Raw genomic sequence first — 50991 nt, 5'->3', positions numbered from 1 at the left:
ACCGTCAGAAAAAGTTTTGCCAAGGAACTAAAAAAAATGCCAACAGAGCTTAGACTTTCGATAACTTATGATCAAGGTAAAGAAATGAGTAACCATAAGCTATTTACAAAAGATACTCAAATGAAAGTATATTTTTGTCATCCGGGAAGTCCTTGGGAAAGGGGGACTTGTGAAAATACGAATATGCTAATAAGAGATTTCTTTCCTAAAAAAACTGACTTTAATGATATATCAAGAAAAGAACTGAAAAGAGTCCAAAAGCTTTTAAATGAGCGTCCAAGAAAAACGCTTGGCTGGAAAACTCCCGCGGAAAAAATAAAGGAAGTGTTGCGTTAAACTTTAGAATCTATCCTTCATAAAACTCCATAGAATATCGATTCCTTTCCTGTTTTGTGGGCCCAGAAGGGCTCGAACCTTCGACCCGCAGATTATGAGTCTGCTGCTCTAACCAACTGAGCTATAGGCCCCACTGACTTCCAATCTTTCCAAGAAATAAGTGGAGACAAGCATAAAACTCAAGAGACTACCATTAAAGCGAAAGAAAGCGGTTGGATTCAAAGAATTCGTTGAGGTCTTTACGATCGCTCTTCCATTGGATCCAGATCCATAAAGCGGGTTTGGAATCCAGACAAATCCATACTTGGTTTCGCAGGGCATTTTGGTTTCGGACTTGGTCTGCTTGGAAAACTTGAAAGTTTAGATTTCCTAGTATTTTTGGGAATGTTTTAGGTTCGATTCCCCTTGTAAATACCGAATCCATCCAAAGTGTTTTATCTATCAATGGTTCACTCCAAGGAAGAGTTCGCACGATCATAAAAAATCCATCTCGTTTTGCAGGATACACTGTGAGTTTTTTACTTATTGTGGATTCTTGTTTTACCACTACAGGTTCCGGAAAGACAAAAGAAAATGTTTCCCAAACAAAGTTTTGGTTTGGTTCTACAAGTGTCTGTGAAAGGATCGGAGAGGTAGAGATTCCTAAAAAAAACAGAGTCGATACAAACCCTTTCATACTTATGGAACTATTAGACAAACAAACCATCTGGCAAGTCCGAAATTCTTATTTGGGAGTCTATGTCCACTTTCCCTATTGTTTTAAAAAATGTGACTACTGTGATTTTTATTCCGAAGGAATTGGAGCTGCACCAGCTAACGATGAAAAGTTGCTATTCCAGGCGTATCAAAAAGAAATCTTAGAAAGGAAAATCCATTTTCCCGAAATCAAAAACCGAACCATCGATACTGTTTTTTTTGGTGGCGGCACTCCCTCTAAGGCCTCTTCCAAAAGTTGGAAAGACTTCTTAAATTTTTTACGTTCTGAGTTTTCTTTTGCCGACGATACAGAAATTTCTATCGAAGTGAATCCAGAAGATTTAAGTGCGGAGCTTTTAGAGGAATATGATTCGATAGGAATCAACCGTGTGAATGTGGGAGTCCAAACCTTAGAACCAAAGGGTCTGGAATTTCTTGGTCGCCACTACGATAGCGAGAGGTATGGAGCCCTTGTCGATGTTCTGACTCATTCTCCCATCGAACGCGTGGGAATTGATTTGATGTATGGAATTCCAGGAGTTTCGAAAGAATCTTTTTATAGAGATTTAAATCTGTTTTTAGAGGCCGGTCTACCCCATTTGAGTTTGTATTCTTTAACTTTAGAAAAAGGTACCCAGTATTCTCGGGATGTGACTGATCATAAAAAGAGAGAACCAGAAGAAAACATCCAATCGGAAATTCTTACCAACTTACCTGTGTTATTAAAGGAACATGGTTACCTTTGGTATGAAGTTTCCAATTATGCAAAACCAGGATTTGAATCTCGGCACAACCTGAAGTATTGGACCTATGAACCCTATTTAGGCATTGGACCTGGGGCTCATGGAATGATCGAAGGGCATAGGTATGGCAATCCCAGAAATTCTAGTTTGTACCAGAAAAAACCAAGTAATACAAAGTATGAACCCGCAGATCCATCTACAGAACTAAGCCTAACACTATTCCGATTATTTTCCCCCTTTCGGTATTTGGATTTTATAGATACCTATTTGGATTCAGAATCAAAAATCAAATACTTAAGAACCATTGAAGGTTGGGATAAAAAAGGCCTCTGTTCGATAGAATCGGGAGTGTTCCAATGGAAACCTGCGGCATTACTCTTGTTAGATGATCTAATCTTAGAAATTTCACTCTAAATTTTCCATAATACTTTCTTAAAATAATCGTAAAAAAAGATTGCCCACAGACCCCTGTCGAAAAATACTGTTCGTATCCCGGGCCTGTAGCTCAGTTGGTTAGAGCACTCGCTTGATAAGCGAGGGGTCACAAGTTCAAATCTTGTCAGGCCCATAAAGATACGGGGCGTTAGCTCAGCTGGGAGAGCATCTGATTTGCATTCAGAAGGTCATCGGTTCGATCCCGATACGCTCCAAAAACCCGTGTCTTTCCTCACATTCCTCCTAAAAATTTCTTGCTATCTCTCTAAATTCCTATAAACCGATAGGAATCATGTCCGTAAAAGATATTTTAAAAGACAAAGCGTCCTCTGTTCTTTCCATCGAAGAAGATAAAAATGTTTTGGAAGCCACTCAGATGATGGTTGGTGCCAAAGTAGGATCTCTCATTGTTACCTTCCAAGGCAAACTTGTGGGAATTTTTACGGAAAGAGATTTGATGCGAGTGGTTGCCAAAGACCATGCAAACTTAGACAAAATCAAATTAAAAGATGTGATGACCACACAACTCACTGTGGCCGGTCCTGATGAAGACGTGGATGACATTCTCAACAACATGATCACCAAAAGGTTTCGACACATGCCTGTTCTTGATGGTGATAAAATCATTGGACTTATCTCCATCGGAGATGCAGTGAAAACAAAACTCACAAGAACCCAAGCAGAGATGAGTATACTCAGAGAGTATATGTACGGACCACACTAAAACAAACGATTTTCTGTTAGCCTATGAATCGTTTTTTCTAAAACGATTTCTAAATTTTTCGTATCTTCCCTGTTATAAGCAATCAGTTTATCCAACGCCTCCATATTGTTGGTCCTTTGGTATTCAAACCAAAGGAGTGGAGCTTGTCTTCCATCCATTCCTACAATCTCATCCGGACGAACAAGCCCCAGTTGCACTTCTGATTTTTTGAGGCCCCCTTTGATTCCTATCGAATGTAAAAGATTCATCAAATCCAGTTGTGGGTTTTTCACTCGGTAACGAAATTCCCTTTCTAAAAAAGGAACATCGAATCGTTTCCCGTTGTAAGTGACAAGGATATCATCACTCGCAATCGAATCAAAAAGAAACTCGAGGTCTTTTCCTCTTTCAAAAGTTAACATCCTATGATTTTGGTAAATACTCACCACTGTGGTCACAGAAGATTCAGAAATTCCAGTCGTTTCAATATCCAGAAAACAAAATCGTTCGGGGAAGTTTTGCCATAACCTCCAATACTCAAGACTTGGAAGTTCCGTCGTAAAAAAACTAAAATTGGCTTCGGAGAGTTGGCCTTCCAATTCTTCAAGTCGTTCTAATAAAATAGAAACAGAAGGAAGGAGAGGATCGTTTTTTTGTTTTTGGTATTGGATGAGAGATTCCCAACTATACACTCCAACACCAAACAATTGTTTCTCCTTCCGTTCCCCAATGCCCGGAAAAAGTTGGAGGCTTGCTTTTAAATGAGATCCGTACATGCTCTCCACCTTAACAGGCCTTCTTTTATCCGATCCTCTCTCTCTCCAAAACCGATCCGCAGGTAACCTTCTTCTTCAAAATTAATCCCTGGCAAAACAAAAACACCTGTTTTTTCGAACAGTTTGTCCGCATACACCTCCGAGGAAATTCCACTCTCAAGCTCTAACCAACCCACAAGTCCCCCTTCAGGTGGCGTAAAGGATTTGGTATGAGGTAACTCTTTCCAAACAGAATCGAACATTCTAATATTCTCTCGCACTCTGGTTTGGATTTTCGGAAGGAAACTCTCTTTGGATTTTAAAAGTCCGAGTGCCATCCGTTCGGAGATGGGGGAAACTGTATGAGTTAAATAGTCTTTAAAAGAACGAGCCCGTTTGAGAAAGGATTCCTCTGCCACAAGCCAACCTACCCTAAGCCCTGTGACTCCAAAACATTTCGTAAAAGAACCCGTTCCATACAAGGAATGTATTGGATCCACACCCGTTCGTCCGAGACTTCCCGCACCGGGTAAAAACCGGTAGTGTTCGTCAAAGAGAACTTTTTTCTTTTCTTCTTTAAAGTGGGTCAGAAGAGAGTTCCATTCGGATTCGGAAAAGGTTTTCCCTGTTGGATTGTGCGGTTGGTTTATGATGTATAAATCGGCTTGGATTTCCTTCCAAGTGGAAGCAAGGAAAGCCCTTTCATGCGGCACTTGGATGATCTCTGCCCCAAGCATTTTTGGAATTTCGTAGAGGGCTTGGAAGGCAGGCCAAATCAGGGCTACTTTTGCTTTTGGTGGCAAGGCGACATGGAAAGCTAAGTACAAGGCCTCACCAGTTCCCGTTGTGATTAGTACCTGTTCGGGCCTCACTCCTGGATACAGTGCGGCGACGGCTTCTCGCAAGGCAAGGGAACCTTGGTTTGGTGAATCGTTCATCGGAATTTTGGCAAGATCTTTCCAAGAAATTTGCGCCATATCCATCACCTCTTCCAAAAGGAAATGGGCAAGCCCACTTTCTCCTAAATTGCAAAATGCATTCAGGCGGAATCGTTCCAACCTGTCTTCTATGAAAAATTCTCTAGGTTCCAAAATTGATTTCCAGACTGCTTAGCTTCAAAAGATTAGTATGTAAGCTATGTTGAAACCAGAAGACAATATCCTATCTTGGACGAAATCACCTTTTTCATCGGAAATCCAGAATGAAGCCAAAAAGGCTTACGAAGATTGGCAGGCTGGTATCAGTTCCGAACTAGTCGATGCCTTTGCCGTCCCACTCACTTTCGGGACTGGGGGAATTCGGGGAAAGATTGGAAATGGAATTGGCAAAATGAACCTCTATACAGTGGGTCGTGCCGCACTCGGTTTTATTAGCTACTTAAGAGACACAAAAAAAGATGCCTCCATCGTCATTGCTTACGATTCGAGAAGGTTTTCCAAAGAATTTGCAGAACTTTCTGCAGGCATTGCCGCCAAACTTGGAGTTAAAGTTTACATTTTTCCCAAGGTTACTCCGACTCCACTTCTCTCTTATGCCATTCGTTATTACAAAGCAAGTGGTGGGATTGTGATCACAGCTTCCCACAACCCGCCAGAATACAATGGATTCAAGGCCTATCTTGCCGATGGAGGACAACTTGTTCCCCCTGATGATTCCCTCATCATCGGAAGAATTAGTAATATCCATGATTGGACTTCGATCCCACTCGTAAAAAAGACAGACAAAGAGTATAAAAAATTTGTAAAACCGGTGGGACCGATTGTTTTTAAAACCTATTTAAAGGAATTAAAACAAGCAGGGATTCTATCTGCAGTAAAACCAAAAATAAGAAACAATTTAGGAATCGTATATTCACCGTTACATGGAACTGGTGGAGACTATATGAAAGAAATGTTAAATTTCTTTGGATACAAATCTGTATTCCTTGTGCCTGAACAAAAAAAACCAGATGGGGAATTTCCGACAGTTAAGTATCCAAACCCAGAAGAAAAAGAAGCCCTCGCCTTATGTGAGTTTTACGCCAAAAAGAAAAAAGCCGCTACTTTCATTGCAACGGATCCCGATGCGGACAGACTTGGTGTAGGAGTTCGTCGTTTTGATGGTGAATACGAATACCTAAATGGAAACCAAATTGGATCCATAATGGCGGCCTACCTTTCTGAAAGAAAAAAATCGAAAACCAAAACTTATCATTTGGTAAAAACAATTGTGACAACGGACCTACAAGAAGCGATTGCCAAAAAAAATGGAATCAAAATCAAAAACGTGCTCACCGGATTCAAATACATCGCAGAAGAGATGAAACAAATTGAATCAAAAAAGAATAATATATTCTTGTTTGGTGGTGAAGAATCTTACGGATACTTACCCGTTCCTTTTGTGCGGGACAAAGACTCGTTATCGAGTGCCTTACTTTTTGTGGAGATACTTGCGGAAAAAGGAGATTTACTTTCTTATTTAGAATCCATCTATTTAAAATACGGATTGTATCGTGAAAGTTTGTATTCCCTAACTCTAGAAGGAAGTTCGGGACAAGACAAAATCAAAAAGGCCATCGAAACTCTGCGTACGGAAAACCTGATTGGAAAAACCATTGGCGGGCGTAAGGTTGTAGGAGTGCTTGATTACGAAATCCAAAAAGCACAAGGGAAATCCAAAGTATCCGTTTTCAAAGGAATGCCCAAATCCAATGTCATCCAAGTGGAGTTGGAAGGAAATGCTAAACTCACCATTCGTCCTTCGGGAACAGAACCTAAGGTAAAGGTGTATTCGAGCTTTGCCTCTCTTAAAAAACTAAAAAAAACATCCGAGATCCCTGATCTTTGGGAATCACTTGGGAAAGAAATTTCCCTGGCAGAAACAGAATTTTTACAACTGGCAGGACTAAAATGAGTAACGAAACCAAAACCAAATTTGAAGAAATCAAAAAACTTTCTGATAAATTCTTATTAAATACTTACAACAGATACCCCATCGCTTTTACGTATGGTGTAGGTGAGATGATTTTCGATCAAGATAACAAAGGTTATATCGATTTCCTTGCAGGAATCGCCGTATCCAATTTGGGTCATGGAGAAGCGGATTTAATTGAAGCAATGCGTAACCAAATGGATAAAATCCTTCATTCGTCTAACCTCTATTACTCAGAAGAACAAGCAAAACTTGCCGAAGTCATTATCGAAAATAGTATTCCTGGAAAAGTTTTTTTATGTAATTCGGGAACGGAAGCCAACGAAGCTGCCTTCAAACTCATGCGTCGCCATGGAGTGAAAAAAAATATCGAAAAACCAGTGATCCTTGCCCTCCACTCCAGCTTTCATGGCAGAACTCTTTCTGCGATGACGATGACGGGGAATGAATCGGTTCGGAATGGATTTGGGGAACTTGCATCCGATGTCTACTTTGTAGAAGCCAATAATGAAGATTCCCTTATGCAAGCCTTCGAACAATACGGTGACTCCGTTGCCGGAATCATTATGGAACTCATCATTGGAGAAGGTGGAGTCATTCCTCTTAGCCAATCTTTTGTGAACTTAGCACGTAAACTCACAGAAGAAACAGACTCACTCCTAGTTTTCGATGAAATCCAAACGGGCATGGGACGAACAGGAAAGATGTTTTGTTTTGAACATTACGGAATGTATCCCGATGCCTTCACTCTCGCAAAAGCACTCGGTTCAGGATTTCCGATCGGGGCTCTCGTTGTTGCCAAAGAATTCGAAACTGTTCTCGAACGAGGAATGCATGGGTCTACATTTGGTGGAAACCATTTGGCTTGTGTGGCAGCTTACGAAACATTCAAAATCATTTTGTCTCGGAATCTACTGGATCATGTCTCCACAATTTCTGAACAAATGTTTGCCCGATTGAAAACCATGATGGAATCCACTGGCAAAATCAAACAAGTGAGAGGACGTGGGTTACACATTGGAGTGGAATTGTATTCCGAATCAAGACCCGTTGTCGAAGAATGTTTAAAACGCGGCCTTGTTGTGAATAGCACAGCAGGAAATGTAATTAGAATTATACCTCCACTCATCTTAAGCATAGAAAAAGCATCAGAAGGATTGGATATTTTAGAATCAGTATTAAAGGATATGAAATGAAAAAAGTAGCAGTACTTGCCGGAGACGGGATAGGACCCGAAGTAATGGATGTGGCCTTGAATGTGGTCAAAAAAGCATTAGGGAATCAATCATCCGAATTTACATTTGAACATGCGTTAGTTGGTGGAGCTGCCATTGATGCCACAGGATTTCCCCTTCCCGAAGAAACTTTGAAACTTTGTGAATCCTCTAGTGCCATATTTTTCGGATCCGTTGGTGGACCTAAATGGGAAACACTCCCACCTGAGAGACAACCAGAACGCGGTGCCCTTCTCCCACTCCGTAAACATTTTGATTTATTTGCAAACCTAAGGCCTGCGATCATTTATCCAGAACTAAAAAAAGCAAGTCCCATCCGAGGGGACATCATCGGTGATGGCCTAGATATTCTAATCCTAAGAGAACTCACTTCTGGAATCTATTTTGGAAAACCAAAAGGGAGAGAAGGAAGTGGGCCAGAAGAATTTGCATATGACACCATGAGATACTCTCGTCGAGAGATCGAACGAATCGCACGCACGGCTTTTGATGCCGCTAGAAAACGAAATAAAAAAGTCACAAGTATTGATAAAGCAAACGTTCTTACCACTTCTGTGTTATGGCGAGAAGTGGTTGTAGCCCTTCATAAAGCAGAATACTCGGATTGTATTTTGGAACACCTCTACGTAGACAATGCAGCGATGCAACTTATCGTAAAACCTAAACAATTTGATGTCATGCTCTGCGAAAATATGTTCGGAGATATCCTATCTGACGAAGCATCCATCATCACAGGATCCATTGGAATGTTACCATCCGCTTCGCTCTCCGAATCTGGATTTGGTCTCTATGAACCATCTGGTGGATCCGCTCCTGACATCGCAGGTAAAGGAATCGCAAACCCCATTGCACAAATCTTGTCGGGAGCCCTTATGCTCCGATACTCTTTTGGATTGGAAACAGAGGCCGTGGCCATTGAAAATGCCATTCGAACGGTTCTAAAGAAGGGGTTCCGAACGAGAGATATTGCCGAAGAAGGCACATCCGTCCTCGGTACAAAAGAAATTGGTGTTGAAATCGAAAAGGCACTTGGATAAACTACGGAGATCATCATGCAAGCAGGCATCGGACCGACAGGCAGACCTTATCAAATTCTCATAGCAGAGAATTCCAAATTCCAATCCAAACAACTCCAACAGATTTTGGAATCAGAAGGTTTCAAAATCATCGGAGTCGCCGAAACAGGAAAAGAACTTTTACAAATGTATAAAGACAATCGCCAACAGATTGATCTTGTTACTATTGAAATTTTTCTTCCTGAGGTCGATGGGTATGCTGCATTCTGGGATATGAAAGAAATGGGTGTTCTTCCAAGAATCCTTTTCATCTCTGAAGAAAATACTCCTTCGGTGATCAAAGCCCTTCTCGAAAATGGAGCAATGGACTATATCGTAAAGCCCATCAAACGAGAAAAAATCCTAGAAAAGATCAAAGAAACTCTTCTTAAGATTCCCAGAGTATAAAGTTTAAATTGCGGCCCTCTTCTTTTGCCCTATGGCTAAAGTAAAGAGGGCTTTGAAATACATTGATATGGGAATTTTTGATTTCGCTTAAATTTCTAAATCGTTCGCGCACTCTCACTTCAATTGCAAGTCCCACATCCAATAAAAACTTTCCATTTCCTTTTGGAAAACAGACAGTTTCCCCTAAAGAAAGAAAATGGGCAGCTACATCTTCCCCCACCTCATAATCACCACCTTGAATATAAGGTCCAATTTCCATTTGGAGTTCGGCTAAATCATAACCATTACTTACTACTTCATCCAACAATCGCTCTGCAATTCCTAAACTCGTTCCTTTCCAACCAGAATGGACAACCGCTACAAATGGTCGTTTGTTGGAATAGAGAAACACTGGAACACAATCAGCCGTGCGAACGACAAGTAAGGTATTTGGTGATTCCGTATACAATCCATCTCCTGCAAACAGTGGAAGGGAATCCTTAGTCTCTAAATCAGAAGGAATCGAATGGATGGTATCTCCATGAACTTGATTGAGTGTCACGATTTGATGTGAAGGATCATTCCATTCCCCTTTTGCCCAGTCTTTTGTATACCCTATCCACCCTTCTGGAGTTTTGGGATAAACTGGATAAATTTCTTTCAAATCATCTAAACTTGGTTTGCCGGCAGTTCCGTAGGTGACTTTACCAAAGGTGGTGGAAATGACTTGAGAAAATTCCATTAGTTCTGCTCAAAAGATTTTGATTTGTTGGGATCCCAATGGTTTGCCTGGAAGGTCGCAAACAAATCATCACAATTCCAATCACCTCGAATACAGAGACGTTTGAATTTAATAGGATCATAATTCCAAACATAAAAGCGAATGGGAACCCCTCTCCAAGTGTATTGGATATGCGGCAAAATAACTCCGTGAAGGCGATTGTCGAGAAGGATATCTATCTTACGTTCGCTTAAATCTTCTTTGGTAAGCTTTCCTTCATGGCCGATCCTTCCACGTGTTTCGACTTTTTTCTTTGCAAATTCCCGATCAGTAAGACCCGATTCGGCCTCAAAGGCAAAAGTTGGTCTTAAATAATAAATAAAATGTGCTTGAGCACCAAAGAAAACTACGCGGAAATCCGCAAGTCCACCCACATCATAACCATCAGATCGAATTAGATGGTTTTCATAAAACATCCGTTCTTCGACAATTCCATGCCAGTCGGGAATCCGAGTCCCCTTTATTTTTAACGGATCCGTATATACGGCCGTCGATAGAATAAAGAAAAATGAAACAAGAAGCCGATTTTTTGTATAAAGCGAAGTAAATAATGTTGTTTGATGAGACTCAATTTGTGAATGTAAATCCCATTCGTTGATTTGTACAAAGGCCAAATAAGACAGATATGGTAAAATGGGAATCCAAAACCGATTCCCCATAAAATCTCCGCCAACATAAAAAACATAAAGAATGTATAATAGAACTGAGGAAAATAAAAACCGAAATTCCTTCTTGTATTGAAAGGACTTATAAATTTGTATTCCAGCAATCAAAAGAATCAAAAGGTATAAAGGGTAGGACTGAATGAAATAAAGTAAATAATAGATCCCCTGTAAAAAGTAAGCCCCTTTATTTCCTTTGGCATAAAAGGTATTGGGAAGTATGTCTTGGTAATAGAAATAACGAAAGCTGAGAAAACATAAAAACAAAAATCCAAATACAAAGGGTTTCCAATCTCGTTTTCGAAAAATCAAATCCAATGAAGCCACGAACAAAAAGAGAGCTCCCTCGGGTCGAACCAAGGCCGAAAGGAAAAATACGGGAAAAAGAAAGTCACTTTCCTTTTCCCATAACAGCAATCCGAAACAAATGAAAAAAGTAAAAACAGAAGTTTCTAAACCGGAAGTGGCAAAGATATAAAGATGATAGAACAGTGCCAAATGAACAATCAGAAGAGGGTAAACTTTCCCGAGTGAAACTCGGTTCTCTTCTTTAAAAAAAACAAACAATGTAGACAAATAAAAGAAAATCCCAACACCTATCGAGAGGGTTTGTGGTTTGATTCCAATCGCAAATCCAGAAGATAGAAGAAGTGTCCAAAGAAAATTTGTATATCCTTCCACTCTTTCGCCGGAATTAAATACAAGACCCGAACCTTCATAAAAATTTCTGGCATAGACAAAACTTATATAAGCATCATCGCAAATCCACTTCCACTTGTAGGCTTGGTAAAAACCAAATACAAAAAAAACTAATGTAAGAATGTAAAAGGAGAGGAGATTTCGTTTAAAAAACAGCATAACTTCAGTCCAATTCAAAGGATTTAATAAATTCTTCAATGATGAGTATATGATCCATCTCTGGTGTAGGATTCTCTTCCGAAGGTTCGTACAAGTAGTCGTCAAAAACGTGGAAGTCAAAAATTTTTAATTCAAAATCGGGTAAAGTGATGATGATATTTTCTGCATGAATATCAAAGATCAGTTTTTCTTCTTCTGCTAAAAATTTGGTAACTTCGATCACTCGATTGAAATCAACAGCAATTTTTTTAAGTTTGGATTTTGAGATCACACCAAACCTGTGAGAATCGAAATTCAATTTCCATTTGGGAAATAGTTTATTTAAAATAGGATTTTGTTCTAATTTTTCGTTACGTATTGTAAATTCTTTTAGATGTTTGCCGGCAAGTAGAGTTTGCTGATCACAAGGTGTGAGAGTGACATTGGGAATTCCAAAAGGATTGTTTCGAACTCTCAGACCCATAAAAAATCGAGTCGGAACCACCAAATCTGGAATGAGAGATTTTAACTTCCAGTAGTGTAATCTCTCCAAACCCAAACGTTTGAATTTAAAATCAATTTCATCTTTTTTAGAATCACGGAAAGTTTGTTTTTTTAAAAAATCTCTTAATTCAATTTCCTCTGGTTTTAAAAACCGAGTGATGTCACGCCCGACTTCTTTGTAAAGAGATCCAAAGATTACATCCGAAGGTAACTTAGACTTTCCAATTTTAACAACTTGGTTCCAAGGAAGTTTGTAAACAAATTTGTAGGAACCACGACCAATATACCCGTCCCGAGAGAGTGGCATAAAGTTATCCAAAAACTCCCTATCATAACGATAGGTAATTCGAAATACATGAGATACGGGAAACAATTTTTCATACAAGTTACGAAAGAAACCAGACTTCCGTAAAACTTCATCGACAGGAAGATCCTCAATAGGAATGGGAATTTCCTTTTTATCCGGATCGACAAACAGCTCTTTGTCGAGGCCTTTTTCCAATAACTCCAAAAACTGAGGAATTTTTCCCCAGTTTGGATATTGACTCCAGAGTTCGGTGAGCTTGTCTCTGATCCCCTTAATTGGACCTTTTTTCTCTTGCACTACTTAATTTCTACTTCCAACGAACCACAGCTTCGTAATCGGTAAATTTTTCTTTTTTGGCCAAAGCCTCGGATAAATTTTTATCTTTTTCTTCATCGTACCACCAGTAGTCAGAAGAAAAACTTTCATCCCCATACTTTCCGAGAGGAAGACTAGGCACTCCATATTTTTGCCAATACAGAAGTCTTGTGCTTGGTAAATGCCATAACAAAACATAAGGATATTCTTTATAAACAATCCGATCGATTTGTTTTAAGATTTCATTTCTTTTGGCGACAGAAAATTCTGTTTTTTGTTTTTCGATGAGTTTGTCCACTTCCGCCATTTTAAGACCAGGTAAGTTTGGTTGTCCGGCTTCGTCTGCATATTTGGATAACCATTGCGATTCTGGATCTTTAAAAATTCCCGATCCCCAAGCGGCCCATGTCATATCAAAATCATACTTATCAACTCTTTCACTCCAAGCAGCCAAATCTAAAGTATCAATTGATGCACGAATTCCCACTTCTTTTGCTTTCTCAAGAAATACAGTGAAATACTTTTCCGTTTTTTTATCACGATCTAAAATAGAAAATTGGAATGGTTTTCCATCCTTCTCCAAAATTCCTTCGGCGTTTGGTTTCCAACCCGCTTCTGCAAGTAGTTTCCTTGCTTTTTCAATATTAAACTCAGTAGGTTGGTTTGGATTTTTTTCTCCACCTAAATAAAAATCTGGATAATAACTATTTGTGGGATCATACTCACCATACGCTAGTTTGTCGATCATGAGTTTCCGATCCACAAGTAAGTTCATTGCTTCTCTCACACGTTTGTCAGAGAAAATAGAACGTCTTGAATTCATGGCCCAACCTTGAAATCCAATGGGTTTTAAATTAAATATCCTTTGTTTGGCGATCCAATTTTTATCAAATGGTTCACCTTTCGCTTCTTCTACCCAAACAAAAGCGGAATAAACAGGATAGATATCAATGTCTCCTTTTTTAAATGCTTGGAGTGCTACTGCTTCTTCGTTATATACTTTGTAGACGATTTGATCGAAGTTATTACGACCTTCATTGAAAGGATAGGCTCTTTGCCACCAGTCCCCTCTTCTTTCGAGTTTGATATAACGATTCTTTTTTACTTCGGTAATTTTGTAGGGGCCAGAGACTACAGGAAATTCCATATTTTCTTTGTTAAAATCTTTCCCCTCAAAATGGTGTTTCGGAAGGATAAAAATGGAAGAAGCTACATCATTGAAGTTATTCCAATGCACTTCCTTCGCCTCGAATACAACTGTTAGGTCATCCAATTTCACTGGTTTTAAGAATCTTGATAAAGAGACACGAAAAACGGCGGTTCCATTTTTGGGATTCATGATGGTGTCATAAGTAAAGATAACATCATCTGCCGTTACAGATTTTCCGTCAGACCAACGAGCGTTCGGATCTAGATAAAATGTAAATTTCTTTTTGTCAGGTGAGATTTTCCATTCCCTTGCTAAATGGGGAATGGTTTCTAAGGTGAGGGGATGATAACCAGTGAGAGGTTCATATAAACTGGTAAAGATACGTGCCGTTGTGGTAAACTGATCTAAATAATAATTTAAAGATTTAGGGAACTGATGAGAATAAACTCGGATCTTTCCTCCTTTCTTTGCTTTTGGATCTGCGACAGGATTTTTCACACGCAGAGCATTTGGAATGGAAGCCAAATCTCCCTGCCAAGGAATGTCATTGACCTTAGATAATGGTTCTTTTGTATCTTCTTCAGAACAATTTAAGGTAAGGAGCATTGACAAAAGTCCTGTCAAACCAACCAAAAGGAACTTGCGCAAGGAGGAACTATACTTGAGTAATTGAACTTTGTTATGAAACATCCCTTCCATCAAATCCATTTGTACGAGATAGGCTCAAGGCTTTTTTGTGCAAAAATGAAGGAACCACTCGAATCTCTGATCCTTGACCTAAAAAAATCCCCATCCTTTCTTTGGGCCGATGAAATTTGGTTCATGGGAGTCTGGAAAAATAGCCCCAAATCTAGGTTCATCGCACAAACCATGCCGGAACTCCAATCCAACTACCATTCCGTAAAACAAAACCTCGAGTTAGAAGATATTTACGGATCGCCCTATGCTATTTTCGAATATTTACCTGACGCCCTTGTTTCAAAAGAGAAGGACTTAACAGACCTTCATACAAACCTAAAACGATTGGGAAAAAAACTTATCCTAGACTTTGTGCCAAACCATATAGCCATTGATTCCCCTCTTGTTGATTCCAATCCTGATCTTTTTTTAATCGCAAGTGAATCGGTTTCCCTTAAAAATTCTTTTTTACATCAAAACGGAAACGTATACGTACATGGAAGAGATCCTTACTTTGATGGTTGGACCGATACCATCCAATGGGATTTTTCAAACCCGAATGTAGAGAAAAAACACATAGAGATACTAAAAAGTATCGCCAAACAGAGTGATGGTGTTCGCTGTGATATGGCGATGTTACTTCTTCCAGATGTTTTTGAAAAAACCCATGGAAAAAAATCTTTTTATGATTGGAGTCGTGTGATTCAATCCGTTCGAGAAGAGTATCCCGATTTTAAATTCTACGCGGAAGCCTATTGGGAAATGGAGGATAGACTCCTCAATTTAGGATTTGATGCTAGTTACGATAAGTCTATGTATGATGCCTTCAAAAATCAAAACTTCAACTTCATTTCCCAAAACTTACGACAAAATTCTGGACTAAAAAAAATTCGATTTTTAGAAAACCATGACGAAGAAAGAGCCAAACATCAATTTGGTGACAACTCCCACGCTTATTTTAGCCTTCTTTGTGCTACCGAATGTATTCTATTATTCCATGCCGGACAAGAGGTGGGATCCACCCAAAAAATTCCTGTCCAAATGATCCATACAGACGATGAAGAAACGGATCTCAGTTCTAAAGAGTTTTATGATCGGGCGTTTGTCGTAACCGCCAAAAGACAAGCGAATAGTTTGGTTTTCTGGCCAGATTACAAAGAATACAATGGCCGTTCTGTTTTTGTTAAATCCATCGAAACAGAAAAGGTTACAGAGCTTTTTCTTTGGAATGAACAAACTGCGGAAGTATCAGGTTGGATTTCATTCCAAGAAGGAATCCAATTCAAACCAAGTTTAACAGATATAGTGACAGGGAACACTTATCCGCAAACGAAGTCGGAGAAAGGAATATACTTCAAACTGGCACCAAACCAGGTGCAATGGTTTATTTTTTAACTCGCTCAGCAAAAACAACACCCTGGATCATTCGTAAGTTTTCCAGAATTTCCTTCAACTGGTCTAAATGATCTACTTCTAACATAAATTTGGCGGTCAGAGTTCCATTGGGATGAGAAGATGCCCCTGCTTCCAAAATATTTGTTTCTGTACTAGAAATGGATTCCACCATTGATAAATAGATTCCTTGCACATCTTTGGCTCGCACTTCGATTTGAATCGGGATCGGTTCCCCTGGTCCCTCCCAACGAACAGGAATGGTTTTCATCCACTCGAGTTGTTTGGTTGCGGTCGTACAATCTTTTTTATGAACACTCACTCCCCTTCCTCGGGTAATAAAACCAATAATCTCATCCCCAGGGATGGGCGTACAACAAGAAGCTACTCTAACAGGCACATCATTCCAGCCGGCAACCGAGATACCAAACTCTTTGGACTCTTCTTGGTGTGGGTGCGCCTTGTGAGGTTTTTTGATTTTTACTTTTTTGATTTCTTTAATTGTATTTTCATCTATCGCATGTGTTGATGTTTCCAATACAGAACCAATCGTTTCTCTTTGTGAGTCTTCTTGTAATTTTCTAAAATAAGCACGTAACTTCTGTCTTGCGCCAGATGTTTTGACAATTCGTAACCAAATAGGTGAGGGTTTAGAACTTTTTTCAGTGATGATCTCAACCTGGTCGCCAGACTTCAGTTCCGTACGAAGTGTAACCATTCGTCCATTCACCTTCCCACCTCGAGCATGAAGTCCCACATCAGTATGAATTCGGAAAGCATAATCGAGTACAGTGGCACCTTTTGGCATCTCGATGATCTCACCTTTGGGGGTAAAAACAAAAACCTCATCTTCATGGAGATCATATTGTAGTTCTTCCATAAATTCTTTCGAATCAAGGCTTGGGTCTTGCCAAGATTTTAGAATCTCTAACCATTTCATTCGGAAGGCATTTTCTACACCGTTCTGCAGAATGACTGAAGTTTTCGATAGATTTGTGGATTCCTTATAGGCCCAGTGAGCAGCCACACCATTTTCAGCAATGGCATTCATATCTTTGGTTCGAATTTGTACTTCCATCGGTCGACCATCGGGACCAAAAACAGTTGTATGTAAGGATTGGTATAAATTCGTTTTGGGTGTTGCGATATAATCTTTAAATCTGCCAGGAATCGGTGTCCAAAGTGTATGAACAATCCCAAGAACTCCATAACAATCCTTAATTTCATTTGTGATGATCCGAAGTGCGCGAAGGTCAAAGATCTCTGAAAAAGATTTTTCCTTTGTCACCATCTTTCGATAAATGGAATAAAAATGTTTTGCCCGACCATCAAGACGAGCATCAATACTAATTTCTGCTAACCTTTGTTTAAGGATAATTTTTATTTTTTCAATGTATTCATCACGTTCTGATTTTTTGGCAGAGACACGTTTTTTAATTTCTTGGTATTCTTCAGGGTGTAGAGATTGGAAAGCCAAATCTTCCAACTCAAACTTTACTTTATAAACACCAAGTCTACCCGCAATGGGTGCGTACAACGATAAAACTTCTTTGGCGATTCGTTTTTGTTTTTCTTCCGGTTGGAATTTTAAGGTTCGGACGTTATGTGTTTTATCAGCTAATTTAATTAACATCACCCGCACATCTTTGATTGTTGCCAGTAACATCTTGCGAATATTCTCTGCGGCTTCTGTTTCTTTCGATTGCGATTTGATTTCAGAAATTTTAGTCACACCTTCGACAAGTGCGGCAATATCTTCACCAAACTCACGAGCCATTTCTTCTTTGCTGTAACTAGTATCTTCTACCACATCATGCAAAAGACCGGCAGCAATGGCTCTTTCATCCAAACCCAGTTCATCGAGTACGGAAGCTACATTCATTGGATGGATGATATAAGGCTCTCCCGATAATCTTTTTTGCCCCGTATGCATTTTGTCCGCAACATTGTAAGCTTTTTCTATAAAACTGGCTTTTTCTGGACCCAGTCTTTTATGGACAGCATCGAATAACTCCTGTTTATCTTTAATGTCTTGGTACAATCCCATTATTTGATATCCAAACTTATATCTAAAAACTTTACTGTATGTGTTAAATAACCCATACTCACACCGATATCTTGGAACCTAGAGAGGAATTTTAACTTTTCTGGCGTAATCCCACCCGAACATTCTATACGAATCTGAGGAGAATTTCCTTTGATTCGTTCTATTGCTTTTTCTGTATCAGAATCAGAAAAATTATCTAACAAAATAATATCAGGATTTGAATTCATAGCTTCATCAAGCTGCGATAGACCATCGATTTCTAGTTCTATTTTTTTATCCGGATTAGCATTTCGAACAATTTGCACAGCAGTTTGTATAGATCCTGCTTTTGCTACATGGTTATCTTTAAGCATTGCCATTTCAGACAAATTCAATCGGTGATTAGCCCCTCCACCAGTGTATACTGCATACTTAGCTAGTTTTCTATAACCTGGCAGAGTTTTCCTGGTATCTAAAACCAAAAGATTCGGAAATTCATTTGCCACCTTACTTGCGTTTGTTGCAATACCTGAAAGGTATTGGATAAAATTTAAAAGGATTCGTTCCATTTTTAAAACGGAAACAAGAGAACCCTCTAATTTGCCAATGACTGTGCCCTTGGAAAGTGTGGCACCATCGATAAGGATGGGTTTCCATACCACGTTAGCATTCGTTTTCCGAATGAGGCATGGTAAAACGGCAAGGCCACACAAGATACCATCCTCTTTTGCCAGGAGCTCTGCCTTACAAAATTCATCAGAACGGAAAAGAGAATCAGTTGTGATATCACCCGCAGGTAGGTCTTCTTCTAACGCTAGTGTCACAAGTGCGTCAAAGTCTTTTTCCGAAATTTCCGTAACAGGTGTCGTGTATCCTCTTATCATGTTATCCTATTCTTTAGACAAAAAAAAAGCTGTCGTTACGACAGCTTTTTTTTCAGATCACCTAAACATTGTTTATTGTTTAGGTGCTTTTCCGATTTTCCCAGTTTTCGGAGGGATATTCAATTTTTGTTTTGGATAAATCAAATTTTTGTTACGAATCGATTTACGATTTGCTTCAAAAATCCTTGGCCAAAGTTTTGCGTCGTTATAGATATCTTCTCTATCAGCAATTCTCCAAAGGCAATCTGCAGGGTTTGACTTTTCTACAGTGTATCTTTTCCAACCGCCAGTAAGTTCCTCTATTTGAGAAGAAGATGTTTTATCACCGTCTGTCTCTGTTGTCGTTGTCTTTGTAGTGTTGTCAGCTTGCGTTTCTACAGCTGCGCGGTCTTTTTTCGCAACAGTAGTTTTCCCTTTCAAAGTTTCGACCTGGTCAATAGAGATTTCTGCCAAACGAATGGCTTCTTCCGACTGAGCAATGGAATCATCAAATTTTTCTTGTTCTAAAAGATTACCTGAAGCTTGAAGAGATTCGTTGGAAGCACCAAGGTTTTCTTGAGTACTTGCGTAGGATTCTTTTGCATTAGATTTCAAAAAAGTTTCAGCGTTCAATTCACCAAAACGAGCGTTTGCATCCTCTACAACTTCACGAGCTTGCAAGTTGCGATTTTTTGCATGGTCTTTTACAGAAGCTTGTAACAAAGAAGCTGAAGCCAAACTTGCGGCTTTGATCTTTTCGTCAGCAGTTTTCAAACGACCAGCGGCAATGTCTTCACGTGCAGAAGCTATACGAGCTTTCTCTTCATCAATAGCAGGGTTTCCCCCTTTAGAATAAGTATAGGCTTTTTCTAATACGGCATCCACTTCATCAGCAGATTGGCGAACAAAACCTGAACGGTCCAAAGCAACCTTCTTTGCATCTTGGCTGATTTTAGCCGCTTCTACAAAATTATTGTGTGCATCTTCATATTCTTGTAAGGCAACGGTCCGTTTTAATTCTTTTGCTGTTTCGTCTTTGTCTTCACGTAAATAGGACGCAAGGCTAGCATCCGCTTGTGCTAACTTTGTTTCCCCAGCATCACGAGCCGTAACCGCTTTTTTAAATTCTTCAGGAGTGTATTCAGAAGCGTACGCTTCGTCCGCAGCATCAATGGCCGTTACTGCTTCTTCGCGAGATTTAGCAGCAAGTTTCGGTAGAGTTTTTTCCAAAGCATCATAAGCTTTAGAAATAGCATAGTCCGCACTCTTTTTGGAGTCAGATGCTTTTTCTTCAGAAGCAAATTCATTCGCAGAAATTAAACTTCTTTTTGCTTCGGAAAATTCTTCCGGAGCATATTCTTCTGCAGAAAGTCTTTCTGCTCTTTCTACTTGAGATTTTGCAAGCGCAAGTTCTTTCACTGGAAGTTCTTGTGCACAATTAACAAATCCGATAGAGAACAATACCAATCCAGAGAGAAAGACTGCTGTCTTTTCCTTTCTTAACATAACAAGCTCCTTAATTTTTCTTCGGGGGGTTTGTAAGAGAGAAGCGCAAATACGCTTCCCCTTTTACTTAAAAGCAGTGACGGCTTCGTCTTCGCTGTCAAAAATTTCAAAAAATGAAGTCAACTTTGTGAGTTCAAATACTTTACGAACCGAACCAGCCACGTTGATGATTTTAAGCCCACCTTGGTATTTCTTCAAGTTGGACAAACTTGAAATTAAAGCTCCAATTCCGGAAGAGTCGATGTAGGAAACCTTCTCGAGATTGATGACGATGCAATACTTTTGTTCTTCGATCAATTTGGCGATTACATCCTTGATCTCAGGCGCGTTATAAAGGTCGATTTCCCCGTTAATATCGAGGACTACGATTTTATCTTTTTCCCTTCTGGTGATTTCCATGTGTGTCTAGAGACTCCTCAATGAAGCTACAATCAATGTAGAAATGACGGTACAATTGCATTCAAAAAAAAGAGATACGTCAACCTAATAATTTTAGCTACCAAACAAATTTTTCCAATGGTCATAAAAACCCTTAAAATTGCCTATTTCTATGGCCTTTCGCATCCTTTCCATGAAGCTTTGCATAAAATATAAGTTGTGATACGTTGAGAGTGAGAAAGCAGTCAATTCCTTCACCTTATGTAAGTGGCGAATGTAGCCAAGGCTATATGTTTTACAAACCTTACACCCACATTCGGGGTCAATGGGACCATCTGCCAATCGATGGACTTCATTCCTTAAGTTGAGTTTGCCAAAAGAGGTGAACACTTGGCCATTTCTAGCGTTCCTTGTTGGCAATACACAGTCAAACATGTCGACACCATTCTTTACACCTTCCAGAATGTCCACAACGGTTCCTACACCCATTAGATAACGAGGACGCGCCTGGTCGAAATAAGGTGCCATACATTCTAAAATGCGAATGTATTCTGGCCTCGGCTCCCCTACACTGAGTCCGCCAATGGCAATTCCTGGAAAATTTATATTTTGTAATGTATCTAAACTTCGTTTTCTAAGGGATTCATTGACCCCTCCTTGGACTATGGGAAATACATTTTGGCCATTAGGCCTTTCCATCCAATATTCATAAGATTCTTTGGCCCAGCGGTGTGTTCTGTCCAGCGCGAGTTCTAATCGTTTGAGGTCACTTCCATAAGGCGCACAATCGTCGAGGACCATCATAATATCAGATCCAATCGAACGTTGCATATCAATCACAGAAGCAGGAGTGAATTTATGATGGCTCCCATCAATATGGGACTGAAACCGAACTCCATCCTCTTCGAATTTAAAAAGACTAGCTAGGCTAAAGACCTGAAACCCACCCGAGTCTGTCAGTAAGGCTCGTTTGTAAGACATGAAATTTTTTAGACCATGAAAATGATCTAATACTTCTTTGCCGGGTTTTAGATATAAATGATAAGTATTGGCAAGGATTAAATTATAACCTAATTCATCAATATCCGAGGAAGAGAGAGATTTGATACTCCCTCTTGTTCCCACAGGCATAAAAATAGGAGTCTCAATTTGAACTCCGTTAAGTAAAAGAGTTCCAGTTCTTGCGTAAGATCCAGAGTCTTTCGATCTTTCTTTAAAAATAGAAAACACTATTTTCTGATTTTATGTTCACAATTTGCAAAATTCAGACAATTTCCAAATATATTCAAACTATGACCAGTGATGGTAAATCCATTTTCTGATGCGGCTTTGTTTTGTAACTCTTCAATTCTTGCATCGATAAACTCTACAATTCGGCCACATTGCATACAAATGATATGATCATGGTGTTCATGACCAATGATATGTTCGTAGTATTTGTAATCTTTCCCAAAATCATGTTCCTCAAGGAGCCCCGCCTCCACCATAATCGCGAGGATTCTGTAAATGGTTGCTTTGGAGATACGATCCTTATTGTCCTTTAATTCATCCAAAAGACCTTCAGCAGTAAAATGATTGTGTGAAGAAAAAATCTTTTGAGCAACTAACAAACGTTGGTTGGTAATTTTGAGTCCTTTTTCTTTAAGATACTCTTCGAAGGCGAGCATCTCCTTTTTTGTGTCGTCTGTGGAAATAGGATCGTTTTGCAAGGTTTGTCTCCTAATGATTCAACTTAATTCAAAATTCCAGAAAGAGAATAATACCATGCTCTTTCTGATTCTTCAGCAATTCGAAGTGCCATCACCCGAAGTAGGCGATTCTGAGCTTCCAATTCTGATTCCCGAAATCCAATCTGTGTAGAAAAATGGACCCGTCCAGGAATTTCACTGCGTTCCATAGGGATTTTATTTCCCGTCTCCGCCTCAATGATTTCCACTCGAGTGACTACGAATAGTTCCGAGGTAATTTGTCTGTCCGCAAGATCCATAAGATCTCCGACTTGTTGGTAGTGAACAATCTCCGCATACAACCTGTATTTCGCGAGAGTTTTTTCTCTTGTTGTGATAAACCTTCCGCGTCTGTCAATTTCTTCCATAATCATTTGGGTAAGGCGGGTGTGCATTCCGGGAGAGTAGGTATTGTTTCTAACATTTTGAATGTAGATCAAACGTTTAGAATCGGGGATAGGAACCCCATCAATTTTGGGAGGTCTTCCCGGTTCCTTCGATAAAAAGGCACAACCAGAAATGGCGAGGATTAAAAAGGATACAATGCCTTGTTTCATACAGAAATGTTCCCTGTCATCTTAGGTCCCAAGTCTAGTTTGTCAAGGGAATCGAAACGAAGGGAAATTCTCTAGATTTCAGGAAAGGCATGACAAAGCAAGTGGTAGGATTCTGATTCTCCCATGGAGATATCTCTTCTTCGTACTTTTACAATCCTACTTTGCCTTGGCCCTTTAGCTCTATGGGGACAAACTAAAATTCCAGAAATTCCCCATAGTGAGGTGGGTTTTCCCCTACCCTACTACTCTCCGGTTTCTGGAACCTTTGCTGAAATTCGTAACCATAACTTACATTTGGGATCTGATTTCAAATCTTATGGCCTGAATGGTCACAGCATCTTAGCAACGTTTGATGGTTATATTGAAGAAATCAGTTATTCGAAAACGGGATACGGACTTTCTCTCAATCTTTATAGTCCAAAATACAAATTGAAATCCAAATATGCCCACTTACATTCCTTTGGTGGTAGTTTGTATGATTTAGAACTTTTGAGGCAAGCCATTCTACTAATGGGAGATCCAAACGGTTTTCAACTCAAACTCCCTCCGGGTTTATTTACGGCTAAAAAAGGAATTTCTCTTGGAAAAACAGGAGAATCGGGATCTGGGATATCGCACCTCCATTTAGAATTTCGATCAGAAAAAGGAAATATCAATCCTCTTTACTTTCAAGAAATCCATCAAAAAGATACCACTCCTCCCACTATCCTTTCCATGTATTTGGAAGGCGACAATTTAGAAAAACCCATGCTTCTTTTGGCCAAAGAAAAATCTAAAGGGAAGTATGATTTGTTTACAGACACAGGAGATTTATTTGAATCCATCACTCTTACAGGCAAGGTACGCATTCGTTTGAGTGGTTATGATTTGATTCGTTCCCGAAACAAAAACAACGTGTATGGGATGGACTTGTCTGTGAATGGAAAAACTATTTTTAGTCGTAATTTCGATTTTTTAGCTTATGAAGATGGGTCCAAAAAACACCAGTTCTACGATATCAATAGGTCCTCACTCTCACCACCCGTTTATTTTTATCATATATATGAACGGTCCAAAAATTTCAAAGAAGAAGGTTTTTCTTTGGATTTGGAAAGTTACAAACCAAAAGAAAAATTAGAATTAGTAGTTTCACTTCGGGATGCGACAGGAAACAAATCTTCGGTAGTTTTTACTGTGATCCATGAGAAAAATAATACAGAACCCATTCGGTTTGTTAAAAATCGGAAGAATGGAAACAGTTACAACTCTCCAGAGGGAAAAGTTAGTTTGGATTTGTCTAAAGCAGAAGTTTCAGGAGAAGGAACTTTACTCATCAACGAAATCAGTAAAAAAGAGATTCCTTTTAAAATTCCAGTAGGTCTTCCCCTCAAAGGAAAAATCTACCAAATAGATACAAAAAAAATGAGTTGGAAGGGAGAAGGATTAGGAGAATGGAATATGGGTTATACGCCAACTATAAAAGATTCCCTTTATTTTTATGATTCTTCCATTCAGAAATTTCAATCCATCACCCAAAAAAGAAAACCAAATGGTTTTAGTTTTAAACTTACAAAACTTGGATATCTTATGGTTTTGTCTGATGAAACTCCACCGACAATCTTTCCTATGACCTCCCTTGCCCGCTACATCGAACTTCCAGAAGTGAGGAACCATTGTTTTGAAGAAAGGTTTTATGTCATTGGAGACGTGGGAAGTGGATTTCGAACGAGTGTTGAGCTCATGCTCGACGGACAAACATATCCCTATGAATACGATCCCGACAGGCGTGCCATCCGAGTGATCATTCCGAAAAGCCTACAAAAAGAAAGGCCTTATCTTCTTTTGGAAGCTAAGGCCTTTGATTTCGCCGGAAATGTTTCCGAACCGTTTGTGGATTTAATTTCTACTAGCGGTTGGTCGGAAGAACTTCAGGCCTCTTGTCCTGTCATGGAGTAACGAGCAATATCCAATACTTCGTAAACAGTTTCTGTGGATCCGAAAACAAGTAACGCTTCGTTTCCAGTATGTTTGCCAAGAAGTGATTTTGCGAGTGGTGACTGGTATGAGATGATATTCTTTTCAGTATCCGCATCCCATGCCCCAAGAATCGAATAAGTAACCACTTCGCCACTTTGTTTGTTTTTCAAACGCACTGTGGTTCCGATTCCTACTTTGTCAGATTTTACATCACTTAGGTCGAGAATCCTTGCACTTTTCAGTTCTGCTTCCAATCGTTTGATGGCCGCTTGTAACTGAGATTGTTTTTCCATCGCTGCTTTGTATTCTGCGTTTTCTCGTAAGTCCCCTTTCTCTTGGGCCTCTCCAATATCACGCGAGTTTTCAGCCATCTCTACGTTTACAAGGTGTTCAAACTCTAGTTTTTTCGCATTGAAGGCACGACGAGTCACAAGTACCACATCGTTTGGAAGGTTTGCTAAAGGATCATCATCAGCATCTTCTTCTGAATCGTATTCATCCCAAACAATGTTTGGTTTGAGTTCGTTGATAAGCGCATATAGTTGGTCTTTTTCTAAATCAGTTACATAAGGAACTTCTTTGAAAAGGGCAAAAAGTTTACGAACATACTCATCGTCTGCGTTGGTTAAAATGTCTCGGAGAAGGCTATTATCCTTTCCAAAAAGAATGTCCATCGCTTGGTTTTTGAGTTTCGTTCCTTTGTCTTCAATCTTTGCAAGGGGTTTGAGGATACGGAATACGCGAAGAACTAAATCTTCTTCACTTACCTTCAACCAATCAAACTTCCAAGTATGAGATAGGATCGATTTTGCGACCCAAAGGAAAACCTCAGGGTTTTCTTTCGATTTGTTAGAAACTGTTTCTACAAACAAATTGAGTTCTGCAAATTTTTCATCCGCTACTAAGTTTTGGAAAACAGATCGGTTTACCTTTACTGGGACTTCAAATAAAAGTCCAATGAGAATATTGATCGCCTCTGGATGGTAGGTACGGATGAGATCCTTAAATCCTTTTTTGATATCCGTATTTTCCAATGCTTTGGAGATCTTCAGAGCTTCGTCTTTAGAAAGGGACTGAATGAGCGTTGATAATTCTTGTTCGCGAATTTTATGAGAAAACTCTTCTGTCGGCCAAGCTTTACCTGCTTCTTCCAAATACAAATAAGCAGAGAGTTTACGAATGGAATCTCTTGCTGACTCTTCTTCGCTATAATGAGAGATAAAAAAGTCACCAGCTTCTGCGGCTTCATCCGCATCACGAACCGCTTCCATAGCGATTTCTAATTTTTTATTACTATCACTGGTTGCTTGGAATTTCTGAGTGAGAGTTTCGGAGTGAGTGATCGGTTTTTCATGGTAAACCACTTCATCCTTTTTCTTAGGATTCATTCCGATATTCGCTTCTTTTTTCAGAACCGACTTCACCTTCGCCCACCACTTAGACCATTCTTCTTGTTTCAAAAAGGTTCCGATGAGTTCGTTCTTCATGTCACCAATGATCATTCGGTTGTCATAAGATTTCAGAAGTTGTTTTAAAAACTCAGGTAAGTTCTCAGCAAACATGGAATTGATACCATTTTTGTCTTCGTAGTGTTGTACCCAAATATGGTCTTTCTTCAATGGTTTTAAAGAAGTGATAGCCATTTGGATAGAAAGTTTATGGTCTTTCTTTTCTTCAAAATCAACAAAGATAGAATCTCCGGTTTGGGAGATGGATGTAATTTTACCTACACCCCAGTTTCTATGCATTACATAGTTACCAGTATCAAATACGATATTTCTTTCGAAGTTGGTGATACAAAGTTTTACCGGTTTACGGTTGTTACCCAGTTCACTCATTTTGAGGAAATCTTCTAGTAGTGAGTGTGCAGTGTATTTTTGTTTGTAAGCACGAATGAGTTCGTTTCTTGCTTTTTGAGATGCTGCTTCATGTTCTAAAATCTTTTTTAAGAAGTAGATGACATGATCCCAATCTTCCATTGCCTTAAAAGGTTCAACGATTGGATAAAGAAGTCCAACAAGGCGAGTTTTTTCTCTTTGGCCAAGAAGGATACGTTCAATTTTATCGAAGAAAGAAACATCCTCATAGTTATTTTGAACTATGGTAGGCCAAATTTCCTCCATCGGAACGTATTCTTTGTTCTTTGCATACATCTCAACTGCGAGTTTGAGATAGGAAATTGCTTTCGGTTTGTCCTCTTCCATAATGGAAAAGCCATACTTCTTTGCAATCTCTGGGTTTTTACGATCTTGTTTGGCAAGTTTCTCAAGAACTACTTTGAGTTCTTTGTTTTTCTTGAGTTTATCAAGTGCCTCTGCTTTTACGCGGAGAGCAAGCCTATGATCACCAAATCGTAAAATAGAATCAGTAATGTATTCAATGATAGTCCATTTTGCGTGAGCTTTGAAAGAATCCAAAATGCTCTTCACCAAATTTGCGTCTCCCATGGAATCTTCCATGAAAGAAATAATCATTAACATATATTTGGCGGAGATAGACTCAGGATGTTCTTTGAAATGGTCTTCAATTTTTTGTTTAGCTTCCGCTAAACGATTTTCTGCCTTATATGCATCAATGACATCGTCAAAGATTTTGAATTTGGAAACGGGAACCGTTCCAGCATCAGCACGCACATAAATTTCCTCATTAAAGAGAGGTGTTAGTTTGTCGTTGTCGGCGATTTTGTTTGATTTGTCTTCGGTAATAGTATCAGGCATGAAAAGAATCTCCCTCTTCGTATTTCCAATAAAGGGTGTTCATAGTTCCTATAAAGTTGTTACGGTAAATTTAGCGATGAATCCGCGAAAAGAACAGTCCTAGAGTTCATTTTTTAGGTCCGTTCGATTCTGTAAAGCCAAAAAACCCAGCCGCTTGGCTGGGTTTTCCTGGTCCCCAAGGAGTAACCCCCAGGAGTGAGTAAGGAATCTACTTGTTTTGGGAAGAACCGTTACTTCCACCACAATCGCGAATCTTCGCACCTGTGGAGATGGCACCGGACTTCTGAAGCATTTGCTCCATTTTAACTTTGCTTTTACAATCTTCTTCATCAAAGTCAAGATTTGCCCCATCAAAGTGAACTTCGAAAGTGTCCGAAAGAACTCGAAGTTCATCAAAGAAAAGGTAAACTGGCTCAGGACCAGAGTTTGGTCTAGAACGAATTTTAAACTGTTTGAAAATCAAGTTTCTTGTTGCAGGGAAAGCATTTGCCTCTTGCGGAATTCCTGGAGGGATGATGATTTGGAGAGGTCTCCAACCCACAAAGTCCAAGGAACCGAAAGGGAAAATATGGCTATTGCCATTATAGTCTTCGATCCAACCTTCTAAATCGTATTCGTTACCACGGCCGAGAACCCAAACAGAAATGGCTTTTACATTTCCTGGAGCTTCGATTCCATAAACTTTTTCGATTTTCTTTTTGTTGTCAGCATCGATATACGGCCTTGCACGAGTTACTTCATATTCAGGAGCACGAGGAGGACGAACTGTAACAACGTTGTTACCTGGGAAAGTGAATTGGAATTTGACTGCCAATACTTTTGCATTTCCCGCATCTACGTTTTTTACATCGCCAGGTTTTCCTGGAATTAGTTTTACTTCTCTCATCACAAGAGGAGATTTTGCCGGATCGTTGAGAACAGGTGAATATTTGTTGTTCTCATCGTATTTCATATCGCCCGTGCCATCTTTGTTCACACCGTCTTTGTCAGTGAACACTTCCCAACCATAGGAAGCAGTAGACGTTGGTGTGTCCCAAGATTCGATCGTGATGGCTTTAAGTTCCAAAGCTCCTATATCGTTTCCGATAGGTGTTGCCACTCCGTTGGAAACTTTGTATTGCGCTTGTGCAAAACCAACGAGAGCGAGGGACGTTAGGGCTACTAAAGTTAGGATTTTTGTTTTTTTATTTTCCATTGTTCCTTTCTCCCGCTTACCAATTGTCCTTAATTTCAGATCCAGGGTATTTTGCTTCAGACCTGTCAGTTCTCACTTGGAGATCATCAACATAGAAGTAAAAGTCCCCTGCTACTTCATGAACATCAGATGTTATGAAGAGAGAAACAAAATGCAAATTTTTATCTAAAAGTGCAAATCTTGTACTTTGTGGAATAAATCCTGGAATTGTAGCCGTAAGTTTTCTCCATCCGAAGAAATCCAATCGACCCAAACGGATATTATGCGTTACGTCTTTATAATCTCTAAATTTTGCAAATAAAGTATGTCTGTACTTTCTACCAAGAACCCAAACAGAGATTTGTCTTACTTTCCCTTTGATGATGTACTCATGTGGTGGGTACAATTCAACACGATCCAATCCTTTAGCAGCAAAATGTGTTTTGACGCCTAAAATATGGTTTTTTTCGATTTTGTCCCCGCCATCTTCTGGAACGGTTTTTTCATCGAATACATCTTTGATGAGCCCGCGTTGAACGAGTTTCAAAGTTCTTGTTTCTCCGAGTGGAGTGGTAGCTTTTACTCTCCAATCCTCAGCCTCTTCAAAATCATCTAAAACGATTTTTCTAAGAGGGCTATCCTCATCATTTGCAGTGTTAGCTGTATTTTGTCCGCCAGTATCTGCCTGTGCGTACAACATTCCTATTGAAAGGAAGAGGCCTAACAACAGTTTGGTCATTCCTAATTTCCCCATGAAACTCACTCCTAAAAGGCTCCTAACTCCGGGTCTTTCGTATTCTCATTATCGGATATCCGGCTTTTAAATTGATTCAAGATTTCGATCATTCGATCGATTCCTTCTGCCGGTAGAAAGATCGAGGACTTTTTACTATTCGACCACTCCGATACTTTCAGGTAGAATCCCGCCTGGTTCTTCTTCAAATCCACCAAGAAAGTCTTATTTTGTGTTACGATCTTCTCGGTTAGGATTTCGGGGTCCACCATGCATTCCTTCTCCCTGCCTACGTAAATAGTATCGGAATCCGAAACCCATTCCTTAGCTGTAATAGGAAGAAACTGAGGAATGGAAAAGGTTTTTTCGAAAGCGATCGATAAAAAATCTCGTTTTGATTCAATTTTGTCTTTTATAGACAAAGACAAGGCACTAGGCGAATCGTTTTCTAAGTTCCCGTGCGTAAGCCAAGTCATGGGTGAGCTTTCGCATTCTACGGATGTAATAATGGGTCACTTCTTTGTAGAATTTGAGCTCCATTTCCTTGTTTTTGGAAAACATATCATGCAAATCGGCATAACGAAGTTCGTATAATTCAGAATTTTCTTTGGCTTCCACTTTCGCAGAACGTTTTTCATCATCAAAAAAAGGCAATTCCCCAAAATGGTCCCCTTCTCCAAGGGTGATGAGGTTCACATCGTCCCCATGGCTTGTGGAGGTGGAAATCTGCAAGGTTCCATACTTCACGATGTACATGGAGGCCGCTTCCTCTCCCATATCATACAAAACATTTCTAGGAGGTAGGTGGACTTCCCGGATCTTCTCAGCAATGTGTAACAGTTCGTCTTGGTTTAACTTTTGGAAGAGATATATTTTTTTGAGACTCTCTACTTTAGTATTCATAATACTCCTAGGATTTCTCTGAAAATGGGAGAATTTAGCGAATTTGCAAGAGAAAATTAAGTAGATAGACCCACGATTTTTTATGGACAAATAGGACGGAATAGTACTAATATTTGCAATTCCCTTCGTCTACTAGGGAGAAACGCTAGGAACAAAAGGTTCCTGATTCCAAAAAAAGGGAAATATATGACACCTAAAAAGAAGGTATTACTCGTTGAAGACCACGCTGTAACTCGAGTTGGCGTAAAACATGTTGTGAACTCCTCGCCTGATTTCGAAGTTGTGGGAGAAGCCGAGCATTCCCCTCAAATTGCCTCTCTCTTAAATGAAACAAGACCCGACTTTGTCCTCCTTGATCTACGGATTCCAGGGGAAAACGTTCTGAATATGGTGAAGGATTGGAAAAAAGAACACCCAGACTTAAAAGTAGTCACTCTTACCATGCTTGATGAACAACCTATTGTTCATTCTGCCATTGAGGCGGGTGTGGATGGGTATCTTTTAAAAAGCGATGATCTGAGTAGCCTTACCAAAAACCTCAATGAAATCGCTGCAGGAAAGACGGTTTATTCCAAAAACTTAAAACTGAGTTTCAATCGGAAACCACAAGATGGGAAAGTTGCCAACAAAAAGGAAAAACAAATTTTAACACTTCTTGGCCACGGCAAAACCTACCAAGAAATTGGAACAGAAATTGGCCTATCCAAAAGAACGGTAGAATACCATGTCGGTAGGCTCAAAGACCGATTCAATGCAAAAACCGTTGCGGAACTCATTGGACGCGCCAAAGAACAAGTGTTAATCTAGGTATCTAGATCTAACAGTCGTTTTACTAGTTCTACCAACTTTTCGTCCGGGGATGTTTTTGTAAGGAAAGCATCTCCGCCAATTTCAATCACTGTAGCTTCTAATTTATACCCCGTGTTTGGGTCGGTGTGTGAACTCGAAACTAAGATAGAACGAATTTCTTCCATTTCAGAATTGGAATACAGGTCTCGTAAAAAATCGATTCCTGTTCTTTCTGGCATGGAAAAATCCACGATGATGAGGTCTGGTTTCAAACGACCCACAGAAAGTAAGGCATGATCGGGATACTCTTCTTCCCAAAGGATACAAGGTAGGTCTTTCAAAACTTTGCGGATTTGTTTTCTATATCCAGGATTATCATCTAGAACCAGGACAATTTTTTCAAAGTTTGGAAGTAATAACTCAAGAGAAGTTCCTTTCTCTTCCTCCGACTTAACAATGAGTTCTGCACCATGACGTTCCGCCACTTCTTTACAAAAGGCAAGACCAACTCCTGCCCCCATTTCATCGGCTGTTCCTTTCCTCACAAAAAGAAAACCCTCTTCCAAAATATGTTCTGACCAGTAAGGTGGCATACCGATTCCCGTATCAATGACTTTCAAACTCCAATGTTTATTGGATTCCGTAAGGGAAATTTCAACTGTTCCGGATTCCTTAGTAAACTTCACTGCATTCGTGAGTAAGTTCCAAATTAAATGTTCGATTAAGTTGGGGTCGCCAATTCCAATCGAGGACTCTTCTATATGGGTGAGAACGGATATGTTTTTGGGTTTAGCCATATCTTGGACACGTTCTATGAGTTGGTCTGTGATTTGGCGAAAATCAAAAAGTTGGTAATCGGGAAAAACGGAAGCATTTTGGAACCGGGAATATTTGATAAGTTCCTCTACCATACTCAGGATATTTTTAAGTCCAGTGGATGCTTCACCTAATACTTGTTTTGCTCTTTCTAGAGAAAGAGAGGGTGGGGATTCAGTCAGTAAATTAAAGACAGAAGAGATCCCAAAAAGTGGAGACCTTATATCGTGAGACACAATGGATATAAACTTATCCTTGAGTTCTCCTGTTTTTTCGGCTTTTTCCTTTTCTTTTCGGAGTTCTATCGTTTTCCATTCCACTTCTTTTCTTAAATTGAGTGTTAGGTATTCGGCAGTTTCCCAGGTATGTGCATTTTGTTTAGAAATTACAATGGCAAGACACATACAAAAGATAGCAAAACCGAGTTCGGTGAGCATTGGCAAATCCCAACGTTTAAAAAACACTATGGAATCATAAATAGTCGCAGAGAGCATGATAATGGTTCCAAATAAAATGATACTTCCTATGTATCGGGTTTCTCTTTGGAAAGTGGAGCGAAAGGCCGCAATCATAGCAACTACTAGAATGATTGCCATATACGCCTGACTGAAAATCAGAAGTTTTGTGTACACAGCGTACGGTGTTGTGGCGATGATTATAAATTCCAAAAGGATAGGAATCAAAAGATAACGTTTGTACTTTTGAGGAAGGAAGTTGGCTTGGTTTTGAAAGAAAAACAAAAGACTAAAACATTGAATGCCACAAAAAGCCATGTACTCCACTCGAATCTGCAACATCTCGAGCCAATCGGATGCTTGAAACCAATCCCGAGAAACTCGATCAAAAAGTAAAATACGGATGAGCCAAGAGATACAAAGCAAAGAAAACCAAAGAGGAGATTTGTCTTTTCTGCGATGGATGTATAGAAATAAATGAGAGATCGCAAGGACAAAAAAACTAGCGAAGAAAAATGCTTTTTTACGTTCTTTAAATCGTAAATACAAAACAGTTTTACCCACTTCTCCTAAAACTGGGGAATAATAAGGGCCGCCTCGTGAATAAAGGTAATTTGAGATTTGTAGATACAAAACAGTCGAGGGTGTGGCACGAAAGGAACGGGCCGTTTCTAAATAATACCCGATGGAACCGTCTTTAGTTTTGGAAACTTTTCCGGCAGAACCGAGAAGGACAAGTCCCCTTTCCGCGTTGTGGTAATACGCTCTATAGGCCGAAGAGGTTTCCCTTAAGTAAAACATTAAGTTCAAAGGTTCGTTTACTTTTAATTTCAAACGATAAGTTACAAATCCATGTGCAGGAAGGTTTTGGTTTACCCAATATGCGGGCACGGCAAGCCGGATCGGTTCTTTTTTTTCTAAGGCTTTAAACTCCTCTTCTGTTTCAGGAAGTTCGCCAGGAAATGCCTCCCACTCACCAGCAAGCGGAAAAGGATCCAAAGTTTTTGGGTCTTCTATGCTTAGGTCAAGGACTCCGGCCTGGATGTTTTTTGCAGGCGCCAAACTAGGAATGGAGCGATTGCATTGGACAAAAACAGAAACAAATAGAGAAAAAAATACGAGTTTAGAAAGGGATAAAAATTGGATACGTGCCACATCCTAACCATAAAAAGAATTTTGAAAAACTCAAACCATATTAGTACGAGTACGAGAAATTTGTTCTTTGGTTTTTGGCCGTTTAGGCAAATCACGATCGTTTTGCTTGCGATAGAAAACATTGACTGCGATTCTCTATCGAAACAAGTAGAGGATTCAAGGAGACGGTAATGGCTAAAAAATCAGATGCATTTGATTCAAAAATAAACGAAGGATACCCATCCAAAGGATCTCTCTATTTGGGTTCTGGCATGTTTGATGGAGAAACACATAAGGAAGCTACCGTTTCCATTCCCCTCTCTACTCTGAATCGACATGGCCTGATCGCTGGTGCCACAGGAACCGGTAAAACCAAAACCCTCCAACTCCTAACAGAGTCTTTATCCGAGGCGGGTGTTCCCGTTGTCCTTATGGACATCAAGGGGGACCTTTCGGGCCTAGCCGAACCAGGCGAAGAAAATGACAAAATCAAAGAACGGACCAAGGCTCTCGGAATCGATTGGAAACCCTCCTCTTATCCTGTGGAATTTTTATCCCTATCCAAAGAACCGGGGGTCCGACTTCGGGCCACCATTGCCGAATTTGGGCCAGTGCTTATCTCACGTATTTTGGAATTGAATGATACACAAGGGAGTGTCGTCTCTTTAGTTTTTAAATACTGTGATGATTTGGGTCTTCCCATTTTAGATACAAAAGATTTTAAAAAAGCCCTCCAATACATCAATGATGCGGGCAAAGAAGAATTGGAAAAAGAATACGGAACTGTATCCTCACAAAGTATCTCCATAATCTTAAGGAAACTCATCGAACTCGAAGGCCAAGGGGGAGAAGATTTTTTTGGAGAACCTTCTTTTGATGTCAATGATCTGATTCAAACTGAATCCAAAAAAGCCAAAATTTCCATCATTCGTTTGACCGATATCCAAACCAAACCTCGCCTCTTCTCTACCTTTATGTTATCACTGCTTACTGAAATTTATGCGAGTTTTCCAGAAGAAGGTGATTTAGAAAAACCAAAACTCGTTTTATTCATTGATGAAGCCCACTTGGTTTTTGATGAAGCCTCGAGTGACCTTCTCAAACAATTGGAAACGATGGTGCGCCTCATCCGTTCGAAAGGGGTTGGCATTATCTTTTGCACCCAATCACCCACAGACTTACCAAAAGAAATTTTGGGCCAACTGGGTCTTAAAGTCCAACATGCCCTCCGCGCTTTTACAGCAAACGACCGCAAGGCGATAAAAACTGCTTCTGAAAATTACCCCGAAACTGAGTTTTATGATACCAAAGAAGTGATCACAGAACTTGGAATTGGTGAGGCTTTCATTACAGCACTCAATCCCAAGGGAACTCCTACCCCACTCGTTCGTACTTTACTTGCCCCGCCCGCTTCACGGATGGGAATTTTAAGTCCTGAAGAACTGAATTCCAAAATCGCAAAATCGGATTTGGTGAAAAAATACCAGACCACCCTCGACCGGGAAAGTGCTCACGAAATGCTCTCCAAAAAAATGGAAACCATTGCCGACGAAACAGAAGCCGCCGAAGAAGAGTCCGGCGAAAAACGAACCAAATCCAAACGAGCCAAAGAAAAGGAAGACCCTAGTTTTGTGGAAACCCTTTCCAAAAACCCACTCGCAAGAGAAGTGGGTCGCACGGTTGCGAAAGAGGTCACTCGGGGTCTCCTTGGAATGCTCGGGGTCACACCCAAACGGGGCTCAAAACGCAAAAAAACGGGGCTTTTCGGGTTCTAATTTCATTTTAGCACTCTTTGCTTGAAAGTGCTTGACGAATCCTTCCCCCAATCGTTTTATGGTAATTGAGTTTAGCACTCTTTTTGAAATGGTGCTAAACTCGGAATCATCAACAGATTGCATACAAGGAGTTACTCATGGCATCAATCAAACCTTTAGGCGACCGAGTGGTCGTAGAGCCAAAGAATGAGTCGGAAGAAAAAATCGGATCCATCATCGTACCAGACACAGCAAAAGAAAAACCACAAGAAGGGAAAATCATCGCTGTTGGACAAGGACGTTATGAAGACGGAAAACTCATTCCTTTAGAAGTAAAGGTAGGAGATACAGTTCTATACGGAAAGTATTCTGGAACTGAAATCAAACAAGGCGGACGTGATTTACTCATTATCCGTGAAAGCGACATCCTCGGTGTTGTTACAAACTAATTATAGAAGGAAATAATCAATTATGGCTAAAACAATTGAATTTGATGAAACAGCACGTAGAAAACTTCTTAGCGGAGTAAACAAACTTGCTAACGCAGTAAAAGTAACCCTTGGACCAAAAGGTCGTAACGTAGTGATCGATAAAAAATTTGGATCCCCTACGATCACAAAAGATGGTGTGACTGTTGCTAAAGAAATCGAACTAGAAGATGCAATCGAAAACATGGGCGCTCAAATGGTGAAGGAAGTTTCTACAAGAACTAACGACATCGCAGGAGACGGAACTACAACTGCAACGATCCTTGCACAAGCGATCATTAACGAAGGTTTGAAAAACGTAACTGCGGGTGCAAACCCAATGGCACTCAAACACGGAATTGACAAAGCAGTTGTTGTCGCTGTGGAAGAAATCAAAAAACACGCAATTAAAATCAATAGCAAAGCAGAATATGCAAACGTTGCTACTATCTCTGCAAACAACGATCCAGAAATCGGTAACCTAATTGCTCAAGCTTTTGACAAAGTAGGTAAAGAAGGTGTGATCACTGTTGATGAAGCAAAATCAATCGAAACAACACTTGATATCGTAGAAGGTATGCAATTTGATCGTGGATACATTTCACCTTACATGGTGACGGATCCAGAAGCAATGGTCGCAACTTTTAACGATCCATTCATCTTAATTTATGACAAAAAAATTGCGTCTATGAAAGATCTTCTTCCTGTGCTCGAAAAAATTGCACAAGCGGGACGACCACTTGTCATCATCGCAGAAGAAGTGGAAGGGGAAGCTCTTGCAACAATCGTAGTCAACACTCTTCGTAAAACCATTCAGTGTGTGGCTGTGAAAGCTCCTGGTTTTGGTGATAGAAGAAAAGCTATGCTCGAAGACATCGCTGTTCTAACAGCAGGCCAAGTAATTTCTGAAGACCTCGGAATGAAATTGGAAAATGCTGAAGTGAAGATGCTCGGTCGCGCTAAAAAAGTGGTAGTGGACAAAGAAAACACAACCATCATCGAAGGTGCTGGTGCTTCTAAAGACATCCAAGGTCGCGTAAACCAAATCAAAAAACAAATCGAAGATACTACATCTGATTACGATCGTGAAAAACTCCAAGAACGCCTTGCAAAACTTGCTGGTGGTGTTGCTGTCATTCACGTGGGTGCTGCTACTGAAGTAGAAATGAAAGAGAAAAAAGCTCGTGTGGAAGATGCACTTTCTGCAACACGCGCAGCAGTAGAAGAAGGAATCGTTCCTGGTGGTGGACTGACTCTACTTCGTGCACAAGATGCAGTGAGAGCACTGAAACTTGTAGGCGACGAACAAACTGGTGTGAACATCATTTTACGTGCATTAGAGGAACCAATCCGTATGATCACTGCGAATGCAGGTCTTGAAGGATCTGTGATTGTAGAACAAGCTCGTGCTAAAAAAGGAAATGAAGGATTCAACGCTCTGACTATGGTTTGGGAAGACTTAATCAAAGCAGGTGTTGTTGACCCGGCAAAAGTGGTTCGTTCTGCACTTCAAAACGCAGCTTCCATTGGAGCGATGATCCTCACTACCGAAGTAACCATTACTGACAAACCAGAATCGAAAGACTCAGGTGCTGGCATGGCCGGTATGGGAGGAATGGGTGGTATGGGAGGAATGGGCGGCATGATGTAAATCATCCCCCATTAGCCTTTTGCGATCCGTTGGTTTTGCCATTGGATCGCAGACAGAAAGCCCTGGGCCAAATCCAGGGCTTTTTTTATGCCTTCACATGTAAATGAATGACAGTGATATCATCGTGTGGAGAACCCGAAAGTCCAGTAAAGTAATGGAAGTTTTCTAATACCTTAGCCATCGGATCTATCGATTGTTTGGTGATAGTTTCTATAAAAGATTTGGCTAAACGTTTTTCGCCGTATTCCAATCGATCGGAATTTTCCTCTTCAGTCAGTCCATCAGTATAAAACAAAAATTGGTCCTCTGGTTGGAAAGTGTATTCCTCTTCGGCATAGGTTAGGCCGGGAAGAATACCGAGTGGTTTGCCTTTGGGTTTGATTTCGATAAGTTCCTTCGACTCTGCCTTCCAATGAAAAAAAGAAGGGTGGCCTGCACTCGATACCATAAATTTTCCTTTTTCCATATCGATGTGAAAGTAAGTGGCGGTTGTGAACCGACCAAATGATTTTTTCACCAAATCTTCGTTCATGGCAGAAAGTAAAAAGGATGGGTTTGACCAATGTTTGTAGTGTTGAAAAAAAGCGAACTTAGAAAGGGAAGCAATGATAGAGGCTCCAAGGCCATGTCCCACAACATCGGCGATAAGAATTCCAAACTTTTTTCCACCTAACGCTTGGAAGTCGTAAAAATCTCCCCCTACTTCATGGGATGGTTGGTAATAAACGCTGATGTCCATTTGTTCCCAACGAGGTGGCGAAGGAGGAAGGATGGCATTTTGAATTCTTGCGGCAGTGACAATTTCTTTTTGTAAAGTTCCATACTTCACTTCGGAAATACGAAAAAGATTTTCGCCATAAAGAGTGAGACAAATGACAAAGATAAAAAATCCCCAGTGGGAAGAACGCGGAACCGAATCCAAAATTCCCAGAGAAGAAAGAATGTCGTGTGCATTGAGGATAAAAAGTGCGGAGGCACCAATCACAAGTAAAATGGCCTTTGGTTTTTTTGCGACCATCTGGCTCCAAGCAACAATGATTTGAATGACAAGTGTTGGCAAACACAACCAAATAAATGTCAGAATGGCAACGGACATCGAAATGGTTTCTGTAAATGCCAACGTCAAAATGATCATTGAAAACAAAACATGGAACTGCCACATCATCCGAATGACATTCCAACGACCAGATCCAATCAATTGATCAAAAAAATACAAACAACTAATAGGAATTAAAAACAAAGTGAAAATAAAAATAATAAAACTAAAAAGGACGGTATCATAATAAAAAAGTCCAAAAAATCCAGACTGAGACAGGAAGTGAATTCCTGAAATGGAAGAAAACCAAGTAAAGGCAAGGAGTTGTTTTTTCTTTCGCCTTTCAAAAAGATAAAAAGAAAAAAGCCCTAAGATCAAAAAGAAAAATCCAAGGGAAGCAAAGGATTGGCTTCGGTTCGCAATTGCTTTGTAATGATCCGTGGGATCCCCATAAAGAGGTGGTTCTGAAAAACCAAGAGGAAGGATTCCCTCTGAAAAAAATACGATATAAACATAACTCCCCAAACAATCTTCAGGTAATAACAAAACAGGAACAAAACTTCGATTGTATATGACTGTTTCTCTGGGATACAAAGGATCAGAAATTGCAGAACGAAAAAACTCTGATTGTAATTTGGTTTCTCCACAGTAAGCATCAAAATAAGTGACAAGCCCTCGAAGGAGTAACGATGGTTTTGGATACCCCGAAGAATCTCGAAACCGAATTCGGGCCGACAAATATTTGGTCATTGGTTTTTCTAAACTCACATAAGGAATATAATAAGGTTGGTATTCTAATGATAAGTCTTCTATGGCTGGTTGGAAATAAGCCAACTCTTCGTCTGTGAGAAATCGGTATTCCCATCCATGGGACCATTTCACGGACTTGTACGGAAGTAAGGAATCAAAACAAGAGGCAAAACAAAACAGTGGTAAGAGGACGATAAAGATATGTTTTACATAGGTTCGTTCCATTCCGGTTTTTCTTTCTCCAATCTCTTCTTCAAGGATTTGCGATGTTTGTCCTGTTTTTTCTTTCGCAGTTTTTGTAAGTTAGAGTTGGATTTCGACGGATCCAATTCCCTTTCTAATTCCAAACACAACAAGTCCCTCGCTTTATAACGATTGAGTCCTTGTGTCCTATACACGGAACATTTGATTTGTTTCCCTGAAGGTTTATGAACCAAATGCACTGCTGTAGAAACCTTATTTACATTTTGTCCGCCTTTGCCGCCGGACTTAACGAATCGTTCGGTAAGATCTACTTCAGAAATTCCTAGTACTTCCATCCGTCTCTGTAGCGAATGATTCTTTTCAACAGAAACGGGGAAGGTTAAGGGCATTTGAGGATAGACTTTAGATAGAATTGGTCAAGAAATTTTTTTCCTAAACTTAATGAGTAGATGCTTCAATTTCTAAAATACGTTTTCTTAGATCAGAAGCTGTTTCATAGTTTTCGATTTGAATGGCGTTAAACTTTTGGATGTACAATCCGATGAGTTCATCTCCCATCTTTCCTGGAACAGAGAGGGCTTTTTTAAAATTATCAATGTCTAGAGTGGGATGATTGTTGTGGAAGTAATCCACAATTCGTTCCATTTTGAGTCTTGTGGCTTCTCGAGCAATACCGGAAGTGTTTCGAAACTCTAAGGAAAGACTAGCCAATGTTTCTAAAGGTTCGCTCACTTGTTCCAAATGTTCTGTTAGGCTTGTGGTTTGAGTTTTCTTTTCTTTGACCTTACAAAATTCCACATAACGCATTACCATGGAGTTGAACTGCTCCATTCTTTCTTGAATGTATTGGTTTGCAGATTCTTTGTTCTCTGGCATTTGAAAGTCTGGGAGTTGTACTACATCATAAAGATGGATATTGTCTGAAAGAATCTTCATGAGCTCTTCTTTGGAAGGAAGAGCCACCAGAGGAAAGGTGACTACTGGGTAGTTGTCCCCAATTTTTAAGAAACTAACCACTACGTTGGATGCTATGATTTTACCACCGGGCGCAATCGGATTTTCTCCGAATACGTGGCAGTAAGCGATTAAGTTACCGGTAGGATTGGGTTTGGAACCGCGTTCAAAATTCATAGTGTATCCTTTAGACTAAGAAAAAGCTCATAAGAAACAAGTGATTTTTAATCTTCCCACTGACTGATTTGGTCTTCTAAATTTTTTGCAATGCGAAAATAGGCTTCTTTTAGAGGCGACTCACCCAGGTCAAGTAGGGCAGGTTTTCCCGTCTCCCCGGAACTCATCATATCCAAAGTGAGTGGAACCGATCCGAGTTCTGGAACTCCTACTTGTTTAGAGAGTTTTTCCCCTCCCCCTTTCGAAAAAACATCTGTTACATGGCCACATTTGGGGCAGGCAAACCCAGACATATTTTCAACAATCCCAAGAATGGGTACTTTTACTTGTTTGAACATGGCCGCGGCCCTTCCTGCATCAAGTACCGCCACTTCTTGGGGAGTTGTCACAATCACAGCTCCATCTAAATCAATGAGTTGGGCCAGAGACAATTGGACATCTCCCGTTCCTGGAGGTAAGTCAATAAATAGATAGTCTAACTCTCCCCAAACAACATCGTATAAAAACTGTTCGATGGCTTTACCAAGCATAGGTCCTCGCCAAACAACTGGTTGGTCCTCTGATACCAAAAAGGAAAAAGAGATCAGTTTGATTCCATGTTTTTCGATGGGATAAATTTTATCTTCTTCGGATTTTAATGCGACACGGCCATTGATTCCAAACATCTTTCCGAGAGAAGGCCCGTAGATATCAGCATCGAGGATTCCCACCTTCTTTCCGTTACGTGCGAGAGTGGCGGCAAGGTTGGCAGTCACAGTAGACTTACCTACACCACCTTTTCCTGATCCAACAGCGATGACTTTTTTGACACCAAAAATTCTGTTCCCATCTTCCATCTTCAGGTTTTGGTCGATTTCAAATTTGATTTTGACCTTACCGGCACCTTCGATTTTAGAAATGAGCTGTCTTGTTTGTGCTTCGAGCCCAATTTGTAATCGTCTATCGGCATTGGGAGTTTTGATTAAAATTTCAATTCCATCCTCTGTGGGAGTGACTGCAGCGACCATTCCCAAACTCACGATGTCTTTTTTTAGCTCAGGATGTTTCACTTGCATGAGTTGTCTTTGGATGCTTGTTAAATCTACTTTTGAATTTGCCATGGTTTGTCCTTTTAGATGACACCTTCCGACTCTTCATAAAAAATCGGATTCGTCTCGATGAATTTGTCTTCTGAATAAATAAAACGACGGTATTTGGTAGAGTTTTCTATCTCAATCAAATGAAATCCACATTCATGATTTCTGTCCGATAATCTTGTGCTTGATGCAGAATTCACAATCGCAAAAGGAGCATTGGGGCCTGGAAGTTTGACCCAGTTCGTATGAGTATGTCCGTGTAAGTACAAAAGCGGTGGATTGGATTTTAATTTTTCTACCACCTCACCCCGGTTTGTCATGCGGTGTGCTTTGGATTCAATTTCACTTGTTGGATTCCATAAAGGATGATGGCAGACGAGAACAAAAGGTTCATTCACTAAACTAAGAGTTTTTTGAATGATTTCTGGAGAAACATATCCATTGGCAGTGATCCTTGGGATGGCAAAATTGGAATCCCATCCAATAAATAGTTTTCCATCAATTTTTTTAGACCGTATATAAAATTTTGGATCGAGAGAGGTTCCAATCCACTCCCCAAATGTTTTTTCAAACAAGGGGTTGGGTCCAATGGCCTTTTTTTGGTAACGATCATGGTTACCGGGAATGATGAATGTTTTTTCCGTAAGTAAGGGCTCTAATATTTCTCTAGCATTTTCAAATTCACTAGGATGTGATACATTTGTCAAATCACCAGAAATTATAAGGGCATCATATTCTAATTTACTAATAGCCTCAACCAATGCAGAAACCAATACAAGTGGGTGTTTTGATTTACGTCTCAACCTGTAGCTGAGATAACCGACAATTGCCTTTCCACGAAGAGAAAACAAAGAAAGTCTCTTCGGGAAATGTAAGTCGGAAATATGTAGGATTTTCATTCGTTAATATCCATAATTCCGAGGATATCTCCTTTTTTCACTACCGATCCTTCTTCCATTATGATTTTTTTTAAGGTCCCAGTATAGGGAGATTCCACGGGAAAGGCAGCTTTATCCGTTACGAGTTCGATCAATTCGTCCCCAACAGTAACGGAATCACCCACGTTTCGGAGCCAACGAACCAATTCTATCTTTTCTGTATCACCCAAATCAGGAGTTTTTAAAAGGAATTCTTTCATGGACACAATCCTTTGCCACGGAAATGAAAACTGGTTTACAAAACCATGTTTTCCCGTTTTTTTAACATAAAAGTTTAGCGAAGCTCAATGGGAAACGAGAAAATCAAATACAAAGGCACCGAAATCATCGAAAACTTGGACCAATTGATTCAAAAGGACTATTTCCATTTTGAACTAAAAGGGCTCACCAAGTCAACACGAGATATAGTCAATGAAGTAGTTCAAGGGATCTTAAACCGCGTTGGGGCAAACCCACTGACTTCATTTCATTTATTTAGCGGTCTTATGGAAGCCCTCTTAAATGCTGTAAAAGCAAACACACGTTTTGTGATCTTTCAAGATGAACTTTTGAATAAACTCACATCACAGGGGCAAACTCCAGAAGAAGAAGCAGAAGAATTATTAGACATTATTTTAGAAACAGAACCACTACGGGATGCAATGCAACGTTACATTGTTCCTAATAAAATTAAAAAAGTAGTCCAAAAAATTCTAACTTTATCTGACAAAAAAAGATCAAAAAAACACAACCTCTCCATTGATGAAAAAGAATTCTTAACCATCGTTCGAGAAAAAGTAAAAAAGTATGATCTTAAAATTTCAATGAAAATTGAAATCAGGCCAGCATCTGTTTATATTCGAATCAGGAATGATTCGCCTATTATGGGAATGGATTTAAGTCGGATTCGCAAAAGTAGAGAAAGGCATGCAGAACTTGCCAAACAAGGAAACTCAGCAGAGTTTTTTAGGCCAGACTTTTTGGATGAAAAAGAAAGTGCTGGGTTTGGGATTGCGATGATTGACGAAGGTTTTTATAACTTAGGCCTTGATCCATTGGATTGTTTTGATATTCAAACTAGTAAAAAAACAACAACGGTTTACCTCAACTATCCGTTAGAGGCTCTCCAAAAGATGGAGTTTTGATACAGTTAGTTCCAATGACTTGGGAATCTTTCGAAGAAGAATACCGGAAAACTGGTGGTCTTCTTTTTGAGGATTCCCTCTCCCACCCAGGTTTTACCATTTGCGATTGGTATTTTGATCCCAAAGAAGAAGTCCAAATCTTCTATACAAAGAACAAACCAATCGCAGAAACAATCAAAGACAGCTTATCGAAGTTAGATGAGTGCCGGAACGAAGGTGATTATCCTTGTGGGACATTTTTTTTTGAACTAGGGTATTTCTTCATTGAAGGAATGGATCTAAATTCCTCGGGACTCACCGAAGGAACTCCCCTCCTTCAGTATACTATTTACAAACAAAAAAAAAGAATCCAATACCCAAACCCATCTCTGGGTCAACTTAAGGCCACCAATTTAAAAAAGATGGAAGTCCATTGGGACAAAGAAACTTATACAAAAAAATGGGAAAAAACAAGAGATGCCCTTTTACTCGGCGAAAGTTATGAACTAAATCTTTGTTTTCCTGTATCCTTATCGATCGAAGGGGATTTGTTTTTATACTACCAATCCTTAAAGACAAAACAAAAAACAAAATACTCGGCATACTTTCCAATCAAGGATTCTAGCATTTTATCCTTCTCTCCCGAATTATTCTTTGAAGTGGAGGGAAACCTAATCCAAACAGAACCAATGAAAGGGACTATCCTTCGCGGAAACACATCGAAAGAGGACACAGAAAACAAATCCATTCTCCAAACGTCTGCGAAAGAAAGAGCCGAAAATGTAATGATTACCGATCTCTACAGAAATGATTTAGGAAGGATCGCCAAACAAGGAACTGTGCAAGTTACCGATCTTTTTTTAGTAAAGGGCCTTTCGACTGTTTGGCAAATGGTATCGAAAGTAGAAGCCAAACTAAAAGAACCATTTGCATGGTTACCTGTATTAAAAGCTCTCTTTCCCTCGGGCTCCGTGATTGGAGCGCCAAAACGTAGGTCCTTTGAACTTTTACGAAGTTTAGAAGATCATGATAGAGGACTTTATACCGGATCTTTATTCGTATCAGAACTGTTAGATGGTAAGCCTTGGATTCGATCCAGTGTTACCATCCGCACCATGCACTTAAAACCAGATGGAGATCATTGGTTTGGTTCTTATGGAGTGGGTAGCGGGATCACGGTTCTCTCAGACGCTCCAGCAGAATATGACGAATGCCTTTCAAAATTAAAGTTTATCAAAAATCCCCATCTTCCCCCATTTGAAATCTTAGAAACATTACGATTCTATAATGGACATTATTTCTTAAAAAACCTCCATTTGGAGCGAATGGAAAAAGCGGCAAATCGCTTCGGTTTTCCATTTTCAAAATCCAATGCAGAAGCCACTCTAAAGACCTTAGCCGATGTATCCAAAGGACTTTTACGTGTTCGATTGTTACTCAGCGAAAGAGGAGAATTTCGTGGAGAAACTTTTGCTTTAACGAAACAAAAAAAAAGACCTACCATTCGCCTTGGTTTTGCAAACCAACCGGTAGATTCAAAAGATATTTTCCTATATCACAAAACCACCGAGCGAACCTACTACAATGAACAATTGGAAGATTGTAAATCCAGAGGCATGGATGACTGTATTTTGTTTGATACAAACGAACAAGTATTAGAAACTAATATCCGAAATCTTTTCCTACGCAAAGATAATGTTTGGATGACACCCACACTTGTTACAGGAGGTCTTCCCGGAGTTTTCCGAGAGGCCCTGATACAAAAGGGTTGGGTAAAAGAAACCATCCTCTACAAAAGAGACGTAGAAACCGCAGAGGAAATTCTTGTGGGAAATTCTTTACGTGGATTCGAAAGAGTCGAACTCATTTCCAATCATTCACCAGATGAAAATCTTCATTCCTTATAGGGAAGATTCCCTTCCACCCGGCATTCGATTATAAAATAAACCGACTTAAATCCTTATCTTCAATGATTCCTTTGAGTTTTGAAGACACATAACTTCCGTTAATTACAACATGTTTCTGGTCTTCTGGAAGATCGGGTGCATCAAAACTCGTATCTTCCAATAGTTTTTCCATGATGGTGTTTAGCCTTCTTGCCCCAATATTTTCATTTTTTTCATTCATCTGAAACGCTAACTTAGCGATCTCTGCAATCCCATCGGTTGTGTATTCTATCTTTACGCCTTCAGTGGCAAGGAGAGCTTCATACTGTTTGGTGAGTGAAGACTTGGGCGTTGTGAGAATTTTGATAAAATCGGATTCAGTAAGGGTTTCTAGTTCCACACGAATGGGAAAACGTCCTTGGAGTTCTGGAATCAGGTCCGATGGTTTTGTCATGTGGAAGGCACCGGCAGCAATAAACAAAATATGATCGGTTTTGATGGGTCCAATCTTTGTATTTACCGTGGATCCTTCTACAATTGGTAAAAGGTCTCTTTGAACCCCTTCCCGAGATACATCTGCCCCTTGGCGTCCTTCTCTACCGGCAATTTTGTCAATTTCATCTAAAAAAATAATTCCCATCTCTTCCACTCGCCTCACGGCTTCCGATTGGATTTTGTCTGTATCAATGAGTTTTTCTGCTTCCGATTCCGTGAGAAGTTTTTGTGCGTCAGATACTTTTACCTTTCGTTTGCCGGATTTTTTCGGCATCAAATCTCCAAGTAAACTCTGGAGTTGGTTGTCCATATCTTCCATATTACCAGCACCAAACACTTGCAACATGGGCATTCCGGCCGGCGCCGAAGGTTTTGGAATATCAATTTCAATTTCTTGTTCGCTTAAAGTTCCTTTACGTAGTTTTTCTCGAAACTTTTCCCTGGATTCTTTGTAACTAACCTGTCTTTCTTTTTCTTCTGGATTTAAATCTTCTTCTTTTTTATGGAAGATCGGGGGTAAAATTGCATCGAGGACAATCTCTTCTGCTTTTTCAAAGGCTTTGTCTTTGACTCGGTCCCGAAACTCGGCTTTGACTAAATTAAGAGCACCCATGGCCAAATCACGAATCATGGATTCCACATCACGGCCCACATAACCGACTTCTGTATACTTCGTGGCTTCCACTTTTAAAAAAGGTGCTCCACATAACTTTGACAAACGACGTGCAATTTCTGTCTTTCCCACACCTGTGGGGCCAATCATAATGATATTTTTTGGATAAATTTCTTCCCTGAGGGATTCATGCAACTTACGCCGTCTGGAACGATTCCGTAAAGCAACAGCCACAGCACGTTTTGCTTTCGTTTGTCCAATGATATGTTCATCCAAACGTTCCACAATTTGGCGGGGAGTTAATTCTTCTGCCGGGTTTTCAGATCCGACAACTTCAGCGAGAATGGTTGGGTATGTCATATTATAATTCCTCAATCACCAAATTATGGTTCGTATAGATACAAATATCTGCGGTGATTTGCATGGCTTTTGTAATGATCTCCCTTGGATCCATATCTGTATTTTGGACTAGGGCACGAGCCGCAGAAAGGGCAAAATTTCCTCCAGAACCAATGGCAAGCACTCCGTCATCAGGTGAGATCACATCTCCCGTTCCCGATATTAAAAAGGATTCATTGGCATCACAAACAATCAGGAGGGCTTCGAGTCTACGTAACATTCGGTCCATCCTCCATTCACGAGCAAGTTCGACCGCTGCCCGAGACACAGACCCACCATGTTCGATTAATTTTTTTTCAAAAAGTTCAAAGAGTGTAAAAGCATCGGCAGCACTACCAGCAAATCCAGCAATCACCTTACCGTTGTAAAGTCGTCGGACTTTTTTTGCGGTATGTTTCATCACGGTGCTTCCCATGGATACTTGACCGTCTCCCCCTACGGCAATTTTACCTTTTTTACGAACAGAAAGGATGGTCGTTGCGTGAATTGTTTCCATACGGATAAAATTCCAAATCGAGGAGAGTTGTCGAGAAAAATGGAGGTTACTTTCTTTTGATTAGAACCATCTGGTTCCCTAGTTCAAAAGACTGGTCTAAAAAATAATAGTCGGTTAGTTCTTTGATCATAAAAAGTCCAATCCCGTGTTCCCGGTAATCGCTGAGATCAAAACTACGAAGGTCTTTTGGTTCCACTTTTTTTCCATAATCCCTAAGTTTGATTTCCACACGGTCTTTATCAAATTGTAGTTCGACGAAGATGGGTTTGTCCGTTTGCCCAGAATAGGCGTGGCGAATGATATTGACGATGGCTTCCCCGATCACAAGTTTTAGGTCCATGGAATCGAATAGGGAAAATCCATGTTCTAAACAAAGATTAAAAAAGTAATTACGTGTGTGGGAAACAAAGCGGGGATTGGATGGAATTTGGATACGGACTACTTTTGAGTAGTCCGTTTGTTTCTTTTGGTTCGACATTATCCTCTCGGATGGAATTTCTTATGAACTTCCTTCAGAGTTTTATTTGCCATGTGAGTATAAATTTGAGTCGTTGAAATATCGATATGACCCAAAAGTTCCTGAACCGATTTAAGATCCGCATGGTTCTCAAGAAGGTGAGTGGCAAATGAGTGGCGAAGAGTGTGTGGTGTTACTTTTTTCTTTATTTTTGTGCGTTTGATGTAATGGTTGAGTAGACGCCATACCGACTTACGGTTGATATACGATCCTTTTTTAGAAACAAAAACAAATTCACAAGTTCTTTTTTTCAGAATTTCCGTGCGGCTTTCCACGAGATATTTTTTCAAAATCTCGAGAGACTTTTCACCAAAAGGAACAAGGCGTTGCCTTCCACCTTTTCCTTCCACAGTGATCGTCATGTTTTCCATGTCGATGTCTGTCATCTTTAAGTTACATGCTTCAGAGATACGAAGGCCAGAAGAGTAAAGAAGTTCAAAGATACATTTGTCACGAAGTTCGTACAAATTGTCCTCTTTGATATTACGGAAGAGTTCTTCGATTTCTACTTGGGTCAGGTAATCCGGGATGGTTCTTGCCACTTCTGGAGTTTCGATTTTTTCGGTTGGATTGGAATCCAAACGTTTTTCATCCCGAAGGTATTTGTAAAATTGGCGGATGGCTACCACTTCTCTCGCAAGTGTTTTCGAAGAGATTTTACGTTCCTTTTCGCCTTCCAGAAAACGCATAATATCGTTTGCTTTTACTTCTAAGAAGTTGATATGTTCCTTTTCCAAAAAGATCGCAAACTTGTTGAGATCATATCCGTAGGAATATATTGAATTATCGCTCAGTCCTTTTTCAACGGACAGGTATTCTTGGAATGTTTGTAAAAGCTGATTTTGAGAAACTGGCAATTTGGAACCCATCTTTACTCTCTTATGTTACTTAAAGGGTCGGACAAAAAGCTTAAAGAGACTTATTATTTTTTTTGCCACAAATGGCTATGTCAGGAAAAAAGGAGATGTGGTTCATAGAAACTCCCTCTTTTTTTTACTCATCCTTTCTTTACTGTTAGTCGTTAATTGCGGCCGAAAGGAAAGGTCCCTATTTGAAGAAGGAAAAAAATGGGAAATGGTGGGAGAAAAAACAAAAGCTCTCTACTATTACGAACTTTCCCTTCGGGAGAACCCCGACTACGATCCCGTTCTCAAACGGATGGGACTCCTCCTTGCTGAGAGTAACCAGTCCATCGCCACTGCTATCTTTTATTTGGAAAAATACCACAAACAGAAAAAAGACGACACAGAAGTACAACGCGAACTCTTTCGGCTCTATCTTACCACAGGATATGAAAAAGAAGCATTGGAAATTTTGGAGGAAATCCGGTTCCAAGGGAAAAAAGAAACTTTAGAATTTTTTGAAACCACCTACCTTTGCCTAACCAGAGGGTTCAAACAGAAGGACTACTTACTGACTTTAGAAAAAAGCCCTCTTTCCGGGGACCCCTACTATGCACCATGGGTCCGGGCTTGTGAAACAAAATAGACAAAGAAACCCTGAAATCCTGTCTAAACAATAAAGAACAAGATACAGAATAGGAGAAATTATGAACCATAAAGTTGTCATCATCGGATCGGGTCCCGCAGGACATACAGCAGCCATTTACGCAGCCAGAGCCAATTTAAACCCGGTGATGTATGAAGGATTTATGGCAGGGGGTGTGGCCGCAGGTGGACAACTAACCACCACAACCGAAGTGGAAAACTTTCCGGGATTTCCTGAGGGAATCGACGGAACCAAACTCACCCAACTTTTCCGGGAACAATCCGTAAAATACGGAACCACCATCCACACCCAAACCATCACCAAGGTGGATTTTTCCAAACGCCCTTTTACCATTTGGTCTGACGACGACGAAATCAAAGCCGATTCCATCATCATTGCGACAGGAGCCACAGCCAAACGGATGTTTGTCCCAGGCGAAGAAACTTACTGGCAACGCGGGATCTCCGCTTGTGCGGTTTGTGACGGTGCCCTCCCTATCTACCGAAACAAAGCCCTTGCGGTTGTGGGTGGTGGTGACTCCGCTGTGGAAGAAGCAAACCACCTCACGAAGTTTGCGTCCAAAGTGTACTTAGTGGTCAGACGGGACCAACTCCGTGCATCTCAAATTATGCAAAAACGAGCCATGGAACATCCAAAAATTGAAATCCTTTGGAACCAGACTGTAGTGGAAGCCAAAGGTGGGGCCACGGGCCTTAGTTCCATTGTCCTCGAAAGCACAATCGACAAAGCAAAAAAGGACCTAGAAGTGGGTGGACTTTTTTATGCGATTGGGCATGTTCCCAATACCCAAGTGTTCCAAGGCCAGTTGGATTTAGATGAAACAGGTTATATCCTGACTAAACCCGGAACCACACAAACCAATGTGGAAGGAGTTTTTGCAGCAGGAGATGTGCAGGACAAAGTGTACCGCCAAGCGATCACCGCAGCAGGTAGCGGTTGTATGGCGGCACTCGAAGCAGAACGATGGCTCGAAGGTCACTAAGGAGTGACCGACTTTCCTTCAGCATCCTTGTAGGATTTTGATTCCAAATTGAAAAATATCACCGAATCTCCCTTCGGTGATATGTATTGTTTTTTTCCATCTTCCCACTCGATCAGTGTAAAATTAGATCCTCTATAAAGGATTTGGTTTCCAGGAAATACATTCGCTTCCCAAGAGTCCCCATACCAACGATAATTCCCTTTTTTCCAAAGATAAAAATAACTTTCTCCCGGTGCAAGGAAGTCCCCTTCCAATTTTTCAGAAAAAGAATCCACGGAAGCAAGAAAAACTTTTTGTAAACTAGGGAGTTGTGTGTAGGACTTGACCTCCAAAGCTGATTCGGGAAGAGAAAACCCTTATACGTGGCGT

48 protein-coding genes and 3 tRNA genes are annotated in these 50991 nt (G+C 40.1%); 19 read left to right on the top strand and 32 right to left on the bottom strand.

The features are described from left to right. The coding region (locus tag LEP1GSC199_RS07690) for an IS30 family transposase (RefSeq protein WP_002980182.1) at positions 1 to 336 on the top strand (336 nt) is incomplete at its 5' end. A 57-nt stretch (positions 337 to 393) separates the two neighbouring features. Here LEP1GSC199_RS07690 and LEP1GSC199_RS07685 read toward each other — a convergent pair. After that, a tRNA-Ile gene (locus tag LEP1GSC199_RS07685) sits at positions 394 to 467 on the bottom strand. Between the two features lie 62 nt (positions 468 to 529). After that, positions 530 to 883, bottom strand: a complete 354-nt coding sequence (locus LEP1GSC199_RS07680; RefSeq protein ID WP_232420708.1) for a hypothetical protein — start codon at positions 881 to 883, stop codon at positions 530 to 532. A gap of 133 nt (positions 884 to 1016) precedes the next feature. Here LEP1GSC199_RS07680 and hemW point away from each other — a divergent pair, with 133 nt between their 5' ends. The 4 genes from hemW to LEP1GSC199_RS07660 all read left to right on the top strand — a co-directional run bounded on the left by hemW (position 1017) and on the right by LEP1GSC199_RS07660 (position 2934). After that, positions 1017 to 2189, top strand: coding sequence for a radical SAM family heme chaperone HemW (gene hemW, locus LEP1GSC199_RS07675; protein WP_002980171.1), 1173 nt, complete (start codon positions 1017 to 1019; stop codon positions 2187 to 2189). A gap of 80 nt (positions 2190 to 2269) precedes the next feature. Then, positions 2270 to 2343 (top strand) — tRNA-Ile (locus tag LEP1GSC199_RS07670). A gap of 9 nt (positions 2344 to 2352) precedes the next feature. Then, a tRNA-Ala gene (locus tag LEP1GSC199_RS07665) sits at positions 2353 to 2425 on the top strand. 77 nt (positions 2426 to 2502) lie between these two features. Next, positions 2503 to 2934, top strand: coding sequence for a CBS domain-containing protein (locus tag LEP1GSC199_RS07660; RefSeq protein ID WP_002975245.1), 432 nt, complete (start codon positions 2503 to 2505; stop codon positions 2932 to 2934). Here LEP1GSC199_RS07660 and LEP1GSC199_RS07655 read toward each other — a convergent pair. Both LEP1GSC199_RS07655 and LEP1GSC199_RS07650 read right to left on the bottom strand, forming a co-directional pair. Further along, entirely contained in the window at positions 2931 to 3689 is a 759-nt protein-coding gene (locus LEP1GSC199_RS07655) for a ribonuclease H-like domain-containing protein (protein WP_002980097.1), read from the bottom strand. The two genes, LEP1GSC199_RS07660 and LEP1GSC199_RS07655, sit on opposite strands and share 4 nt — an antisense overlap. After that, positions 3671 to 4759: a pyridoxal phosphate-dependent aminotransferase gene (locus tag LEP1GSC199_RS07650; protein ID WP_002980141.1), complete on the bottom strand. Its 1089-nt coding sequence runs from the start codon at positions 4757 to 4759 to the stop codon at positions 3671 to 3673. The genes LEP1GSC199_RS07655 and LEP1GSC199_RS07650 overlap by 19 nt, the downstream gene beginning before the upstream one ends. 46 nt (positions 4760 to 4805) lie before the next feature. On the opposite strand from LEP1GSC199_RS07650, the gene LEP1GSC199_RS07645 reads away from it, so the two are divergent. From LEP1GSC199_RS07645 to LEP1GSC199_RS07630, 4 genes are read left to right on the top strand one after another with little or no spacing between them, the layout of a single operon-like run. Then, a complete protein-coding gene (locus LEP1GSC199_RS07645; protein WP_002980112.1) occupies positions 4806 to 6560 on the top strand; it encodes a phospho-sugar mutase in 1755 nt (584 codons plus the stop codon). Further along, positions 6557 to 7774, top strand: a complete 1218-nt coding sequence (locus tag LEP1GSC199_RS07640) for an aspartate aminotransferase family protein (RefSeq protein WP_002980163.1) — start codon at positions 6557 to 6559, stop codon at positions 7772 to 7774. Before LEP1GSC199_RS07645 ends, LEP1GSC199_RS07640 begins: the two co-directional genes overlap by 4 nt. Then, a complete protein-coding gene (leuB, locus tag LEP1GSC199_RS07635; RefSeq protein ID WP_002980099.1) occupies positions 7771 to 8850 on the top strand; it encodes a 3-isopropylmalate dehydrogenase in 1080 nt (359 codons plus the stop codon). Before LEP1GSC199_RS07640 ends, leuB begins: the two co-directional genes overlap by 4 nt. Positions 8851 to 8865: 15 nt before the next feature. Then, the gene (locus LEP1GSC199_RS07630; protein ID WP_002980165.1) at positions 8866 to 9276 is read left to right on the top strand and encodes a response regulator; all 411 of its coding nucleotides are present in this window, start codon (positions 8866 to 8868) and stop codon (positions 9274 to 9276) included. Here the strand turns inward: LEP1GSC199_RS07630 and LEP1GSC199_RS07625 are convergent. The 4 genes from LEP1GSC199_RS07625 to LEP1GSC199_RS07610 are packed head-to-tail and all read right to left on the bottom strand — an operon-like array spanning position 9257 to position 14501. Continuing rightward, a complete protein-coding gene (locus LEP1GSC199_RS07625; protein WP_002980144.1) occupies positions 9257 to 9997 on the bottom strand; it encodes a purine nucleoside phosphorylase YfiH/LACC1 family protein in 741 nt (246 codons plus the stop codon). The genes LEP1GSC199_RS07630 and LEP1GSC199_RS07625 overlap by 20 nt on opposite strands. Then, positions 9997 to 11556 carry a hypothetical protein gene (locus LEP1GSC199_RS07620; RefSeq protein WP_002980091.1) on the bottom strand — a complete coding sequence of 520 codons (1560 nt, stop codon included), beginning with the start codon at positions 11554 to 11556 and terminating at the stop codon, positions 9997 to 9999. The genes LEP1GSC199_RS07625 and LEP1GSC199_RS07620 overlap by 1 nt, the downstream gene beginning before the upstream one ends. A 4-nt stretch (positions 11557 to 11560) precedes the next feature. Continuing rightward, entirely contained in the window at positions 11561 to 12622 is a 1062-nt protein-coding gene (locus LEP1GSC199_RS07615; protein WP_232420712.1) for a hypothetical protein, read from the bottom strand. Positions 12623 to 12653: 31 nt separating this feature from the next. Then, positions 12654 to 14501, bottom strand: a complete 1848-nt coding sequence (locus tag LEP1GSC199_RS07610; RefSeq protein WP_415857902.1) for an extracellular solute-binding protein — start codon at positions 14499 to 14501, stop codon at positions 12654 to 12656. A 54-nt stretch (positions 14502 to 14555) separates the two neighbouring features. Here LEP1GSC199_RS07610 and LEP1GSC199_RS07605 point away from each other — a divergent pair, with 54 nt between their 5' ends. Further along, positions 14556 to 15884, top strand: coding sequence for an alpha-amylase family protein (locus tag LEP1GSC199_RS07605; protein ID WP_039926359.1), 1329 nt, complete (start codon positions 14556 to 14558; stop codon positions 15882 to 15884). Here the strand turns inward: LEP1GSC199_RS07605 and LEP1GSC199_RS07600 are convergent. The 7 genes from LEP1GSC199_RS07600 to LEP1GSC199_RS07570 all read right to left on the bottom strand — a co-directional run bounded on the left by LEP1GSC199_RS07600 (position 15874) and on the right by LEP1GSC199_RS07570 (position 22938). Further along, on the bottom strand, positions 15874 to 17928 hold the full coding sequence (locus tag LEP1GSC199_RS07600) for a RelA/SpoT family protein (protein ID WP_002980128.1): 2055 nt from the start codon (positions 17926 to 17928) through the stop codon (positions 15874 to 15876). The genes LEP1GSC199_RS07605 and LEP1GSC199_RS07600 overlap by 11 nt on opposite strands. Further along, on the bottom strand, positions 17928 to 18791 hold the full coding sequence (gene nadC / locus LEP1GSC199_RS07595) for a carboxylating nicotinate-nucleotide diphosphorylase (protein ID WP_002980153.1): 864 nt from the start codon (positions 18789 to 18791) through the stop codon (positions 17928 to 17930). The genes LEP1GSC199_RS07600 and nadC overlap by 1 nt, the downstream gene beginning before the upstream one ends. A gap of 72 nt (positions 18792 to 18863) precedes the next feature. Next, complete coding sequence (locus LEP1GSC199_RS07590) at positions 18864 to 20276, bottom strand: lipoprotein LipL71 (protein WP_002980175.1); 1413 nt, start codon at positions 20274 to 20276, stop codon at positions 18864 to 18866. Positions 20277 to 20339: 63 nt separating this feature from the next. Next, on the bottom strand, positions 20340 to 20675 hold the full coding sequence (locus tag LEP1GSC199_RS07585; RefSeq protein ID WP_002975418.1) for an STAS domain-containing protein: 336 nt from the start codon (positions 20673 to 20675) through the stop codon (positions 20340 to 20342). 93 nt (positions 20676 to 20768) lie between these two features. After that, positions 20769 to 21884: a tRNA guanosine(34) transglycosylase Tgt gene (gene tgt, locus LEP1GSC199_RS07580; protein ID WP_002980125.1), complete on the bottom strand. Its 1116-nt coding sequence runs from the start codon at positions 21882 to 21884 to the stop codon at positions 20769 to 20771. Further along, on the bottom strand, positions 21884 to 22321 hold the full coding sequence (locus LEP1GSC199_RS07575; protein ID WP_232420710.1) for a Fur family transcriptional regulator: 438 nt from the start codon (positions 22319 to 22321) through the stop codon (positions 21884 to 21886). The genes tgt and LEP1GSC199_RS07575 overlap by 1 nt, the downstream gene beginning before the upstream one ends. A 65-nt stretch (positions 22322 to 22386) precedes the next feature. Further along, the gene (locus LEP1GSC199_RS07570; protein ID WP_002980143.1) at positions 22387 to 22938 is read right to left on the bottom strand and encodes an LPS assembly lipoprotein LptE; all 552 of its coding nucleotides are present in this window, start codon (positions 22936 to 22938) and stop codon (positions 22387 to 22389) included. Positions 22939 to 23061: 123 nt separating this feature from the next. On the opposite strand from LEP1GSC199_RS07570, the gene LEP1GSC199_RS07565 reads away from it, so the two are divergent. After that, on the top strand, positions 23062 to 24873 hold the full coding sequence (locus LEP1GSC199_RS07565) for a hypothetical protein (protein ID WP_002980149.1): 1812 nt from the start codon (positions 23062 to 23064) through the stop codon (positions 24871 to 24873). Here LEP1GSC199_RS07565 and greA read toward each other — a convergent pair. The 5 genes from greA to LEP1GSC199_RS07540 all read right to left on the bottom strand — a co-directional run bounded on the left by greA (position 24846) and on the right by LEP1GSC199_RS07540 (position 30424). Continuing rightward, positions 24846 to 27611, bottom strand: coding sequence for a transcription elongation factor GreA (gene greA, locus LEP1GSC199_RS07560; RefSeq protein ID WP_002980169.1), 2766 nt, complete (start codon positions 27609 to 27611; stop codon positions 24846 to 24848). The genes LEP1GSC199_RS07565 and greA overlap by 28 nt on opposite strands. 208 nt (positions 27612 to 27819) lie before the next feature. Continuing rightward, positions 27820 to 28806, bottom strand: coding sequence for a flagellar filament outer layer protein FlaA1 (gene flaA1 / locus LEP1GSC199_RS07555; protein ID WP_002980146.1), 987 nt, complete (start codon positions 28804 to 28806; stop codon positions 27820 to 27822). 16 nt (positions 28807 to 28822) lie between these two features. Further along, positions 28823 to 29539, bottom strand: a complete 717-nt coding sequence (gene flaA2, locus LEP1GSC199_RS07550) for a flagellar filament outer layer protein FlaA2 (RefSeq protein ID WP_002980173.1) — start codon at positions 29537 to 29539, stop codon at positions 28823 to 28825. Between the two features lie 11 nt (positions 29540 to 29550). Beyond that, the gene (locus tag LEP1GSC199_RS07545; protein WP_002975368.1) at positions 29551 to 29787 is read right to left on the bottom strand and encodes a DNA-binding protein; all 237 of its coding nucleotides are present in this window, start codon (positions 29785 to 29787) and stop codon (positions 29551 to 29553) included. A 163-nt stretch (positions 29788 to 29950) separates the two neighbouring features. Continuing rightward, positions 29951 to 30424, bottom strand: coding sequence for a cyclic nucleotide-binding domain-containing protein (locus tag LEP1GSC199_RS07540; RefSeq protein ID WP_198288764.1), 474 nt, complete (start codon positions 30422 to 30424; stop codon positions 29951 to 29953). A gap of 183 nt (positions 30425 to 30607) precedes the next feature. Between LEP1GSC199_RS07540 and LEP1GSC199_RS07535 the strand changes: the two genes are divergently transcribed. Continuing rightward, positions 30608 to 31228 carry a response regulator gene (locus LEP1GSC199_RS07535; protein WP_002980151.1) on the top strand — a complete coding sequence of 207 codons (621 nt, stop codon included), beginning with the start codon at positions 30608 to 30610 and terminating at the stop codon, positions 31226 to 31228. Here LEP1GSC199_RS07535 and LEP1GSC199_RS07530 read toward each other — a convergent pair. Beyond that, positions 31225 to 33636, bottom strand: a complete 2412-nt coding sequence (locus tag LEP1GSC199_RS07530) for a hybrid sensor histidine kinase/response regulator (protein WP_002980110.1) — start codon at positions 33634 to 33636, stop codon at positions 31225 to 31227. The two genes, LEP1GSC199_RS07535 and LEP1GSC199_RS07530, sit on opposite strands and share 4 nt — an antisense overlap. 170 nt (positions 33637 to 33806) lie before the next feature. Here LEP1GSC199_RS07530 and LEP1GSC199_RS07525 point away from each other — a divergent pair, with 170 nt between their 5' ends. From LEP1GSC199_RS07525 to groL, 3 genes are all read left to right on the top strand, one after another. Further along, positions 33807 to 35390: a helicase HerA-like domain-containing protein gene (locus LEP1GSC199_RS07525; RefSeq protein ID WP_002980160.1), complete on the top strand. Its 1584-nt coding sequence runs from the start codon at positions 33807 to 33809 to the stop codon at positions 35388 to 35390. A gap of 137 nt (positions 35391 to 35527) precedes the next feature. Next, positions 35528 to 35818: a co-chaperone GroES gene (gene groES, locus LEP1GSC199_RS07520; protein ID WP_002975196.1), complete on the top strand. Its 291-nt coding sequence runs from the start codon at positions 35528 to 35530 to the stop codon at positions 35816 to 35818. A 22-nt stretch (positions 35819 to 35840) separates the two neighbouring features. After that, positions 35841 to 37487, top strand: coding sequence for a chaperonin GroEL (gene groL / locus LEP1GSC199_RS07515; RefSeq protein ID WP_002980178.1), 1647 nt, complete (start codon positions 35841 to 35843; stop codon positions 37485 to 37487). Between the two features lie 85 nt (positions 37488 to 37572). Here the strand turns inward: groL and LEP1GSC199_RS07510 are convergent, their stop codons facing one another. The 6 genes from LEP1GSC199_RS07510 to LEP1GSC199_RS07485 are packed head-to-tail and all read right to left on the bottom strand — an operon-like array spanning position 37573 to position 42822. Then, complete coding sequence (locus LEP1GSC199_RS07510) at positions 37573 to 39498, bottom strand: PP2C family protein-serine/threonine phosphatase (protein ID WP_002980130.1); 1926 nt, start codon at positions 39496 to 39498, stop codon at positions 37573 to 37575. Next, positions 39480 to 39866: a peptide chain release factor family protein gene (locus tag LEP1GSC199_RS07505; protein ID WP_039926354.1), complete on the bottom strand. Its 387-nt coding sequence runs from the start codon at positions 39864 to 39866 to the stop codon at positions 39480 to 39482. The genes LEP1GSC199_RS07510 and LEP1GSC199_RS07505 overlap by 19 nt, the downstream gene beginning before the upstream one ends. A 49-nt stretch (positions 39867 to 39915) precedes the next feature. Continuing rightward, a complete protein-coding gene (locus LEP1GSC199_RS07500) occupies positions 39916 to 40608 on the bottom strand; it encodes a hypothetical protein (RefSeq protein ID WP_002980167.1) in 693 nt (230 codons plus the stop codon). A gap of 47 nt (positions 40609 to 40655) precedes the next feature. After that, entirely contained in the window at positions 40656 to 41708 is a 1053-nt protein-coding gene (locus LEP1GSC199_RS07495) for an Mrp/NBP35 family ATP-binding protein (protein ID WP_002980117.1), read from the bottom strand. An 11-nt stretch (positions 41709 to 41719) separates the two neighbouring features. Continuing rightward, positions 41720 to 42583, bottom strand: coding sequence for a metallophosphoesterase family protein (locus LEP1GSC199_RS07490; protein ID WP_002980093.1), 864 nt, complete (start codon positions 42581 to 42583; stop codon positions 41720 to 41722). Next, on the bottom strand, positions 42580 to 42822 hold the full coding sequence (locus LEP1GSC199_RS07485; protein WP_002980136.1) for a biotin/lipoyl-containing protein: 243 nt from the start codon (positions 42820 to 42822) through the stop codon (positions 42580 to 42582). Before LEP1GSC199_RS07485 ends, LEP1GSC199_RS07490 begins: the two co-directional genes overlap by 4 nt. Before the next feature lie 87 nt (positions 42823 to 42909). Here LEP1GSC199_RS07485 and LEP1GSC199_RS07480 point away from each other — a divergent pair, with 87 nt between their 5' ends. Both LEP1GSC199_RS07480 and LEP1GSC199_RS07475 read left to right on the top strand, forming a co-directional pair. Further along, positions 42910 to 43746, top strand: coding sequence for a hypothetical protein (locus LEP1GSC199_RS07480; RefSeq protein ID WP_002980101.1), 837 nt, complete (start codon positions 42910 to 42912; stop codon positions 43744 to 43746). Positions 43747 to 43760: 14 nt separating this feature from the next. Next, positions 43761 to 45632 carry a chorismate-binding protein gene (locus LEP1GSC199_RS07475; RefSeq protein WP_002980180.1) on the top strand — a complete coding sequence of 624 codons (1872 nt, stop codon included), beginning with the start codon at positions 43761 to 43763 and terminating at the stop codon, positions 45630 to 45632. 28 nt (positions 45633 to 45660) lie between these two features. On the opposite strand, the gene hslU is transcribed toward LEP1GSC199_RS07475, so the two are convergent. From hslU to xerD, 4 genes are read right to left on the bottom strand one after another with little or no spacing between them, the layout of a single operon-like run. Beyond that, positions 45661 to 47079 (bottom strand): ATP-dependent protease ATPase subunit HslU, encoded by a 1419-nt coding sequence (gene hslU, locus LEP1GSC199_RS07470; protein WP_002980157.1) that lies wholly within the window; start codon positions 47077 to 47079, stop codon positions 45661 to 45663. Between the two features lies 1 nt (position 47080). Beyond that, the gene (gene hslV / locus LEP1GSC199_RS07465; protein ID WP_002980123.1) at positions 47081 to 47614 is read right to left on the bottom strand and encodes an ATP-dependent protease subunit HslV; all 534 of its coding nucleotides are present in this window, start codon (positions 47612 to 47614) and stop codon (positions 47081 to 47083) included. Positions 47615 to 47660: 46 nt separating this feature from the next. Beyond that, the gene (locus tag LEP1GSC199_RS07460) at positions 47661 to 48092 is read right to left on the bottom strand and encodes an ATP-binding protein (protein ID WP_002980108.1); all 432 of its coding nucleotides are present in this window, start codon (positions 48090 to 48092) and stop codon (positions 47661 to 47663) included. Next, the gene (xerD, locus tag LEP1GSC199_RS07455; RefSeq protein WP_002980106.1) at positions 48092 to 49000 is read right to left on the bottom strand and encodes a site-specific tyrosine recombinase XerD; all 909 of its coding nucleotides are present in this window, start codon (positions 48998 to 49000) and stop codon (positions 48092 to 48094) included. The genes LEP1GSC199_RS07460 and xerD overlap by 1 nt, the downstream gene beginning before the upstream one ends. A 97-nt stretch (positions 49001 to 49097) precedes the next feature. On the opposite strand from xerD, the gene LEP1GSC199_RS07450 reads away from it, so the two are divergent. Together LEP1GSC199_RS07450 and trxB are read left to right on the top strand one after the other, a co-directional pair. After that, on the top strand, positions 49098 to 49619 hold the full coding sequence (locus LEP1GSC199_RS07450) for a tetratricopeptide repeat protein (RefSeq protein WP_002980115.1): 522 nt from the start codon (positions 49098 to 49100) through the stop codon (positions 49617 to 49619). A 61-nt stretch (positions 49620 to 49680) separates the two neighbouring features. Continuing rightward, positions 49681 to 50622, top strand: a complete 942-nt coding sequence (gene trxB / locus LEP1GSC199_RS07445) for a thioredoxin-disulfide reductase (RefSeq protein ID WP_002980104.1) — start codon at positions 49681 to 49683, stop codon at positions 50620 to 50622. Here the strand turns inward: trxB and LEP1GSC199_RS07440 are convergent. Next, a complete protein-coding gene (locus LEP1GSC199_RS07440) occupies positions 50619 to 50954 on the bottom strand; it encodes a hypothetical protein (protein ID WP_002980088.1) in 336 nt (111 codons plus the stop codon). The two genes, trxB and LEP1GSC199_RS07440, sit on opposite strands and share 4 nt — an antisense overlap. Positions 50955 to 50991: the final 37 nt, after the last annotated feature.

This window comes from Leptospira vanthielii serovar Holland str. Waz Holland = ATCC 700522 (genome assembly GCF_000332455.1).
Taxonomy (GTDB): Bacteria; Spirochaetota; Leptospiria; order Leptospirales; family Leptospiraceae; genus Leptospira_A; species Leptospira_A vanthielii.
This window is presented reverse-complemented; position numbering and strand designations above follow the sequence as displayed.

Bases quoted from the DNA above. Each gene is read 5' to 3' on its own strand.
- hemW (WP_002980171.1), top strand. From the start codon at position 1,017: ATGGAACTATTAGACAAACAAACCATCTGGCAAGTCCGAAATTCTTAT.
- LEP1GSC199_RS07660 (WP_002975245.1), top strand. From the start codon at position 2,503: ATGTCCGTAAAAGATATTTTAAAAGACAAAGCGTCCTCTGTTCTTTCC.
- LEP1GSC199_RS07655 (WP_002980097.1), bottom strand. From the start codon at position 3,689: ATGTACGGATCTCATTTAAAAGCAAGCCTCCAACTTTTTCCGGGCATT.
- LEP1GSC199_RS07645 (WP_002980112.1), top strand. From the start codon at position 4,806: ATGTTGAAACCAGAAGACAATATCCTATCTTGGACGAAATCACCTTTT.
- LEP1GSC199_RS07640 (WP_002980163.1), top strand. From the start codon at position 6,557: ATGAGTAACGAAACCAAAACCAAATTTGAAGAAATCAAAAAACTTTCT.
- leuB (WP_002980099.1), top strand. From the start codon at position 7,771: ATGAAAAAAGTAGCAGTACTTGCCGGAGACGGGATAGGACCCGAAGTA.
- LEP1GSC199_RS07630 (WP_002980165.1), top strand. From the start codon at position 8,866: ATGCAAGCAGGCATCGGACCGACAGGCAGACCTTATCAAATTCTCATA.
- LEP1GSC199_RS07625 (WP_002980144.1), bottom strand. From the start codon at position 9,997: ATGGAATTTTCTCAAGTCATTTCCACCACCTTTGGTAAAGTCACCTAC.
- LEP1GSC199_RS07620 (WP_002980091.1), bottom strand. From the start codon at position 11,556: ATGCTGTTTTTTAAACGAAATCTCCTCTCCTTTTACATTCTTACATTA.
- LEP1GSC199_RS07610 (WP_415857902.1), bottom strand. From the start codon at position 14,501: ATGTTTCATAACAAAGTTCAATTACTCAAGTATAGTTCCTCCTTGCGC.
- LEP1GSC199_RS07605 (WP_039926359.1), top strand. From the start codon at position 14,556: ATGAAGGAACCACTCGAATCTCTGATCCTTGACCTAAAAAAATCCCCA.
- LEP1GSC199_RS07600 (WP_002980128.1), bottom strand. From the start codon at position 17,928: ATGGGATTGTACCAAGACATTAAAGATAAACAGGAGTTATTCGATGCT.
- nadC (WP_002980153.1), bottom strand. From the start codon at position 18,791: ATGATAAGAGGATACACGACACCTGTTACGGAAATTTCGGAAAAAGAC.
- LEP1GSC199_RS07590 (WP_002980175.1), bottom strand. From the start codon at position 20,276: ATGTTAAGAAAGGAAAAGACAGCAGTCTTTCTCTCTGGATTGGTATTG.
- LEP1GSC199_RS07585 (WP_002975418.1), bottom strand. From the start codon at position 20,675: ATGGAAATCACCAGAAGGGAAAAAGATAAAATCGTAGTCCTCGATATT.
- LEP1GSC199_RS07575 (WP_232420710.1), bottom strand. From the start codon at position 22,321: ATGCTCGCCTTCGAAGAGTATCTTAAAGAAAAAGGACTCAAAATTACC.
- LEP1GSC199_RS07570 (WP_002980143.1), bottom strand. From the start codon at position 22,938: ATGAAACAAGGCATTGTATCCTTTTTAATCCTCGCCATTTCTGGTTGT.
- LEP1GSC199_RS07565 (WP_002980149.1), top strand. From the start codon at position 23,062: ATGGAGATATCTCTTCTTCGTACTTTTACAATCCTACTTTGCCTTGGC.
- greA (WP_002980169.1), bottom strand. From the start codon at position 27,611: ATGCCTGATACTATTACCGAAGACAAATCAAACAAAATCGCCGACAAC.
- flaA1 (WP_002980146.1), bottom strand. From the start codon at position 28,806: ATGGAAAATAAAAAAACAAAAATCCTAACTTTAGTAGCCCTAACGTCC.
- flaA2 (WP_002980173.1), bottom strand. From the start codon at position 29,539: ATGGGGAAATTAGGAATGACCAAACTGTTGTTAGGCCTCTTCCTTTCA.
- LEP1GSC199_RS07535 (WP_002980151.1), top strand. From the start codon at position 30,608: ATGACACCTAAAAAGAAGGTATTACTCGTTGAAGACCACGCTGTAACT.
- LEP1GSC199_RS07525 (WP_002980160.1), top strand. From the start codon at position 33,807: ATGGCTAAAAAATCAGATGCATTTGATTCAAAAATAAACGAAGGATAC.
- groES (WP_002975196.1), top strand. From the start codon at position 35,528: ATGGCATCAATCAAACCTTTAGGCGACCGAGTGGTCGTAGAGCCAAAG.
- groL (WP_002980178.1), top strand. From the start codon at position 35,841: ATGGCTAAAACAATTGAATTTGATGAAACAGCACGTAGAAAACTTCTT.
- LEP1GSC199_RS07510 (WP_002980130.1), bottom strand. From the start codon at position 39,498: ATGGAACGAACCTATGTAAAACATATCTTTATCGTCCTCTTACCACTG.
- LEP1GSC199_RS07505 (WP_039926354.1), bottom strand. From the start codon at position 39,866: ATGCCCTTAACCTTCCCCGTTTCTGTTGAAAAGAATCATTCGCTACAG.
- LEP1GSC199_RS07500 (WP_002980167.1), bottom strand. From the start codon at position 40,608: ATGAATTTTGAACGCGGTTCCAAACCCAATCCTACCGGTAACTTAATC.
- LEP1GSC199_RS07495 (WP_002980117.1), bottom strand. From the start codon at position 41,708: ATGGCAAATTCAAAAGTAGATTTAACAAGCATCCAAAGACAACTCATG.
- LEP1GSC199_RS07490 (WP_002980093.1), bottom strand. From the start codon at position 42,583: ATGAAAATCCTACATATTTCCGACTTACATTTCCCGAAGAGACTTTCT.
- LEP1GSC199_RS07485 (WP_002980136.1), bottom strand. From the start codon at position 42,822: ATGAAAGAATTCCTTTTAAAAACTCCTGATTTGGGTGATACAGAAAAG.
- LEP1GSC199_RS07480 (WP_002980101.1), top strand. From the start codon at position 42,910: ATGGGAAACGAGAAAATCAAATACAAAGGCACCGAAATCATCGAAAAC.
- LEP1GSC199_RS07475 (WP_002980180.1), top strand. From the start codon at position 43,761: ATGACTTGGGAATCTTTCGAAGAAGAATACCGGAAAACTGGTGGTCTT.
- hslU (WP_002980157.1), bottom strand. From the start codon at position 47,079: ATGACATACCCAACCATTCTCGCTGAAGTTGTCGGATCTGAAAACCCG.
- hslV (WP_002980123.1), bottom strand. From the start codon at position 47,614: ATGGAAACAATTCACGCAACGACCATCCTTTCTGTTCGTAAAAAAGGT.
- LEP1GSC199_RS07460 (WP_002980108.1), bottom strand. From the start codon at position 48,092: ATGTCGAACCAAAAGAAACAAACGGACTACTCAAAAGTAGTCCGTATC.
- xerD (WP_002980106.1), bottom strand. From the start codon at position 49,000: ATGGGTTCCAAATTGCCAGTTTCTCAAAATCAGCTTTTACAAACATTC.
- trxB (WP_002980104.1), top strand. From the start codon at position 49,681: ATGAACCATAAAGTTGTCATCATCGGATCGGGTCCCGCAGGACATACA.